This window comes from Anaeromyxobacter paludicola (assembly GCF_023169965.1).
Lineage (GTDB): Bacteria > Myxococcota > Myxococcia > Myxococcales > Anaeromyxobacteraceae > Anaeromyxobacter_B > Anaeromyxobacter_B paludicola.
The window spans coordinates 4,525,574-4,581,357 of sequence record NZ_AP025592.1 but is presented as its reverse complement, the minus strand read 5'-3'; the positions used below and the strand labels follow the sequence as shown (position 1 = coordinate 4,581,357).

Here is a 55,784-nt window from a genome sequence, read left to right as displayed (position 1 = left end):
GGGCGGCGCGCCGCAAGCAGGCGAGCCGCCGCGTCCGCCCGTCAGGCGCCGTGGGTGCCGGCCTGGATCAGCTCCACCTTGTAGCCGTCCGGATCCTCGACGAAGGCGATGACCGTCGTGCCGTGCTTCATCGGCCCCGCCTCGCGGGTCACCTTGCCGCCGCGCGCGCGGATCGCGGCGCAGGCGGCGGCCGCGTCCGGGACCTCGAGGGCGATGTGCCCGAAGCCGTTCCCGAGCTCGTAGGCCGGGGTGTCCCAGTTGTGCGTGAGCTCGATGGCCGGCTGCCTCGACTCGTCGCCGTAGCCGACGAAGGCGAGCGTGAAGCGGCCCTCCGGGTAGTCGTGGCGGCGCAGCAGCGTCATGCCGAGGACCTCGGTGTAGAAGGCCACCGACCGCTCGAGGTTCCCGACCCGGATCATCGTGTGGAGGATGCGCAACGGACGTCTCCTGCCTGCGGTTCGGCCGCGCCGACATAGCGCGCGAGCCAGTTGTGGAAGCAGCGGACGGCGGCCGGGGTCTCGGCGAGCGAGGCCCGCACCGCCTCGGAGCCGCCCGGGACCCGGCGGTCGTGGTCCTGCCGGTCGCGCGTCGCGAAGAAGCGGGCCCGGGCGAGGTCGATCTCGGGGTGGAACTGGACCGCCCGCAGGTTGCCGGCCCGGAAGGCCTGCACCGGGCTCATGGCGTTGCCGGCGAGCCGCACCGCGCCGGGCGGCAGCTCGGCCACGTGGTCCTCGTGCAGCTCGTGGGCGAGGAAGCGGTCCGGGACGCCGTCGAAGAGCGGGTCGTCGCGGCCGGCGGGCGTGAGCGCCACCTCGCAGGCGCCGGCCTCGAGGCCGCGCGGGTTGCGCTCGACGCGTCCCCCCAGGGCGCGGGCCAGGAGCTGGTGGCCGAAGCAGACGCCGAGCACCGGGCGCTCGCGGGCGATCCGGAGCAGCTCGGCCGAGAGCGCGTCCATCCAGGGCTCGGGGGCGGTGACGCTGGCGAAGGAGCCCGTGACCACCACCCCGTCGAACGGCTCCAGGGAGGCGAGGTCGCCCGGGGCGCGGGCCACGAGGGGCTCCGCCCGGCCGCGCAGGAGCCGCGCGAACCAGTCGGGGAAATCCCCGAAGAGGTCGCTCACGTCGGGGCCGACGGAGCCGGTCTGGGCGATGACGACGCGCTTCACGGGCCGGGAATGCTAGCGGGAACTCCCCCCGGCCACCATGGGAACCGCATCGCCCGGAGGACGGCCGGGCGGCCAGGCGCCCGTCGCTTCGATTGACACCAAGCAAGGCTTGACGTAGGTCAACCACCCGTCCATACCAGAGGTCATCCGCATGCCCGGCCCGTCCGCCCAGGACCGCCCCACCCCGCCGCCCGCCCGATGGCGCGCGGCGCTCGCCGCCTCGCTCCTGATGTCCGTCGCCGCCCTCGCGGCCTGCAGCCGCGGCGAGGTCACCCATGTCCAGGTGCCGAAGGAGCCGGCCGCGGCCCCGGCCGCCGGCGGCGCCATGGGCGGCGGGATGGGGGGTGGGATGGGCGGTGGCGCGCCCCCGGGGATGGCGGGCGACGTCCCTCCGCCGCCGTCGCCGGCCGGCGGCGCGGCCATGAAGTGGACGCTCCCGAAGGGCTGGGCCGAGAGCCGCTCCGGCGGCATGCGCTACGCCACGCTGAAGGCGCCCATCCCCGGCAAGCTCGACGTCTCGGTGGTCGTCCTCCCCGGACCGGCCGGCGGCGAGCTCGCCAACGTGAACCGCTGGCGCGGGCAGATCGGGCTCGGGCCGGTGGACGACGCGCAGCTCGCCTCGGCGCGGCAGCGCGTGAAGAGCCCCGCCGGCCCCATCTCGCTCTACGACTTCACCAGCGAAGGGCAGCAGAAGAGCCGCATGGTGGCCGGCCTGCTCGAGTCGGGCGGGAACACCTGGTTCGTCAAGATGGTTGGAGACGCCGAGCCGGCCGCCCGTGCACGCCCCGACTTCATCCGTCTCGTGGAGAGCCTCCGCTTTGACCCAGCGACCCCTTAGAAGCGTCTGGGACGCCCTCACGTCCCTCAAGCTGACCATCGTCTGCCTGGCGCTGCTGATGGTGCTGGTGATCGCCTGCACCCTCGCGCAGACCACCATGGGCACGCTCGGCGCGGTGAACGCCTACATCCGCAGCTTCCTCGTCTGGTGGGACGTGCCGGGCACCGCCTGGCGGATCCCGGTCGCGCCCGGCGGCGGCCTGGTCGGGCTGGTGCTGACCGTGAACCTCGTCGCCGCCCAGGCGCGGCGGCTCGAGCTCTCGTGGAGGAAGGCGGGGCTCTGGATCGTCCACGCCGGCCTCATCCTCCTCTTCGCCGGCGAGTTCGTGACCAGCTTCTTCCAGAAGGAGACGCAGCTCACCATCGAGCAGGGGCAGACGCTCAACTACGTCGAGAGCCCGCGCGACCTCGAGCTCGCCGTGATCGACGTGACCGATCCCGCGCACGACGAGGTCTACGCCGTGCCGGAGGCGCGGCTCGCCCGCGGCGGCGAGGTGGCCCTGCCGGGCTCGCCGGTGACGCTGCGGGTGAAGGGCTACCTGGAGAACGCCGAGCTCGCGAACCGCGGCCCCTCCGACCCGCCCTCCCCGGCCAACATGGGCGTGGGCGCGATGGTGAGCGTCCGGCCGCTCCCGCCCATCGCCTCCGACGAGCAGCTCAACCGGCGCGCCGCCTTCGTCGAGCCGGTGGCCGGCGGCAGGAGCTACGGCACCTGGCTCGTCTCGAACGCGCTCGGCGCGCCGCAGAGCTTCATCCACGAGGGGCGCACCTACGTGCTCTCGATGCGGCCGCAGCGGCAGTACCTGCCCTACGCCATCACCCTCAAGAAGTTCAGCCACGACGTCTACCCGGGCACCGAGATCCCGAAGAACTTCTCGAGCCTGGTGCACCTGTCGAACCCCTCGCGCGGCGAGGAGCGGGACGTCCTCATCTACATGAACCAGCCGCTGCGCTACGCCGGCAAGGCCTTCTACCAGGCGAGCTTCGGCAAGGGCGACACGCTCTCGGTGCTGCAGGTGGTGGAGAACCCGGGCTGGCTGCTCCCCTACATCTCCTGCGTGCTCGTGGCGGCGGGGCTCGTCCTGCACTTCGTCGTCGCCCTGCGCCGCTCCGCCCGGCGCCGCCAGTCCGCCGCGCTCCTGGAGGCTGCATGAACAAGCTCGCGAAGGCCCTCCCCCTCGCCGCCGGCGGGCTCGCGCTCGCCGCCGCGCTGTTCACCATGCTGCCGCCGGGCCCGGTCCGCGGCTTCGACGTGGACGGCTTCGGCCGGCTACCGGTGCTCGAGGGCGGCCGGGTGAAGCCGGCCGACTCGGTGGCGCGCAACTCGCTGCTCATGATCCGCAGCCAGCAGAGCTTCCGGTACCAGGGGCGGACCGTCTCGGCCGACGAGTGGCTGCTCGACGTGATGTTCCGGCCCGAGGTGGCCGACCAGCAGCCGGTCTTCGTGATCAACGACCCCGACGTGCTCGGGCTCATGGGGATGAAGCAGACCTCGGAGCGCTACTTCTCGTTCCGGACCATCGCCCCCTACCTCGAGGAGGTGCAGAAGCAGGCGACGGCGGCGCACCCCATCGACGCCAAGCTCCGCACCCGCTTCCAGTCGGCGGTGGTGAACCTCTTCGACCGCGCCTACCTCTACTACCGGCTCAAGAACACCGTGCAGCTCGAGGGCGCGCCGCTCGCCGCCGAGCTCGCCGCCCCGCTCGCCCCCGGCGCCGCGAGCCGGCAGGACGCGCTCGCCGAGCTCGCCTTCTTCCGCCCCCTGGCCCCGCCGCCCGGCGCGCCCGCCGACGCGTGGCGCAGCGTGGGCGAGGCGCTCCGGCGCAGCCCCGCCGCGGCCGACGCCCCCGACCTGCGCGCCCTCGCCGCCGCCGCGGCCGCCTGGGGCGCCCAGGACGCCGGCGCGTTCAACGCCGCGGTGGCCAGCCTCGCCGGCCAGGTCCGCGCCGGCCGCCCCGCCGCCGTCTCGCAGGCCGGGAGCGAGGTGCTCTTCAACCGCGCCGAGCCCTTCTACCTCGGCATGGTGATCTACGTGCTGGCGCTGCTCGTGCTCTTCGCCTCCTGGGCCTGGAAGCCGCAGCTCCTGCAGCCCACCGCCTTCGCGCTGCTGGTCGCGGGCGCGATCGTCCACACCGGCGGCCTCGCCTCGCGCGTCATCCTGCAGGGCCGCCCGCCGGTCACGAACCTCTACTCGTCCGCGGTCTTCGTCGGCTGGGGCGCCGTCCTCCTCGGCGTGGTGCTGGAGCGGATCTACCGCAAGGGCTTCGGCACCGCGGTCGCCGCCGCGGCCGGCTTCGCCTCGCTCATCGTGGCCCACCACCTCACCGGCGACGGCGACACCATGGAGATGATGCGCGCCGTCCTCGACTCGAACTTCTGGCTTGCGACGCACGTGGTCACCATCACCATCGGCTACTCCGGCACCTTCCTCGCCGGCGCCATCGCCATCGCCTACACGCTGCGCCGGCACGTCGCCCCGCGGCTCGACCCCGCCACCACCCGCACCCTGGTCTCGATGACGTACGGGGTCATCTGCTTCGCGCTGTTCTTCAGCTTCATCGGGACCGTGCTCGGCGGCATCTGGGCCGACCAGTCCTGGGGCCGGTTCTGGGGCTGGGATCCCAAGGAGAACGGCGCGCTCATGATCGTGCTCTGGAACGCGATCATCCTGCACGCCCGCTGGGGCGGCTACGTCCGCGAGAAGGGCATCATGGCGATGGCGATCTTCGGCAACGTCATCACCAGCCTCTCCTGGTTCGGCGTGAACATGCTCGGCGTGGGGCTCCACTCCTACGGCTTCATGGACAAGGCCTTCTGGGCGCTGGCGGCCTTCATCGGCTCGCAGCTCGCGATCATGGGGCTCTGCCTGCTGCCGCGGCGGTTCTGGAAGGGCCAGCCCGCGCCGGAGCGCGACGCCGGCCACGCGACGGGGCCGGCGTAGCGGCTCGGGGCTCCTTCACGCCGGGTACTTGCCGTTGATGTAGTCCACGAGCTGCTCGATGTCGAACTCGCGGTCGCGGATGAGCCAGGCGTTCAGGTCGCCCGCGGAGATGACGCCGACGAGCTTGCCGTCCTCGACGATGGGCAGGTGACGGCAGCGCCGCTCGGCGACCACCGTCATCGCGTCCTGCACGGTGGAGGTCGGCTTCATCACCACCAGCTCCCGGGTCATCACGTCGGCCACCCGCGTGCGGGCCGGATCGCGCCGCTCGCCGACCACGCGGCGCAGGACGTCGCGCTCGGTGAAGATGCCGATCAGCCGGTCGCCGTCGGTCACCAGCACCGAGCCGATCTTGCGGGCGTTGATGAGCTCGACGGCGGCGCAGACCGTCATCTCCGGGGAGACGGTCTGCACCTCCCCCGTCTTCTGTGCGAGCAGCTCGCGGAGCTGGGTCTCCATCTGCATGGCCTGCCTCCTGGGAGTGGAGGAGGCATTGCCGGGCAGCTGGATCCCGCACCCGCTCTTCCGGGTAGGCCCCGACTCGGCCGGAGCCCTTCGAGGCAGGCGGCCGGGCAGGCGGTGCCCCGTTCAGGGGACCACGCGGAGCCGCTCGTTGATGAGCAGGTCGAGGATCTCGACGTAGAACGGCTTCTCGACGAAGGCCGGCTTCTCGCGCTTGAGGAACTCCTGCGCGCGCTCGGTGTGGATCGCCCCCGACATCATCACGAACCGGCTCGAGAGCTCGGGGAACCGGTCGCGGACCGCCTCGTAGAGCTCGATGCCGTCGAGCCGCGGCATCATGATGTCGCAGAAGACCACGTCGAACCGGGCGCCGGCCTCGATGAGCTCGAGGGCGGCCTGCCCGTCCACCGCGCTGGTCACGTCGTGGACCTGCGAGATCGAGCGCCGGAGCGCCCGCATCAGGAGCTCGTCGTCCTCCACGATGAGGATGCGCGCCCGCCTGGAGGCGCGCGCCACCGGCGCCCCATCGCTGGAAACGAGCTGCAACCTTTTGTCGCGGTCCAGGCTCAAGCCGACTCCCACCCATGCATCCATGGTACACGCCTGCACGGCCTGCGCCATGGCGCGTACCCACCGTATTGCTCGCGAATTTCGCTGGAGTCCAACCTGACCCTTGAGTCATAGCGCGCAGCCTCTGCGGCGTTTGCCCCAGGATGGGGGCCCTGGCGCAGACTTGGCGGGGGGGCCTGCGGCCTCGCCGCCCCCTGGCCATCGTTGACGGTGTCCACGGCGCTCCTGCTCGGCCTCCTCGCCGCCTCGGCCCCGCGCTTCGAGGCGGCGGAGCTCGACGGGTGGCACTTCGCCGCCCTGCCCGTCGTCTCGTACGGCAGCGACGTCGGCTTCATGGCCGGGGCGGCGCTGCTCTTCTACAGGCCGCTTACCGCGGCCGGGGAGGAGCGGGACGAGGTCAGCCTCAGCGGCTCCTACGCCACCCGGGGCCCGCGCGCGCTCGACGCAGGCTGGAGCGTGCGCCGCATCCTCGACAGCTCGCTCCACGCGTACCTCAACCTCCACCTCGCCGACGACGACCTGATGCCGTACTGGGGCGAGGGGGCGGGCCTGGGCGGGCTCGACGTGCCGGTGGGCGCGGGCTCGCCGCCCGAGCCGTTCCGCTACCACGACCGGCGGGTCTTCGCGGCGGCGACGGTGGGCAGCCTCTTCCTCGGCCCGCTCGGCTGGCACGCCCGGGCCCGCTTCCTCGGCGTGGACGTGGCCGGGCGCGGCTCGCTGCTCTCCTCGTCGCTGCCGCCCGGCAGCCACGGCGGGAAGGTGGCGCTCGGAGAGGTGGGGCTCACCCTCGACACGCGCGACCGGGAGATGGGCGCGCGTCGCGGCCTCTACCTCGCCGCGGCCGCCTTCGCGGTGCCGCCCGTGTCCGGGCTCTCCGACTTCTCCTTCCACGGGCTCGACGCCACCGCCCGCGCCTGGATCCCCGTCCTCCCGTTCGCCACGCTCGCCCTGCGCGCCGTCTACGACGTCAAGCGATCGGACGACCGCGTCGGCGGCGCGACCGCCGCGGTGCCGTTCTTCGAGCGGATGCTCTACGAGGGCCCCACCTACGACGAGGGGCTCGGCGGCGCCTCCACGCTCCGCGGCGTGGCCCGCTACCGGATCTCCGGCGACGAGAAGGCGCTCGGCAACGCCGAGCTGCGCATCCGCCTGCTCACCACCCGGCTCGCCGGGAAGACCCAGGAGCTCGGGCTCGCCGCCGGGGTGGACGCGGGCTGGGCGCGCCAGCCCGGCTACGCCCCGGTGCACGCCGAGAGCGCGGCCGCCGGCGTGCGGCTCATCTGGGATCGGGCCATCGTGCTCCGGGTCGAGGCGGCGCACGCGCGCGGCGGCGAGACCGGCGTGTACGTCGCCTTCGGCGAGCTGTTCTAGAATGGCCGCATGCACTCCACCGAGACCTCGCGCGCGGAGGTCATCCCCCTCTCGACCGACCTCGAGCTGCAGCGGCGCTTCGCCGTCCTGAAGGAGCCCATCCCCGGCAACCTGCGGTTCGGGGCGCTGCTCGAGGTGCTCGACCGCGTCGCCGCCGAGACCGCGCTCGAGTACGCGCGCGCCGTGGACCCGGAGGCGTACGTGGTCACCGCCGCCGTGGACGAGATCGTGCTCCGCGACGTCGCCGACGTGACCGAGGACATCCGCTGCCTCGCCCGCATCAACCGCGTCGGCTCGAGCTCGATGGAGGTCGGCATCCGCGTCGAGTCGCCGCGCGCCCACCTCGCCTCCTGCTACTTCACCATGGTGGCGCGCGTCGGGAAGGGGCCCGCGGCGCGGAGCCTCAAGCTGCCGCCGCTCACCCAGGCCACCGACGCCGAGCGCGCCCGCGAGGCCCGCGCCCTCGCGCGCCGGGAGACCTGGGCGCGCGCCACCCAGAGCGCCGAGGAGCTCCCCTCGCGCGAGGAGTTCCTGCTCCTGCGCCACCTGCACGACGCGCAGGACCGGCCCGGGTTCGACGGGCTGCTCGCCGCCGACCTCGTGACCGAGACCTGGGAGCGCACCTTCCCCGAGCAGGAGAACAACTGGCAGGTGATCTTCGGCGGCTACATCATGCGGCGCGCCTACGAGCTCTCGCACATCTGCGCGGAGCGGGTCGCCGCCGTGCGGCCCGTGGTCGCCGCCGTGAACCGGGTGAACTTCTTCCACCCCGTCCAGATCGGCGACAAGCTCCACATGACGAGCCGCGTGGCCTTCACCTCCGGCGCCGCCGTCTGCGTCGAGACGGCCATCGAGCGCGTGAGCCGCGACCGGACCGCCCGCGCCCTCTCCAACTCCTGCCTGTTCACGTTCCTGAACGTCGATCCGTCGCTCGCCCAGGTGGACGTGCCCCAGATCCACCCCTCGAACTACGGGGAGGACGCCCGGTACCTGGAGGGCCGACGCAACCTCGCGAGCCTGTCCGCCCGCTTCGGGCAGCGCTGGCTGGGTGCCGCCCTGCCCCGCGAGAGGGTCAATCCGGTACCTACATAGGCCCCGAATGGCCACTTGGATGGGGGTGCCGCCCGGCCAGGCCATGCATAACGTCCCGTTCGGGCGGCACGGGCGGTCGAGCAGGGGTGCGCTGGGGTACCCCCCGCTCGACCGACCGGGAGCCGCCGACAAGGGCCTGACAGGCCCCAGCCGGGAAGGAAGCCAGATGCCTCACATCGACATCGAGATCCTCGCGCCGTTCGCCGCCAAGTTCCTCGAGGGCACCAACCTCACCCCCGCCGAGCGCGCCGAGGTGCTGCGCATGGCCCAGGGGTTCGCGTGCAAGGACTCCGCCGCCGCCGCCGGCGTGTCGCCGGAGACCATCCGCGCCCGCCGCAAGCGCATCTACCGGAAGATCGACGCCTCGGGCGCCGGCGAGCTCATCGCCCGCCTGCTCTCCCTCTCGCTCAAGATGCTGGTGAAGGGCGAGCGGATCGAGCCGCGCCCCGTGGTGCCGGCGCAGGCCCAGGCCGCGCAGGGCGAGGCGTCGCAGAGCCTCGTGGCCGGGTAGTCATTGGCTCCGTCCTGGCACGTCTACATGCTGCGGTGCCGGGACGGGACGCTCTACACGGGCGCGACCGTCGATGTCGAGGAGCGGGTGAAGCGCCACGCCGCCGGCAAGGGCGCGCGCTACACCCGCTCTCGGCTGCCCGTGAAGCTCGTCTACCGCGAGCCCGCCCTCGACCGCTCCGCCGCGCTCCGGCGCGAGGCCGCCCTGAAGCGGCTCACGCGTCCCGAGAAGCTGGCGCTGGTGAGGCGAGCCGCTGCTCCAGCAGCCCGAGCAGCTCGGCCGACTGGAACGGCTTCTCGAGGTAGCACCGCCCGCCGGCGAGGAAGTCGCGCGCGGCCGGGGTGAAGGCGCCCCCCGTCATGTAGACCATCGCGGCGCAGGCCTCGGGCACGAGCTCCCGGAGCTTCTCCTCGAGGGCCATGCCGGTGAGCTCCGGCATCATGAGATCGCACAGGACGAGGTCGAACCGCTCGCCGGCGAGGAGCCGGACCAGCGCCTCGCGCCCGTCGGTGAGCACCTCGACGTCGTGACCCGCGAGCATGCGGCGCACGCTCCGCCCGATGAGCGGCTCGTCGTCCACCACGAGGACGCGGCCGCGGCGAGCGGCGGCGGGCCGGGCCTCGGCCCCCGTCGCCGGGGCGGCCTTCGGCGCGCTCGGCGCGCTCGAGCCGGCGGGCGCGCTCGACGAGGCGGGCGCGAAAGCGGCGGGAGGCGCGGCCGGCGACCCGGGAGCGGGGGCCGTCGCCGCCTCCGAATGCCCCGGCCCGTCGCAGGGCGGGAGCAGTACGCGGAACACGCTCCCCTTCCCCTCCTCGCTCTCGAAGGCGATCTCCCCACCGAGCCCACCCACGATCCCGCTGCAGATCGAGAGCCCGAGCCCGGTGCCGACGCCCTGCGGCTTGGTGGTGAAGAAGGGCTCGAAGATGCGGGCCCGCAGCGCCTCCGGGATCCCGGCGCCGCTGTCGGCCACCTCCACCTCGGCGCGGCCGTCGGCGGCGGTCCGGGTCGTCACCCGGATCCAGTGGCGGCTCGCCTCGCCCTCGGGGATGGCCTGCGAGGCGTTGACGAGCAGGTTCACCAGCACCTGCCCGAGCTGCCGGGCCGGGGCCTCGACCGGCGGCACCGGGCCGAGCTCCACCGACAGCCGCGCGCGGTGCCGGACCTCGTTGGCGGTCAGGCGCAGCGCGTCCCGGACCTCGTCGTGCAGGTCCACCACCCCGCGCCGGGACTCCACCTCGCGCGAGACCATCTTGAGGTCGCGGACGATGTCGGCCACGCGCGACGCGCCCTGCTGGGCCTCGCGCAGGACGGCCATCAGCTCCGGCCCCGTGACGCAGCGTCGCTCCCCGCACTCCGCGAGCTGCTCGCCGAGGTACTCGAGGTTGGCGCTCACGAAGGTGAGCGGGTTGTTGATCTCGTGGGCCACGCCGGCCGCGAGGGTGCCGAGGCTGGCGAGCCGGCTCGCCTGCTCGGCGCGCAGCTCGCTCTCGCGGAGCGCCGACTCGGCCTGGAGCCGCTCCGAGAGCGCCGCCGCGAGGAGCAGCGTGGTGCTCACGGTCACGAGCAGGAAGAGCTGCAGGGGGAGGTTCGAGTCGTCCGGGAGCGTGACCGCGAACCAGCCGTGCGAGGTGCACCAGGCGCCGACGCCGGCGAGCAGCACCGCCGCCGCCGAGGCCCCCCGGGCGCCGAAGCGGAGCGCCGCCCAGACCAGGAACGGGAGGAGCACGTACTGGAGCTCGAGGCCGCCGTCGCCGTGCTCGAGGACGACGGCCGCGGCGAAGCCGAGGGAGACGGCGAGCGCGAGCCCCTCCAGGCACTTCCGCCAGCTCGGCAGCCGGAGCGGCCGTCCGGTCCAGGAGAGGACGAAGGGCGCGATGACCAGCACGCCGAGGCCGTCGCCGGCCCACCAGGAGAGCCAGGTGTCGAGGAAGGCGCGGCCGGGGAGCCGCCAGATCACCTCGAGCGTGCCGATGGTGGCGCTCAGCGTCGTCGAGAGCAGCGCCGCGAGGGCGAGGATCCCGAACACCTCCGGCACGCGCTCGCAGGTGATGCGGCGGGTGAGGGTGCGCCGCAGGAGCCACGCGCCCGCGGACGCCTCGAGGACGTCGCCCGCCCCGTAGATCGCGGCGCTGAAGAGGCTCCGGTTCGCCAGCGCCCCGGACGCCAGCTCCGCCGCCATCGCCGCGGCCGCGAGCCTCCACCACCGGTCGCGCTTCGAGAGCAGCAGGCCGGCGAGGAACCAGCCGCTCGCCGGCCAGAACGCGCCGAAGTCGCTGTGGTGGGTGTTGAGGTAGTCGCCCGCCCGCAGGAGCGCGAAGTGGCCGATGGCGAACAGGAGAAGTGGCATCGTCTTGACCCAGAGGGTCACAAAAGCCCCGGCCCGAAGACCCAGGTCCGCCTTCGTCTCGAGGCGAAAACGCTCCCAGGATCGAAGCCAGCGCCATCGGACGGGTGAACCCAACCGGCGGCGGTCCAGGGAGGCTGCAAGCCACGCGCCCGCGTCGAAGGGCGCGAACGGACGAGCGATCGCCCGGACCTTGGGGTGACCCGCCCTTTCCCACCCGGACAGACAGCCACCCGCCTCCACCCACAGGCGCACGATCGCGCCACGCGTGTTGACCACGCGTCATCGACCATCCGAAGCGGAAACCAGATGAAGCGCGCGACGCAAGGCGTCCTCGGGGGCGGGCTGGCGCTCGTCGTCGTGGGGAACCTGGCCGGCAGCGGCGGGGCCGGGCAGTCCCAGCCCCGGGGAGCCGCGAGGCCCACGGGTGCGCCGGTGTTAGGCTCCCGCTCGGGACCGCGCCGGCGCGCGGCGCCCGCAGGAGGAGCCGTGAGCACGAGCAGGGTGGAGCGGCAGCCGGCGCTGGTGACGGGCGCGTCGAGCGGCATCGGGGCCGCGCTGGCCCGGGTGCTCGCCCAGAACGGCCACGACGTGTTCCTGGTGGCGCGGAGCGCCGACGCCCTCGTCGAGCGCTGCGCCAGCCTCACGCGCGAGTTCGGGGTGCGGGCGGAGCCACTCCCGTTCGACCTCACCCGGCGCGAGGCGCCGCAGGAGCTGCACCGGGCGCTGCGCGACCTCCGCGCGCAGATCGGGATCCTCGTCAACGACGCGGGGGTGGCGGTGCACGGCGCCTTCGGCCGCACCGACCTCGCCGCCGAGCTCGAGCTCATCCAGCTCAACGTCGCCGCCCTCACCCACCTCACCAAGCTGATGCTCGGCGCGATGCAGGCGCGGCAGGCCGGGCGCATCCTCAACGTGGCCTCGACCGCGGCCTACGTCCCCGGCCCGTTCATGGCCGTCTACTACGCCTCGAAGGCCTACGTGCTCTCGCTCTCGGTGGCGCTCGCGGAGGAGCTCGCCGACAGCGGCATCACCGTGACCGCCCTCTGCCCCGGCCCCACCCGCACGCCGTTCGAGCAGAAGAGCGGCGTCGGGCGCACGCCGCTCTTCCGCGGCGGCAACGTGCTCGACCCGGAGCGGGTGGCGCTCGCCGGCTACCGCGGGCTCATGGCCGGGCGGCGGGTGGTCATCCCCGGCTTCCGCAACAAGCTCCTCGCCGCCGCCGCCGGCCTCGGGCCGAAGCGGATCGCGGCGCGGATCACGCGGGCGTGGCAGGAGCCCGATCTCTAGCGGGCTCGCCCTCGGCGGCCCGCGCCACCCGCTCCACCTCCGTCGCGAGCCGCAAGAGCCCCTCCTCGCGCCAGGCCCGCGCGCGCCCGAAGAGCGCCTCGGCGTCGTCCCGCGCCCGCCGGCCGAGCTCGCCGAGCCCGTCCGCGAGCGCGCCCGGCCCCGCGCCGTCCTCCGCGAGCGCCCCCAGCTCCCCCGCGAGCACGTGCCGGTCGTGGAGCTCGCCCAGGAGGTCCTGCAGCTCCTTGAGCGCCGCCACCGCCTCCTTCGAGGAGGCCCGCGCGCTCTTCCGCAAGGGCTCGAGCAGGTAGCGCAGCCGCTTCGCGGCGATGCGGGCCCGGTGCGCCCGCGCCTCGTCGCTCGCCCCGGCGACGCGCCAGAGCCGGCGCTCCACCTCGCGCTGCGCCTCGCGCAGCCGCTCCGCCAGCGCCCGCCCGAACGGCGCGCGGCCCGCCCCGCCCGCCTCGAGGCGGCGCGCCAGCCGGCGCGAGAGCCGGGCCGAGAGCCGGTCCCAGCGCGGCACCGCCCGGTCGCGCAGGCGCGCCGCCTCCGCGCCGCGGCGAGCCTCGTACCGGGCCGCGAGCCGGTCGGCCGCGGCCTGCCCCGCCGGCGACAGCCCCTCGCGCGCCGAGGCGAGCCAGGCCCGCTGCACCTCGGCGTCGCGCGCCGGCCCGGTCCAGGCGGCCACCTCCTTCACCGCCCGCGCGAGCGGCCCGCCCGCCTTCCCCGGCAGCGCCGCCCGCCAGGCCCGGAGCGCGCTCCGCAGCCGGCGCAGCGCCACCCGGAAGTCGTGCAGCGCCTCGTCGTCCTCGCCGAGCCGGAGCCGCCACGCCGCCTCGTCCGCCTCGCGGCAGAGGAGCAGCGCCACGCGCGCGGCGCCCCGCTCCGCCGGGAGGTCCAGCAGGTCGTCGCCCGGCTTCACGCGTCCCCCAGCTTGCGGAGCTGCTTCGCGGTGAGGAGCCAGCCCAGCCGGGCCGACCCGGCGCGCGGCGCGCGCGGGAGCTCGAGCAGGCACGCCCCGCCCTTCTCGAGCTCGAAGAGCGGGCCCGGCGCTCCCAGGAGGAACGCCGCCAGGGCCGGCAGGTGCGGCGCGTGACCGGCGACGAGCGCGGTGGACGCCACCGGCTGCCGCCGCAGCCACGGGAGGAGCGCCCCGGGCGGCGCCTCCGGGCGGAGCGCGTCGAGCTCCTCCGGGTCGTCCGGGCCCCCGAGCTCGTCCGCCGCGATCCGCGCCGTCTCCACCGCCCGCGCGAGCGGGCTCGCCGCCCAGGCGTCCACCTCGTCGAGGAGCCGCGCCAGCCCCCGCGCGCCGCGGGCGAGCTTCTTGCGGCCGGGGCGCGTCAGCCGGCGCGCCTCGTCGCCGCCCGGCGCGCGGTCCTCGGCGATGCCGTGGCGGAGGAGGACGAGCTTCACGAGGTGCAGTATGGGCGCGCGCCGCGGCGCCCGGGGCCGCCCAGCGGGGGCGGCGCCGCGGCTCGCGCGGGGCCTTCCGCGGGGCACCGGCTGCCGAGGCCCCGGTCACTCCTCAGGCCCACTCGAACTCGGCCGTGAAGTGGCGCAGGTAGCGGGACTGCTTCGCGAAGCGGACCCCCCGCACGCTCGCCGCCTCCCGCTTCAGCTCGCAGACCACCTCGGCGGCGTAGTCGAAGTGGCTCTGGGTGTAGACGCGCCGGGGGAACGCGAGCCGCACGAGCTCCATCGGGTGGTACGTCTCGGTGCCGTCCTCGAGCCGCTTGCCGAACATGACCGAGCCCACCTCCACCCCGCGGATCCCGCCCGCGAGGTAGAGCGCGTCCACGAGGGCCCAGGCCGGGTAGTCGGCCGGGCCGAGGTGGGGCAGGAAGTCCCTGGCGTCGAGGTAGACCGCGTGCCCGCCGGTCGGCTCGACGATGGCCACCCCGCCCTGGCGGAGCTTCTCGCCCATGTACTCGGCCGTCCGCAGCCGGTAGCGCAGGTAGTCCTCGTGCAGGATCTCCTCGAGCCCGACCGCGAGCGCGTCGAGGTCGCGGCCCGCGAGCCCGCCGTAGGTCGGGAAGCCCTCGGTCAGGATGAGGAGGTTCCTCGCCGGCTCGACCCAGCGGTCGTCGCGCAGGGCGAGGAAGCCGCCGATGTTCACGAGCGCGTCCTTCTTGGCGCTCATGGTGCAGCCGTCGGCGAGGGAGAACATCTCCCGCGCGATCTCCTTCACCGCCCGCTCGCCCTGCCCCGGCTCGCGCAGCTTCACGAACATAGCGTTCTCGGCGAAGCGGCAGGCGTCGAGGATGAGCGGCTTGCCGTGGCGCGCGAGGAGCGCGCGGTAGGCGCGCAGGTTCTCGAGCGACACCGGCTGCCCGCCGCCCGAGTTGTTGGTCACGGTGATCATCCCGAACGGCACCCGGTCGCCTCGCGTCCGCAGGAGCGCCTCGACGCGCTCGAGGTCGATGTTCCCCTTGAACGGGTGGGGAGTCCGCGGCTCGAGCCCCTCGCGGATCACGAGGTCGAGCGGCTCGGCCCCCGCCACCTCGAGGTTGGCGCGGGTGGTGTCGAAGTGGGTGTTGGACGGGACGAGGTCGCCCGGCCGCGCCGCCACCGAGAACAGGATCCGCTCCGCCGCCCGCCCCTGGTGCGTCGGGATGACGTGGGCGTACCCGGTGAGGTCGCGCACCGCCGCCTCGAAGCGGAAGAAGCTCTCGGCCCCGGCGTAGCTCTCGTCCCCCTCCATCATCGCCGCCCACTGGTGGGCCGACATCGCCCCGGTGCCGGAGTCGGTCAGGAAGTCGAGGAGCACGTCGCGGGCCCGCAGCCGGAAGACGTTGAGGCGCGCCTCGGCCAGGAGCGCCTCCCGCTCCGCGCGGGTGGTCATGCGGATCGGCTCCACCGACTTGATCCGGAACGGCTCGATCATGGTCTTCGGCATGACGGAGAGGTAAATGGGGAGCGATGCCCACGCCCGCCGAATGGCTCTCCGACCTCGCCGTCTTCGCCGAGGTCGCGCGCACCGGCGGCTTCACCGCCGCCGCCGGGAAGCTCGGCGTCTCCAAGTCGGCCGCCAGCAAGGCGGTGGCGCGGCTCGAGGCGCGGCTCGGCGCGCGGCTCCTCTCGCGCACCACGCGGCGGCTCGCGCTCACCGAGGCCGGGCGCGTCCTGCAGGAGCACGCGCTGCGGGCGCTCTCGGAGGCCGAGGCCGGCCAGCGGGAGGTGGAGGCGCTCTCGGCGAGCCCCCTCGGCACGCTGCGCGTGAACGGCCCGGTCTCCTTCGGCGAGCTCTTCCTCGCCCCCGCCATCCCCGCCCTGCTGGCCCGCCACCCCGGGCTGCGCGTGGACCTCTCCCTCGAGGACCGGCTCATCGACGCCGCCACCTCCGGCTACGACGTGGTGGTGCGGATCGCCCCGCTGTCCGACTCGACGCTCGCGGTCCGGAAGCTCTCGCGCAACCGCACCGTGGTGGTGGCCTCGCCCGCGTACCTCGCCGCCCGCGGCACGCCGCAGCGGCCCGCCGACCTCGCCGGGCACGACTGCCTGCACTACACCAACGTCAGCCGCACCGAGGAGTGGCGCTTCAAGGGGCCGCGCGGCCCCTACTCCGTGCCGGTGACCGGGAGCTTCGAGTCCTCGAGCGGCAACGCCATCCGCGCCGCCGCCATCGAGGGGCTCGGGGTGGCGATCATCCCCGAGTTCATGGTCGCCCCCGACGTGCGCGAGGGACGGCTCACCGCGCTCCTCGAGGCGCACATGCTGCCGCCGCGGAGCGTGATCCAGGCCCTCTTCGCCCCCGGCCGCCCCACGCCGCCGAAGGTGCGCGCCTTCGTCGACCACCTCGCCGCCCGGCTCAAGGAGGCGGGGCTGGCGCCGGCGTAGCCGCTGACCGCGCGCCCCGACCCTGGACGCCCACGCCCAGCGGGGTGTAGTCCTGCGCGCCATGATGCCGAAGCACCTCCGGAGCGCCCTCCTCGTCCCCGCCCTCCTGCTCGCCTCCGGCTGCGCCCACCGGCTGTCGATCCCGTCGCCGGGCGCCGCCCCGCCCGCGCCGCTGCCGGAGCTGCCCGACTCCACCCTCGAGCTCCCGGTGACCCTGGAGCTCTCCGAGGCGGCCCAGCTGCTGGAGCGGGAGGTGCCCGCGCGCATCGACGCCACCCGCGACTGGACGATGGTCGCGAACGACCGGGTGGGCATCAAGTACGCCCTCACGCGCGCGCCGATTCAGCTCGCCCTCGACGGCCCGCGCCTCGCCGCCGCGGTCACCGCGAGCTACCAGGCCGAGGCCTGCCTGAAGAGCCCGCTCTCCTTCGGCGGCCAGAGCTGCCCGCGGGTCGCGAGCTGCGGCATCGGGGAGCGGCCGCGGGCGGTGCGGCTCGAGCTCCGCTCCGAGGCGTCCTGGTCGCCCGACTGGCGGCTCGCCACCCGCAGCCGCTTCGACGTGACCTACCCGGACCCGTGCCAGGTCACCTTCCTCCACTACGACGTGACGCCGCACCTCGACGGCTACCTGCGCCCCCAGCTCGCCAAGGCCGCGGCCGACCTCGACGCACGGGTGGCGCGGGCCGCCGACCTGCGCGCCCGCGCCGAGGAGGCCTGGAAGCGGCTCGCCCAGCCCATCCCGCTCCCCGGCAACGCCTTCCTGCTGCTCCACCCGCGCGCCGCCCACGTCTCGCCGCTCTCCGGGCGCGGCCTGTCGGTGGACTTCACCGTCGGCCTCACCGCGAGGCCGGTGGTGCACCTCGGCGCGCCCCCCGCCGAGCCCCCGCCCGCGCTCCCCCGGCTCGAGGTCTCGCAGGGCGCCGCGCCCGGGTTCCACGTCGCGCTCGACGGCCGCATCCCGTACGCCGAGGCCAACCGGCAGCTCGCGGGCCAGCTCTCCGGGAAGTCCTTCGACGCCGGCGGGCACACCGTCACCGTGCGCGACCTCTCGGTGTCGGGCGCCGGGGGGCTCGCCGTGGTGAAGGCCCACGTCGCCTCCGGGCCCATCGAGGGCGACCTCTACCTCGTGGGCCGTCCCGTCTACGACCCCGCCACCGCCACCATCTCGCTCGCCGACCTCGACTACAGCCTCGAGACCCGCGACGCGCTCTCCGCCGGGCTCGAGTGGCTCCTGCGCGGGACGCTGCTCGAGAAGCTGCGCGAGAAGGGCCGCTTCGCGGTCGGCCCGCGGCTCGAGGCGCTGCGGTCGCAGGTGGAGACCGGGCTCAACCGGACGCTCGCGCCCGGGATCTCGCTCTCCGCCCAGGTGCGCAGCCTGCGGCCCGTGGCGGTGCAGGCCGCGGAGGACGCGCTCGTGGCCCGGGTCGAGGCGGAGGGGCAGGCGAAGCTGCTCGTGGCGGGCCTGCGCCCTTGAGCGCCCGGCGAGCCCTTGCCCCCTCTTGCGTGCCCCTTCTTCTCCTCGGAGGAGGCCGGTCCTAGCTTCGTCGAAGAGCGGAGCGCGAGACCATGGCGACGATGCTGGTGATCCTGGGGGCGGTGGCGGCGGTGGGCGCGGCCGAGCTGGCCGGCAGGCTGCGCGAGCCGAAGCGGGCGCGGCGGCCGCAGCTGCGGGTGGTCTGGGACGCCGACCGCGACTCCGACCGGGCCGCCTGAGGCGAGGCCCCGAAAGCCCGCCGCCGGCCCCGGCGCGAGCGCGTAGATGGGGCCCATGCGCGCCGCAGTCCTGTCCCGCTTCGGCGGGCCCGAGAACCTCGAGCTGAAGGACGTCGAGAAGCCAGCGCCCGGCCCCGGGCAGCTGCTCGTCCGGGTGATCTGCGCCTCCGTGAACCCGGTGGACGCGAAGCTCCGGCACGACGGCTCGTGGGCCGGCCTCTCTCCGCCGGTGATCCTCGGCTACGACGCCTCCGGCGTGGTGGCCGGGGCCGGGCCGGGCGCCACCCGCTTCAAGCCGGGCGACGAGGTCTATTACACCCCGGAGATCTTCGGGAACCCGCACGGGAGCTACGCCGAGTACGAGGTGGTCCCGGAGGCGATCGTCGCCCCGAAGCCGGCCGGCCTCGGCCACGCGCAGGCCGCGTCGATGCCGCTCGCCGGCGGGACCGCCTACGAGGCGCTGGTGCGGCGGCTGCGGGTGCAGGTCGGCGAGGTGGTGCTCGTGCACGGCGGCGCCGGGGGGGTCGGCTCCTTCGCCGTGCAGATCGCGCGCGCCGCCGGCTGCCGCGTCATCGCCACCGCCGGGCCGGAGAACCAGTCCACCCTCCACCGGCTCGGCGCCGACCACTGCCTCGACTACACCGGCGGCGGCGTCGCGAAGGCGGTGCTCGAGCTCACCGGCGGCCGCGGCGTGGACGCCGTCTTCTCGACCGCGGGCGGCCAGACCATCGCCGAGTCGCTCCCGGTCACCCGCCCCGGCGGCCGGCTCGCCACCATCCTCGGCCCGGGCGTGGACCTCGACCTCCTCTACCCGCGCAACCTCACGCTCCACGGCGTCTTCCTCACCCGCGAGGCGGCCCGCCTGGAGGAGCTGGGACGCCTGGCGGAGCGGGGACAGGTGCGGCCGCTCGTCGAGGCGGTGCTCCCGCTCGAGCAGGTCGCCGACGCCCACCGGCGCATGGACTCGGGCCACGGCCGCGGGAAGCTGGTATTGCAGGTGGCGCAGCACGACTGAGTCCAGGAGGGACACATGAGCCGAGCCATCCGCTTCCACCAGACCGGCGGCCCCGAGGTGCTGACGCTCGAGGAGGTCGAGGTGGGGGAGCCCGGCCCCGGCCAGGCGCGGGTGCGCCACCAAGCCATCGGGGTGAACTTCGTCGACACCTACCACCGCACCGGGCTCTACACGCTCCCGCTCCCGGCCGGCCTCGGCGTGGAGGGGGCCGGGGTGGTCGAGGCGGTCGGCCCCGGCGTCGCGCACGTGCGCGCCGGCGACCGCGTCGCCTACCAGGGCGGCCCCCCGGGCAGCTACTCCGAGCGGCGGGTCCTCCCCGCCGACCGGCTGGTGAAGCTCCCCGACGCCGTCTCCTTCGAGGACGCCGCCGCGCTCATGCTGAAGGGGCTCACGGTGGAGATGCTGGTCCGCCGCGTCCACGCGGTGAAGCCGGGCGAGACCGTGCTCTGGCACGCCGCCGCGGGCGGGGTCGGCCTCATCGCCTGCCAGTGGCTGAAGGCGATCGGCGCCCGCGTGATCGGCACGGTCGGCTCCGACGAGAAGGCGGCGCTGGCGCGGGCGCACGGCTGCGACGAGGTCGTCGTCTACACGCGCGAGGACTTCCCCGCGAGGGTGAAGGCGCTCACGGGCGGCGCCGGGGTGCCGGTGGTCTACGACTCGGTCGGGAAGGCCACCTTCGACGGCTCCCTCGACTGCCTCGCGCCGCGCGGGATGATGGTGAGCTTCGGGAACGCCTCCGGCCCGGTGCCGCCGGTCAGCCCCCTCACCCTCGGGGTGAAGGGCTCGCTCTTCCTCACCCGCCCCTCGGTGATGGCCTACACCGCGGATCGCGGCGAGCTCGAGCAGGCGGCCGCGGCGCTCTTCGCGCTGGTGGCCGCGAAGAAGATCGCGGCCGAGATCGGCCGGCGCTACCCGCTCGCCGAGGCCGCCCAGGCCCACCGCGACCTCGAGGGGCGGCGGACCACGGGGTCGGTGCTGCTCCTGCCCTGACATCGCGGCTGGCGACTTCGCCGGCGCGGGGTAGGATGCCGCACCGTGATCGAGCTCTTCGCGAGGACCAGCGGGACCTGGGTGAACGTGGCGACGGTGGCGGGGGGCACGGCCCTCGGCCTGCTCGTCGGCGCGCGGCTCCCCGAGAAGATGGGCCGGACCCTGATGCAGGTGCTCGGGCTCGTCACCGCCTACGTCGGGCTCAGCATGGCGGGCAGCCTGCGCTCCATCGAGAGCGCCCGGCTCCCCGGCGTGATGGTGGCGCTCGTCGGGCTCGCGCTCGGCGGCCTCGTCGGCGAGGCGCTCGGGATCGAGGAGCGGCTGGGGTCGCTCGGCGAGACCCTGCGGCGCCGCTTCCGCGGCTCGGGGCGGTTCACCGAGGGGTTCGTGACCGCGAGCCTGCTCTTCTGCGTCGGCCCGATGGCGATCGTCGGGTCGCTGCAGAACGGGCTGTCGCACAAGAACGCCATCCTGGTGCTCAAGGCGGCGCTCGACGGGATCGCGTCGATCGCGCTCTCCGGCGTCTACGGGATCGGCGTGGGCTTTTCCGCCCTCACCGTGCTCGCGCTCCAGGGCGGCCTCAGCCTCGCCGCCGGCGCGCTCGCCGCCTCGCTGCCCGATCCGTCCACCGACCCGAGCGTGCTCGTCATCACCGGCACCGGCGGGCTCATGATCATCGGCATCGGGGTGAACCTCATGGTGGCGGGGCTCGGCGTCGAGGACCGGCGCGTGCGCGTCGGCGCGCTCCTGCCGGCGCTCGCCATCGCGCCCGTGCTGCACGCCCTCGTCCACTGAGGGGCCGCCCGGCGCGCCAGCGCGCGCCGGACGCGCAGCCGGTCCACGCCGAAGCTCGAGAACAGCCGCGCCTCCTCCGCCGTCACGCCCTGCACCCGCACCCGCCGCGCCCGCGGCGAGGTGATGCCGGCCGCCAGCACCGCGGCCCCGAACCCGTGGAACTCCTCGATCGCGCCGAGGTCCACGATGAACGCGTCCGACGGGCTCGCCTCGATCGCGTTGCGCACGGACCAGGCCGACGAGCCGTCGAAGCGCCCGTGCAGCTTGAGCACCATGACCGGACCGCGGCGCTGCATCTCGAGGCTCGTGTTCACCGTCGGTTCCCCCTTTCGCGCTTGAAGGATAGGAATCGGTCGGGGCCCGGGTAAGTGGCAGTGCAAAAACCGAAAGCGGAATGGGGCTCGCGAGGACCCCGGCGAGGCCGCAACTTCCAGGGAGAGGAAGGACCCGGATCCGGCGCGCATGGCGGCCCTGTCCCACAAGGTGCAGAACGCGATGGACGAGGCTCGCATCCTCATCCTGGGGACGCAGATCCTCATCGGGTTCGGCTACCGCTCCTTCTTCGAGCCGGGGTTCGAGCGGCTCCTGCCCCTCGAGCAGGCGCTCAAGTTCGCGAGCCTCTGCCTGCTGCTCTGCGCCTTCTGCCTGCTCGTCCTGCCGGCGGCCCACCACCGGCTCGTGGAGGGGGGGAACGACACGCCGGGCGTCCACCGCTTCACGACCCGGGTGCTCGACCTGGCGCTCGCCCCGTTCGCGCTCGCCCTCGGGCTCGAGGTGGCGGTCGCCCTGGCGCCGCTCTCCCGGGCGGCCCGGCTGCCGGGGGGGATCCTGGCGGGCGCCACGGCGGCCGGCTTCTGGTACGCGCTCACCCTCGGGGTGCGGCTCCGCCGCCCGCATCCGGTGACGGAGGAACCCGTGAAGCCCACCCCCCTCGACGAGAAGATCCAGCACGTCCTCACCGAAGCTCGCATGGTGCTCCCGGGCGCGCAGGCGCTCCTCGGCTTCCAGTTCGCCGTGAGCCTCATGGACAGCTTCGACGAGCTGCCGCCGGCGGTGCGCTGGCTCCACGTCGGCAACCTCGGGTGCATCGCGCTCAGCGTGGTGCTGCTCATGACCCCGGCCGCCTGGCACCGGATCGTGGAGCGGGGCGAGGAGACCGAGCACTTCCACCGGATCGCGAGCCGGCTCGTCCTCGCCGCCATGGTGCCGCTCGCGTTCGGGATCTCGGGGGACCTCTTCGTCGTGGCGTGGCGCGCGTCCGAGGCGCTCGCGCCGTCGCTCGCCGCCGCCGGCGCCGCGCTCGTCACCTTCCTCGGCGCCTGGTTCGGCCTGACCCTCGCCCTGCGGGCCCGGCAGGAGCGGTCGCCCGCGGGGATGCGGGCGCCGGCGTAGGCCCCGGAGCGACCTCCCCGCACACCTGCCCGCGCCGGTCCCCCGGGCGCCCGGCCGGCGCGCCGCGGACCTTGCGTTCGCGCCCTCCTTCTGCTGTTCTTCGCGGCGGAGGCCTCCTGGGCATGAGCGAGTCATTCACGAAGGATCTGGAGGTCGGCTTCGAGAAGGTCGACGTCGAGCACCGGGCGCTGATGCGCCAGGTGGCGGCCGCCGTCGAGGCCATCGGCTCCGGCGACCGGGAGGCGGTCCACGCCGCCGTGGTGAAGCTCGGCGACTACCTCGTGTGGCACTTCTCCAGCGAGGAGCGGGTGATGGAGGAGACGCTCTACCCCGAGCGGGCGCGCCACAAGGCCGCCCACGATCTCTTCATGCAGGACTTCCTTCAGGTTTCAGAGGCCGAGAAGGCCGGCGAGGACCTCGCGGTCCTGGCCGAGTCGATCGGCCAGCGCATCCCGGAGTGGATCAAGTTCCACATCCAGGTGAACGACGCCCCCCTGGGCCGATATCTCGCCGCCCGCGACCGGAAGCCGGAGGCGGCCCGGCCGAGCGGCAAGGACAAGCCGTATCCATCCTGAGACGGCGTGGCGACGGTCGGCGCCGGCCTTCCCGGGGGGAGTCCCCCCAGCGGCCCGGTTGTGCTATGAGGGCGCCACCGTACACCCAGGCGGAGCCACGCTCGGCTGCCGCCCATGTCGGCTAGCCTGACGCGGTGCACCATGGAGACTTCGATTTGAGCCAGCGCATCCTCGTCACCGGCGCGGCCGGTTTCATCGGCAGCCACGTCAGCGCCATGCTCCTCGCTCGCGGGGACGAGGTGGTCGGCCTCGACAACTTCGACCCGTACTACGCGCCGGCCAACAAGCGGGCCAACGTGGAGGAGCTCGCCTCCGGCCCGAACGGCTCCGCCTTCCGGCTCGTGGAGGGCGACATCCGCGACCGCGCCCTGGTGGAGAAGCTCTTCGCCGAGGGCATCGACGCGGTGGTCCACCTCGCCGCGCTGGTGGGCGTGCGGGCCTCGCTCGAGATCCCGCACGACTACCTCGACGTGAACCTGACCGGCACGCTCAACCTGCTCGAGGCGGCCCGCCGCCGGCCGGTGCGGAACTTCGTCCTCGCCTCCACGTCCTCGGCCTACGGCAACACCGCCATCCAGCCGTTCATCGAGACCGATCCGGCCGACCGCCCGCTCGCGCCGTACGCCGCGAGCAAGCGGGCCGCGGAGATGCTGGCCCACAGCTACCACCACCTGTACGGCCAGGACGTCACCGTCCTGCGCTTCTTCACCGTCTACGGCCCGCGCAACCGGCCGGACATGATGGCGTACAAGGTGCTCGACAGCATCTTCACCGGGAAGCAGATCCCGCTCTACGGCGCCGGCGACATGTTCCGCGACTGGACCTACGTCGAGGACATCGCCCGCGGCGTCGTCCAGGCGCTGGACCGGCCGCTCGGGTACGAGATCCTGAACCTCGGCCGCGGCCAGCCGGTGCGCCTGCTCGACTTCATCCGCTGCATGGAGGAGTTCGCCGGCCGCAAGGCGCACCTCGTCCCGCAGCCCAAGGTCGACTCCGACGCCCTCACCACCTCGGCCGACATCGAGAAGGCCCGGCGGCTCATCGACTACGAGCCGCGGGTCTCGGTGCGCGACGGCGTGGGCCGGCTCTGGCGCTGGTACGCCCGCGCCATGTCGGCCGAGGAGAAGCCGGCGGCCCCGGCCCGGTCCCGCCCGAAGCTCGGGGTCGTGGATGGCCGCAGGTAGCACCGCGCCGGTCGAGCTCGAAGGCCGCACCACCCCCTTCCTCGGCTGGCAGAAGCTGCTCCTCGCGGCGCTCGCGCTCGCGGGCGTCTGGCTCCGGGTGCGCCACCTCTCGGCGGAGGGCTTCTCCGACGACGAGGTCCACAAGTGGCTCGCGGCGCTGCGCTACCTGAAGGGCGACTTCGGGGGCGACGACGTCGAGCACCCGATGCTCATGAAGTGGCTCATCGCCGGCGCGGCGTGGGCCTTCCCGCGCCTCGCGCCCGAGACCCTCACCCGGCTCCCCAACGCCGTCGCCGCGGGCGGCACCGTGGTCGCGGTGGCGCTCCTCGGGCGGCGCTACTTCGGGCGGGCCACCGGGCTCCTCGGGGCGGCGCTCTGCGCCCTCTCGACCACCTTCGTCGGCTACCAGCGCATCGCCAAGGAGGACACGCTCCTCGGGCTCTTCCTGGCGCTGCTGCTCTGGTGCCTGGGCGAGGCGCACGCCGCCGCGCAGGACGGGCGCGACCGCGACCGCCGCCGCTGGGAGGCGTGGGCCGGCGCGGCGCTGGGCGGGATGCTCGCCTCGAAGTACTTCATCTTCTTCGCGCCCATCCCGCTCTTCGCCTACTGGGCGCTGCGGGCCCGCGGCACGCGCTGGCGCATCCCCTTCTCGCGCTGGGTGATCCTGGGCGGGATCGCCCTGGTGGTCTTCGCGGCGGTCAACTGGGCGCCGTTCCTGCCGTCCACCTGGGAGTACATCGCCCACTACGTGGCCGGCGACGCCGTCGGCGACCGGGCCACGAGCGAGACGCTGCTGTTCCGGGGCCGGCTCTACGGCAACCTGGCCTTCAACTTCCACGGCGGCGTGCCGTTCTGGTTCCACCTCGCCTTCGCCTGGGTGAAGCTCGCGCCGCCGACGGCGGTGCTGGCCTTCGCCGGCCTCGCGCTCGCGCTCCTCCGGCGGCGCCCGGCGCACGTGGTCTTCCTCTGCTGGATCGGGACCTTCGTCCTCTCCTTCACCATCGCCTCGGCGATGTACGGCCGCTTCTTCGTCTCGGTCCTCCCGGCCTTCGCCCTGCTCGCGGCCCACGCCGCCCGGACGCTCGCCGCCCGCGTGCCGTGGCGCCCCGCCTTCCCGGCGCTGGCGGTGCTCATGGCCGGGACCGAGGCCCGCGCCGCGGTGGCCCACGCGCCCCACTACCGGCTCTACGTGAACGCCTTCGGCGGCGGGGACGGCGCGCTCGGCTGGTGGTTCCCGCACTGCGACTACTTCGACGCCGGCCTCCGGGAGGCGGTGCGCGCCATCGCCGCCCGCGCCGAGCCGGGCGCGGAGGTCGCGAGCGAGACCGAGTGGCCGGTCGAGTTCTACGCCGAGCAGGCCGGGCGCGACGACCTCGCCTACACCGTCCTCACCCGCAAGAGCGCCTGCCGCCAGGGACGCGTCTGCTACGTGGTCACCGCCGCGGGGCGGCTCTACCGGCACAACCAGGACGCCTTCGAGCGGCTCCGGGGCCGGGAGCCCTGGGAGACGGTCGCGATCCGCGGGGTGCCGGTGGTGAAGGTCTACCGGCTCGCGCCGGGCGAGCCGCTCTTCCCGCCGGCCGCAGCGGGCGCCGCGTCGCTGCGCTGAGGGCCCGCCGGCCTCGTCAGGCGGTCTGAGGGAGGGCCGTGCCCTCCGGCTCGCCCCGCCGGAGCAGCTGCGCGAGCTTCACCGCGAGCCAGGCGTCGCCGAGCACGGTGGTCACCGGGTCGAGCGGCGCCGCCCACTGCACCACCGTCACCACCGCGAAGGCGGCGAGGAGCCGGCGCCAGGCCGGGTCGCGCTCGACGAGGAGCAGCGGCAGCGCCCAGGAGACGTACCAGGGCTGGAACCAGGGCGTGGTGAGGAAGAGCGCGAAGAGGAAGAGCAGGTACCCGCGCGCCAGCCCGTCGAGGTCGCGGGCCCGCCACGCGGCGCGCGCGAGCAGCCCGAGGCACCCCACCGCCGAGGCGAGCGAGAGGACGCGGAACCAGACGCGCGACGCCTCGGGGTGGCCGAGCCCGTCGAGCACGAGGCAGCCCAGGTCCACGAGCGAGTGGGCGTGGCGCGGGACGCCGCCGCCCACGGTGATGAAGATGCCGCGCAGCGACGCCGCGGCCTGCGGGTCGGTGGCGTACGCCGCGCCGAGCACCGCGATCACGACGAGCCCCAGGCCGGCGGCGCGCAGGATCGAGCGGCGCCCCGCCAGCACGAGGTAGAGGCCGAGGAGGGGGGCCACCGAGAACTTCACCGCCGTCCCGAGCGCCAGGGCGGCGGCGGCGAGCCGCTCGCGCCCCCGGCTCGCGGCGACGAGGAAGGTCGTGACCGAGAGGAACAGCAGCGCGTCGTTGTGCCCTTGCCCCGGCAGCTCCCACGCGAGGAGCGGGCCCAGGGCGAGCGCCGCGAAGATCTCCTTCGCCTCCTCGTCCGGGCGGGCGCGCAGGTGGCGCTTCGCCAGCGCGAGCGCCGCGAGCAAGGCCGCGAGCATCATGGCCTTGAAGGAGAAGACGGCGCCCCAGAGCGGGCTCCCCAGGCGCTCCCCCGCGGCCGCCGCGCCCCGGGCGACGAGGTGCAGGAGCGGGCCGTACGGGCTCGGGTAGTCGTGGGTCCACTGCGCCGGGCCGAGGAGCGGCGAGGGCGCGAGCGCGTCCGGCGGAGCGGCGTACGGGCTCATGCCGGCCCGGGCCAGCCCCCCGTAGCAGAGGTAGCCGAAGAGGTCGCTCGAGGTGAGCGCGAGGGCCCCGAGCGCGAGCGCCTGGACGGCCACCGCGGCGCCCGCGAGCGCACGCCACGAGAGCCGCCCGGCCCGCGGCGCGAGCCGCAGGGCGCAGGCGCCGGCCAGGATGAGCCCCACCCCGCTCGTCGCGCTCGCGAGCACGAACGGCAGCGTGTGGGTGTCGATCCGGAGCGTGCCCTCGAGGGCGTAGCGGACCCAGGTCCCGGCGGCCGCGATCGCCATCCCGGCGGCGCAGCCGGCGGCGAGCCGCCGCTCCGCGCGGCCGGGGCCGAGCCGCTCCTCGCTCACCCCTGCCCTCCCCAGCGGCGCTGCCAGAGCAGGAACATGGCGGCGGTCCAGAGCGGCTTGCGGAGGTCGGCCTGGCCGGAGAGGTGGCGCTGCAGCATGGCGCGGAGCGCCGCAGGCTCGAAGGCGCCGGAGCGCTGGAGCGACCCCTCCGAGAAGAGGTCCTCGAAGAGCGGCCGGAGCGGCCCGCGGATCCAGGCGGCCACCGGGATCCCGAACCCCTTCTTCGGGCGGGAGAGGATCTCCTCGGGCACGATGCCGCGCAGCGCGTGCTTGAGCACCACCTTGGTGCTCCTCCAGCCCAGCTTGAGCGAGGCCGGCAGCCGCGCCGCGTACTCCACCACCTCGAGGTCGAGGAACGGCGCCCTCGCCTCGAGCGAGGCCGCCATCGAGGCCCGGTCGGCCTTCACCAGGATGTCGCCCTCGAGGTAGTGGGCGAGGAAGAAGCGCAGCGCCTCGTCCACCGAGCCGGGCCGCACGCCGCGGGCGGCGTCGCGGGCGGCGGCGGCGCGGACCGGGCCGAAGACCACCTCCGGCGTCGCCAGCGCGGCGAGCTCCGGCGAGAGCACGCGCGCGAGCTCGCCCGGCGCGAAGGCGCCGATCCAGGCCTGGTGGCGGAGCGACGGCTCGGCCCCGACCCCGCGCAGGAACTGCTTCAGCCGGAAGTCGAAGCTCATGTTCCGGTCCGACGCCGGCAGGAGCGCGGCGGCGCGCGAGGCGGCCGCGAGCAGCGGGGCGGGGATGCGGGCGGCGAGCGCCGCGGGCCCATGGGCGAGGAAGGTGTCGTAGCCCGCGAAGAGCTCGTCGCCGCCGTCGCCGGCCAGCGCCACCGTCACGTGCTTGCGGACGAAGCGCGACAGGAGCAGCGTCGGCAGCACGCTCGGGTCGGCGAAGGGCTCGTCGAGCTCCTCCACCGCCGCCGGGAGCAGGTCGAGCGAGGCGGTCGCCGAGAGCCGCTCCTCGTGGTGGTCGGTCCCGAGCCGCTCCGCCGCGAGCCGCGCCCAGCGCGACTCGTCGAAGCTCGCCTCCTCGAAGCCGATGGAGAAGGTGGCGACCGGCCGCGCGTGCCGGGTGGCGAGCGCGGCGATGGCGGTCGAGTCCACGCCGCCGGAGAGGAAGACGCCCACCGGCACGTCGGCCACCAGCCGCCGGGCCACCGCCCCCTCGAGCCGCTCCACCAGCCCCCGCCCCGCCTCGTCGAGCCGCTCCGGCGCGCCGCCCTCGAGCGGCAGCTCCCAGTACCGCCGGAGCCGGAAGCCCTGCGCGTCGAGCACCGCCACGTGGGCCGCCGGGAGCTTGAAGACGGCGTCCCAGACGCTGCGCGGCTGCGGCACGTACTCGACCGCCAGGTACTGGACGAGGGCGGTCCGGTCGAGCGCGCGCGGGACGCCGCCGTGGGCGAGGAGCGCCTTGGGCTCGGAGGCGAAGAGCGCGCCGGTGGCGGGCGTGAGCCCCTCGGCCGGCGGGGCGCGGAGGAACGCGCCCCCCTGGGCCAGGGCGTAGTAGAGCGGCTTCTTGCCCATCCGGTCGCGGGCCAGGAGGAGCTTGCGGGCGCGGGAGTCCCAGAGCGCCACCGCGAACATGCCGTCGAGCCGCTCGACGAACGGCTCGCCCCACTCGAGGTAGGCCCGCAGCACCACCTCGGTGTCGCTGCGGGTCTGGAAGGCGTGCCCCCGGGCGCGCAGCTCGGCCCGCAGCGCCTCGTGCCGGTAGCACTGCCCGTTGAAGACGAGGGTGCAGCCCCCGGCGCTCATGGGCTGCCCGCCGCCCTCGAGGTCGAGGATCGAGAGGCGCCGGTGCGCCAGCGCCGCCGGCCCCTCGAAGAAGAAGCCCTCGGCGTCCGGGCCGCGGTGGGCGAGCGCCGGGCCCATGCGCCGGACCGCCTCCGCGTCCGGGCTCCGGTCGAGCCGGACCTCGCCAGCGATGCCGCACATGGGCCGAGCCTACCCTGCCCGCTCCCGGGCCCGGGCGTCGTCGCCGGACAGCTCCTCCGCGACGAGGTAGGGGCGCTTCGCCTGCGACTCGTAGTAGGTGCGCACGTTCAGCTCGGCCAGGAGCCCCATGAGCACGCAGATGAGGCCGGCGAGCCCGAACGCCACCCCGAGCAGCGGCAGCGGCGTCTCGACGAGGTCCTTCTCGCCGAGGAGCTTCAGCCCGGCGGCCCAGGCGAAGGAGAGGAAGGACAGCGCCAGCGAGACGAGCCCCGCCCCGCCGAACAGGTAGATGGGGTTGCTCTGGAAGCTGGCGAGGAACTTCACCACCAGCAGATCGAGGATCACCTTGCCGGTGCGGCCCAGCCCGTACTTGCTCTTGCCGGCACGGCGGGCGCGGTGGTTCACCACCTGCTCCGCGACCCGGGCGCCCTGCCAGCTCGCGTACACCGGGATGAAGCGGTGCATCTCGCCGTAGAGCCGCACCCCGGCGATCACCTCGCGCCGGTAGGCCTTGAGCGAGCAGCCGTAGTCGTGCAGCTCCACGCCGCTGACCGCGCTGATGAGCCGGTTGGCGATGCGCGAGGGCAGCTTGCGGCCGAACTCCTTGTCCTTCCGGTGCTTGCGCCAGCCGGAGACGACGTCCACCCGCTCGCCCCCCTCGCCGTCGAGCCGGGCGAGGAGCGCGCCGATGTCGGCCGGGTCGTTCTGCAGATCGCCGTCCATGGGGACGATGACCGCGCCGCGGGCGGCCTCGATGCCGGCGCTCATGGCGGCGGTCTGGCCGAAGTTGCGGCGGAACCGGAGCACCCGGAGGCAGGGGCGCGCCGCCACCTCGGCCCGGAGCGCCGCGAAGGTGCCGTCCTTGCTGCCGTCGTCCACGCAGACGACCTCGAAGCGCCGGCCGAGCCGCTCGAGCGCGGTGAAGAGCTCGGCCAGCAGCGGGGCGACGTTCTCCTCCTCGTTGTAGAGGGGGATCACGACCGAGAGGTCTGGAGCGGCGTTCATCGGGCGCACCTTCTCCGCATCCGCGCCTCCCGTCAAGCGCCCTCCCCCTCCTCGGGGACGTGGGCGAACAGGAGGCGCATCGCGGGCAGGAGGACCAGGGCGGCGAGCAGGCAGGTGAGCTCGCCGAGCATGGCGTACCAGCCGAAGGACCGCAGGGCCCGGTTGATCGAGAACAGGAGCGAGCCGTAGCCCACGATGGTGGTCCACGAGCAGAGCGCCACGGCCGGCCCCACCTCGGCGAGCGCCGGCAGGACGCTCCGCCGCGCGCTCATCCGGGCCGCCACGTTGGCGCCGTAGTCCACCGCGATGCCGAAGGTGATCGGGTAGGCGATGAAGTTGAAGAAGTTGATCTTGAGGCCGGTCGCCGAGGCCACCCCGACCATCAGCACCACCCCGACGGCCAGGGAGACCAGCACGCGCGCGCTGGCCCGGGCCCGCCGGAAGAAGAGCACGACCAGCAGGCACACGCCCAGGAACGACAGCCCGGTGGTGAGCGGCCCCTCGCGCTCGATGTTGGAGAGCAGGTCGGCGAAGATCACCGTCTCGCCGCTGGCGTCGTACGTCCGGCCGCCGACCGGCACGTTCCGGACCGCCTCGACGAAGCGGCGCATGCTCGGCTCGAGCTCGAGGTGGGCGCCGGGCCGGGCGGTGATGACGGCGATGCCGCCCACCGTGCCGTCGCGCTCGCGGAACCGGTCGAGGAGCGACGAGGGGGCGTCGGCGTCGGTGACCGGGCGCTGCGCGAGGAGGTCGGCCCGGATGGCCCGGGCCCGGGCCGCCTGCGGCGGCGGGAGCCGGTCGAGCACGCGATCGGTGAGCCGGCGGGCGACGTCGGAGAGGAGCGCCAGCTTCTCCGGCTGCTGGCGCGGCACCACCGAGGAGGCGGTGTCGCAGCCCTCGATGAGGTCGCTCCAGCGCGGGTCCTTCTGGCGCGCCCGGATGACGTCGCAGTAGCCGTCGGCGACGTTGCGGTCGGGCAGGAGCGCCAGCACCGAGGCGCTCGACTTCCCGAGGCCGCTGTTGGCGAGCCGGTTCTGCTGGCGCAGCTCGTCGTTCCCCTTCATCTCGTTGGTGAGGTTGTCGAGGTTCCGCTCCATCATCTGCGGCGAGCGGAGCGCGAAGAGGGCCAGCGACGCCACGGTGAGGACCGCGAAGGCGGCCGCGATGAGGCCGGGGCGGGCGAAGATCCGCTCGAGCACGCGCACCCGGCCCGGCAGGAAGTCGCCCTTGGCCCGCCGGCGGAAGGGCCGGACCTTCTCGACCAGGGTGAGGAGCGCCGGGAGCAGCGCGAAGGTGGCCGCCCAGCAGAGCAGCATGCCGAGCCCGCCGATGAAGCCGAAGTGACGGAAGCCGCGGTTGGCCGCGACGATGAGGGTGCCGAAGGAGACCGCCGTGCCGAGCGAGGCGAGCAGCGTGGCCGAGAACGCCTCGCGGGCCCCCTCGTGGCAGGCCTCGGCGAGCGCCACGCCCTGGCGGCGCAGCTGCCCGACCCGGGCCAGGTAGATGAGCCCGTAGTTGATGCCGTTGCCCACCACGATGGCGCCGAGGAAGGCGGTCTGGGTGTTGAGGTAGCCGATGACGAGCCAGGTGACGCCGAACGTGACCGCGACCCCGCAGAGCACCGCGAGCCCCAGGGTGGCCATCGAGCGCAGGTCGCGGAAGAAGATCACCAGCGAGGCCAGGATCACCGCCACGCAGGCGAAGAAGGTGGAGAAGACGTCGCCGATGATCGCCTCGTACTCGGCCACGAAGGTGGGGAAGCTGCCGGCGTAGCCGAGCTTCAGGTGGTGGGCGTCGAGCTCGGCCCGGTGGCGCTCGGCGACGGTCCGCATGCGGTCGAGCAGCGCGCGGGCCTCGGCGACGCCGAGGCTGGTGCCGGCCGGGCGGACCACCAGCAGGAGCGAGGGGCCGTTCTGAGAGACCATGAAGCCGTCCGAGTACTGGGCGAACCGCTTCGCCACCTCCTCGCGCGGCATGGGCTTCGCGGGGTCGAGCAGCTCCACCCCCTTCACGTCCACCGGCGGCCCGCCGGAGGTCGCGACGGCGTCGTCGAGCCCCAGGTCGAGCAGCGGGTTCACCTCGGCCTTGGCCTTGCCGAGCTCCTCGACGAGCCGGTCGTGCGCCTTCTGGATGTCGGCGAGCTCGAGGAAGAGCGGCCAGTGGTCGGCGTACCAGCGCTCGACCGGCGCGACGTTCCACTCCACCGCCCGGATCTCGCGCGGTCCCATGGCGAGGTAGTCCTGGGCGAGCTTCGGCGCGAGGGCCTTGGCCGCGGCCATGCCCTCGGGGCTGCCGTCCCACTGGACGTTCACGAAGACCGTCCCGTCGCCGCCCACCCGCTTCACGAGCTGCTTGATCTCGCGGACGCTGGGGACGTCGGAGGGGAGCAGCTCCTCGAAGCTGGAGCGGATCTCGAGGCGGGCCGCGAGGAGCCCGCCGGCCGCCGCCAGGGCGAGCGCGCCGGCGACGAACTTCCAGGGGTGGGCGAGGGAGGCGGCGGTGAGTCGGTCGATGGCCGAGGGGCGAGGTTCTCTCATGGGCGCGGTCCGGCCGGGCGGCGCCCTCCGGTGGCGCCTTTCCTACCACGACCCGGTGCGCCGCGCCGCTCCCTCCGCCCTGCCGCCGCCGCCCGGGAACGGGGGCGCGCAGACCGCGCACCGCGGGTCCCGCCGCACCGTGTAGGTGGAGAAGCGCGGCGCGGCCAGATCGACCGACAGCATGCGCCCGGCGAGCGGCGTGCCGAAGCGCCCCAGCACCTTCAGCGCCTCGAGGGCGGCGAGGCAGCCCATGGCGCCCGCCGCGGCCCCGAGCACGCCGGGGCCGTCGGGATCGGGCTCGGCCCGCAGCCGGTAGAGGCAGTGGAGGCAGGGGGTCTCGCCGGGGAGGAAGGTGGTGAGGTGGCCGGCGAAGTCGTCCACCGCCACCTCCACCATCGGTCGGCGCAGGGCCACGCAGGCGCGGTTCAAGGCGTCGCGCTCGGCGAAGGCGGCGGCGGCGTCGAGGGCGAGGTCCACCCGGCGGACCTGGCGCCGGGCGCCGTCCCGCCGGATGGGCTCCTCGACCGCGTCCACCTGCACGTGCCGGTTCACCCGCCGGACGGCGTCGCGCACCTCCCAGACGGCCGGCCAGCCGACCCGGTCCTCCGTCGCGAGCACCTGGCGGTTCAGGTCCTCGAGGGCCAGCGGCCCGCCGCGCGAGAGGACGAGGTGGCCCACGCCGGCGGCCGCGAGGTAGAGCGCCGCCGCCCCGCCCACGCCGCCGCAGCCGCTCACGAGCACGCTCGCCGAGCGGAGCCGGAGCTGCGCCGCCTCGCCGAACCCGGCGAGCCGGAGCTGGCGCCGGTAGCGCTCCCGCTCGGCCTGCGAGAGCCCGGGCGCGAGGCTCAGGCGCCGCATCCGGCGCCCCCGCCGCAGCCGCCGCAGCCCGATCCCGGGGTCCTCCCGCCGAGCAGGACCAGCCGCTCCGCCTCCGGGCCCGACCAGCGGAAGACGGCGTAGGCCCGCCGCAGGCACTCCTCGTAGCGCCGGAGCCGCTCGGGCTCCTCGAGCGGCGGCGTGAGCCCGTCCACGGCGGCGAGCTCGCGCGAGAGCTGGCGCAGGATGACGAGGCGCCCGGCGGCGAGGACCTCGGGCGCATAGCGGATCCCGAAGAAGTCGAGGTACTCCTCCGCGGTCTCGAGCAGGCGGAAGGCGGCGAGCGTGCGCGCCGGCCGCGGCGACGGGCCCATCACGCCACCTCCTTCGCCCGCGCCGCCTCCCAGGCGGCGAGCGCCGCCGGGATGGGCAGGAACGCCTGCGCCTCGGAGGGCTCGATGCCGGCGGCCTGGAGCGCCTCGCGCGGGCAGCGGCCCACCTTGGCCACCAGCACCGCGCGGCAGTCGGCGAGGGCGCGCAGGGTGGCGGGCAGCACGTCCTCGTCCCCCTCCCCGCCCCGGCAGTAGTGGGACACCTCGCGCTCGGCCACGAGGCGCGCCCCGCCGGCGGCGAGCTCGTAGACGCGGAAGGCGGTGGCGTGGCCGAAGTGCTGGTCCACCCGCGCGCCGTCCCGCGTGGCGACCGCCACCCGCACCGCCTCGCCGGCGTGGGCGAAGCGGGCGTTCTGGTCGTCGCCGAGCATCCCCACCGCGTCGGCGCGGCACTGGCGGCAGTGGGTCATCTGGCGGCCGCCGCAGGCCCGCCGCACCGCCGCCAGCTCGGCCTCGGTGGGGCCGCGCTGGCCGGTGAGGCCGAAGTGCGTGCCGTGCTCCGGGGCCGAGAGCAGGGGCATGACGTTGTGGGCGAAGCACCCGAGCCCCTGCACCGCGCGCGAGACCGCGGGGAGGTGGGCGTCGTTCACGCCGGGCACGAGCACCGAGTTCACCTTGCAGAGGACGCCGCGGGTGGCGAGCCGGGCGAGCCCCTCGAGCTGCCGCTCCGAGAGGAGCCGCGCCGCGCCGGGGCCGGTGTAGCGGCGGCCGCGCCAGGCCACCCAGGCGTAGAGCCGCGCGCCCACCTCCGGGTCGAGCGCGTTCACGGTCACGGTGACGTGCTCCACGCCGAGGTCGGCGAGCCGGTCGGCGTGGTCGGCGAGGGCGAGGCCGTTGGTGGAGACGCAGAGCCGGACGCCGGGGAGCGCCCGCTTCACCCCCTCGAGCGTGGCGAAGGTGTGGGCCACGCTGCCGGGCGCGAGCGGATCGCCGGGGCCGGCGATGCCGACCACCGAGAGCTTCGGCAGCTCGGCGGCGACGGCGCGGGCGCGCGCCACCGCCTCCTCGGGCGTGAGCCGGCGGCTCGTGACGCCGGGCCGGCTCTCGCCGGCGCAGTCGTACTTGCGGTTGCAGTAGTGGCACTGGATGTTGCAGGCCGGCGCCACCGGGAGGTGGATGCGCGCGAAGCGGTGGTCGGCGCCGGGGCCGTAGCAGGGGTGGTCGGCGACGCGGGCGTGCACCTCCGGCGGCAGCCCGCTCCCGGCCTCTCCGTGGCCGCCGCAGCCGCCGTCGTAGCGGCAGTTCTGGGCCGGCGAGGGCGGCCCGAGCACCGCGAGCGGGTTCGGGGTCACGGCGTCCCCTCCTCTCCCCCGGCGCGCCGGGAGAGGTCGAGCGCCGACACCTCCTCGCGCAGGAGGAGGCGGCGCAGCCAGGGCGGCGGCGTGCCGGCCAGCACCGCGCAGAGCCGGTCGAGCGAGCGCAGGATGGGCTCGCGATCCGGCACCTTGATCGGGTGGACCCCGCGCGCCGACACCCGGGCCACGGCGCCGGTCCCGATGGCGCTGGTGACGAGCACCGCGCAGCCCTCGAGCGCCTCGAGCCGCGCGGCGAGCTTCTCCTCCCCGCCGTCCTCGGCCGCCTGCGGCAGGTCCACGGTGACGAGGTGCCGGTGCCCGCTCGGGCGCACGTCGTAGATGGCGAGGTGCGGCGTCCAGCCGAAGTGGGCGTCCACCGTCTCGAGGTCCTGCGTGGTGAAGGCGACCTTCATGACGTCCTCCCGTGGGTGCGGCGGGGCCCCTGCTGCGGTCCCGCGCCTAGGCGGCGATCGGCTCGAAGCTGAACGCGCCCTTCTTGCAGGTGCGCCCGCAGGCCTCGCAGCCGATGCAGTTCTCGGGGTTGGCGACGGTGATGAACATCTTCGCCGACTCCTCCTCGTCCACCTCCTTGGGCGCGAGGACGTCGTGCGCGCAGATCTTGAAGCAGCGGCCGCAGCCGATGCAGAGCTCGTCGTCGATGGCGTTGACGAACTGCGGGGTCCACTCCTTCTTGCCGCGGGTGAGTCCGGTGACGTAGGCCATCTCTCGTTTCCTCCAGGGTGGTGGGCGCGGGGGGCGCGGCGGGGTCAGTCGGCGTCGGGGGCGGGCGCGGCGAGCGCCTTGCGGAGCCAGGGGGGCGGCGTGCCGCGCAGCACCTCCTGCAGGCGGCCCACCACCTCGGCGATGGGCCGCTCGGCCCCGGTCTTCATGGGGTGGATGCGGCGCGAGACCAGCTTGGCCGCCGCGGGCCCGCCGATCTGCAGCGTGTAGACGATGGTGCAGCCGGCCAGGGCGCTGGCGCGGGCGGAGATCCGGTCCTCCTCGTCCTCGGCGCGGGTGATGGCGCTGAGCCGCTCGACGAAGGCGGCGCGGTCCGGGTCGATCTCCCAGACGTGGAAGTGCTCGGCCGCCGCGAAGTGCTGGTCGATGGTCTCGCCGTCGCTGCTGGTGAACGCGACCCTCATGACGCTCCTCAGTTGTGCGCGAGCTTCTGCGCCTCGGTGGCGGTGGACTGGAAGAGGTTGGCGACCTCGAACACCAGGTTCATGGTCCCGCGGTAGCCGACCCAGACCTTCTGGTGCGCGCCCAGTCGGTCGAACACCGGGAGCCCGGTGCGCAGGTGGGCGCGGACCCCGAGCTTCGCCGCCGCCTGGCGGCCGTTCGAGTTGGCGACGAGGAGGTCGGCGCCGCGGCCCGCCTGCTCGAGGTCCTCGAGATCCCCCACGAAGACCCGCTCGCAGGGGAGCGCGTCGAGGCCGCGGGTGCGGGTGGCGGAGAGGGCGGCGATCACCTCGCAGCCCATGCCGTGGAGGAAGCGGGTCATCCCCTTGAGGTGGTCGGCCTCCAGCGCCAGCGCGACCTTCTTGCGGCCGAACTGGTAGTGGCTGTCCACCAGCGCGTCGGCGAGGCGGCTGCGCCAGCGGCGCAGCTCGGGCGGGATGGGGCGGCCCGAGAGCTCGGAGAGCGTGGTGGCGAAGTCGTCCACCTCGGAGAGCCCGGTGAGCGAGGTGAAGCCGAAGGCCGGCACGCCGAGGGTGCGCTCCAGGCGGCGCGCGGCGCGGGCCAGCGAGTCGCCGACGTAGAGCGTGGCCACGCTCCGCCCGGCCTTGCGGATCTCCTCCACCGGCACCCCGCCGGTGGAGAGCGGCGAGACCTCCTCGTCGATGTGGCCGTCGAGGGCGTTGGCGATGTCGGGGACGGTGAGGACGGTGAGGCCGAAGGCCTCGACGAACCGCTTCACCTCCTCCACGTCGGCCGGGGTGAGGTGGGCGCCCGGGAGCAGGTTCACCTGGCCCGGGATCTTCTCGCCCCCCTCGGCCAGCGACAGGAGGATGGCCTCCACGGCGGCGGCGTAGCCCTCCTGCAGGGAGCCGCAGTAGTCGGGGGTGGAGGCCCAGACCACCGGGACGTCGGCGAGCTCCGGGTGCTCCTTGCGGAAGTGGACGATCGCGCTCTGCACGTCGTCGCCCATGGTCTCGGTGAGCCCCGAGGTCATCACGCCCACCACGCCGGGGCGGAACTTCTCGACCACCCGGGCCAGCCCCTTCTTGAGGTTCTCCCAGCCGCCGAAGATGGCGGCGTCCTCGCTCATGGCGGTGGAGTTGAGGGCGATCGACTCCTTGAAGTGCCGCGACAGCTGCAGCCGGATGAAGGTGGAGCAGCCCTGGGCGCCGTGGAGCAGCCCCAGCATCCGGTCCACGCCCAGGTAGGCGAGCGTGGCGCCCAGCGCCGGCGAGTTCTTCTGCGGGTTCACGGTGGCCGCCTTGACCGGCAGCTTCACGCGCGAGGACGGGAGGTCCTCCGCCAGGAAGGCGGCGGCGTGGCCGGCGGCCGCGGCGGCGGTGGCGGCCCGCTCGGCCGGCGAGAGCTCCCAGGGCGCGCGGGCGTTGAGCGCCGGCCAGATGGGGTTCGTGACGGTGAGGTCGAGCTGGCGCGCGAAGGTGACCATCCCCTCGTAGCCGGCGTACGGGTGGGACCGCCCGTGGTTGATGTCGAGGAACGGCGTGCGGGTCTTGAGGGCCAGGAACTTGGTCTTGCCGCCGGCGACGATGAGGTCGGGCGCCTTCTCGCGCATCACCCCCAGGAGCCCGGCGGTCGAGGTGTCCTCGATGATGCGGGCGTCCTGGTGCATTAGGGACTTCATGCGGTGGAAGTCCTCGAGGGTGGAGTTCTGGGTGCCGGCGGCCAGGACCTCGACCCCGAGCTCGCGCAGGGCGTTGACCATCGACCAGGTCTTGACGCCGCCGGTGAAGAGCACCGCGCGCTTCCCCTCGAGCCGCGCCCGGTGCGGCGCGAGGCGCAGGCGGCAGCGGGCCTCCTCCTCCCGGACCAGCGCCTCCACCCGCTCCGCCATCACCGCGTTGCCGACCTGCGCGTCGAGCTCCCGCGCGATCTCGCGCAGCGCCTTGGCGGTGTCGGTGAGCCCGTAGAACGACTCCTCGAGGTACGGGATGCCCCAGCGCTTCTTCATCTTGCGCGCCAGGTTGGTGAGGCTCTTCGAGCAGATGATGACGTTGAGCCGGGCGCGGTGGGCGTACCGCAAGGACTCGAACCTCGCGTCGCCGCTCACGCAGGAGAGGATCCGGATCCCGAGCCGCTCGAAGAGCGGCAGCATGCCCCACAGATCGCCGGCGATGTTGTACTCGCCGATGAGGTTCACGTCGTAGGGGGAGGTCCGCTCCGGCTCGGCGGTGCCGATGACGTGCTCGAGCAGGAGCTCGCCGGCGAGCCGGTTGCCGATGTTCTTGTCGCCGATGAACCCCGGGGTGTTGACCGGGATGATCGGGATCGCCACCCGCTTCGCCGCCGCCCGGCAGACCGCCTCCAGGTCGTCGCCGGTCATGGCGGTGACGCAGGTGGCGTAGACGAACATCGCCTTCGCCTCGCCCCCGTAGCGCTCGCAGAGCTCCAGGATGGCGGCCTCGAGCTTCTTCTCGCCCCCGAACACCACGTCGTTCTGCAGCATCTCGGTGGTGAAGCCGCGCCGGTACAGCTGCGAGCCCGAGGAGCGCGCGCCGCGGTTGTCCCAGGAGTTGCCGGCGCAGGCGATGGGCCCGTGCACGAGGTGGATGGCGTCGGTGATGGGCATCAGCACCACCCGGGCCCCGTCGTAGGCGCAGCTCCGCTCGGTGCCCTCGCCGGGCTCCGACTTCTTGCAGAACTTGGGCGCCCCCTTCTCCTGGGTCTCGCAGTCGGGGGCGTCGTAGTAGTCGGGGCGCGCCATGACGGGTCTCGGGCGTGCGGCGCTAGCGCATCATCTCGAAGAAGCGCTCCTCACAGGTCTCGTCCTTGAGATCGAGGAACTTGTTCACGAGCTCGGTGACCAGGTTGATCGCGCCCTGGTAGCCGACGAGCGGCACGCGGTGCTTGTTGACCCGGTCGAAGATCGGGAAGCCGAGGCGGAAGAGCGGCACCTTGGCGTCGCGGGCGGCGAACTTGCCGTGGGTGTCGCCGATGACGGCGTCCACCGGATCGGTCACCAGCAGGCTGCGCAGGTGCCAGAGATCGCGGTTCATGTAGACCTTGCCGGCCTTGCCATAGGGCGAGGCGTCGAGCAGCGCCTGGAGCTCCTTCTCGAGCTTCTTCGAGCCCTTCGAGCAGAGGACGTGGTACGGCGTCGCGCCCATCTCGAGGAGGAAGGAGACGTAGCCGAGCAGGAGATCGGCGTCGCCGTACACGGCGAACTTCTTCCCGTGCAGGTACTGCTGGGCGTCGGTCATCGCGTCCACGGCGCGGCCGCGCTCGGCCTTGAGCGACTCGGGCACCGGCTTGCCGAAGAGCTGGGACAGCTTGAGGAGGAAGGCGTCGGTCTTGGCGACGCCGATGGGCATCGGCAGGGAGGCGTGGACGCCCGAGTACTCCTCCTTGATCCAGGCGAAGGTCTTCGCGGTGGCGTAGGCGCCGAGGGTGAGGGTCGCCTTGCCGTTCACCGAGTCGGCGGCGTCCTCGAGCTTCGTGCCGCCCGGGTAGAGCCGGTAGGTGCCGTCGTTGGGCGAGTCGAAGGTGTCGGAGATGTCGGCGACGAGCGTGTAGGGGATGCCGAACGCCTCCAGGATCCGCTTGTACTCGCGGTAGTTGCCGGTGTTGGCGTCGAAGCCCGGCAGGAGGTTCAGGCGCCCGGTGCAGCGCCCCTCCACCTTGCGGCCCGCGGTGAGGGTCTGGAGGATGGCGAGCACCATCGCGTCGTAGCCCTGGACGTGCGAGCCGTTGAAGGAGGGCGTGTTGGCGAACGGGACCGGGAGGTCCTTCGGCACGATCCCCTTGGCGCGGGCGTTCTTGATGAAGGCGGTGAGGTCGTCGCCGATGATCTCCGGCATGCAGGAGGTGAAGACCGCCACCATCTTCGGCTTGTAGAGCGCGAGCGCGTTCTCGAGCCCCTCGTGCAGGTTGTTCTGGCCGCCGAACACCGCGCCGTCCTCGGTCATGGAGTCGGAGACGGCCGGGGCCGGCTCGCGGAAGTGGCGGTTCAGGGTGGAGCGGTAGTAGGAGGCGCAGCCCTGCGAGCCGTGCACGAAGGGCAGGGTCCCCTCGAAGCCGTGCGCCGCCAGCTCGGCCCCGAGCGGCTGGCAGGCGTGGGCCGGGTTGATGGTGAGCGCCTGGCGGGCGAAGTTCTTCTGCCTGTACTCCTCGGTGTCGATCCAGGCCGCGACCCGCGCCTCGTCCTCGGGCGAGATCCCGCACACCGGCTTCACCGTGAGACCCAGTTCATTGGACATGCAGCGCTCCTGCGCGGGCCGGTGGGCCCGTGAGTTCGGGGGTAGGAGGTGGTGGTGGCGCCGGCGGACCCGCCGCCGGCGCCGCGATGGCTAGAACGGCGACTTGACCAGCTTCCAGGTCGGGCTGTTCACCGCGAGGTCGATGTCGCGGGCGAACACCGAGAAGCCCTCGTAGCCGTGGTACGGGCCGGAGTAGTCCCAGCTGTGCATCTGCCGGAACGGCAGCCCCATCTTCTGGAAGACGTACTTCTCCTTGATGCCGGAGGCGACGAGGTCCGGCTTGAGCTCGTGCACGAACTGCTCGAGCTCGTACTCCGAGGCGTCGTCGTAGATGACGGTCGCGTCGGGCATCTCGGGGGAGGTGCGGTCGTAGTCGTCGGAGTGGGCGAACTCGTAGCCCGAGCCGACCACCGTCATGCCGAGGTCCTCGTAGGCGCCCACGGTGTGGCGCGGGCGGAGGCCGCCGACGTAGAGCATCACCTTCTTGCCCTCGAGCCGCGGGCGGTACTCGTCCACGATGGCCTTCATCTTCGGCTCCCACTCGGCGATGACCGCCTCGACGCGCTCCTTGATCTCGTCGTCGAAGCGCTCCGCCAGGGCGCGCAGGCTCTGCTTGATCTTGGTGGGGCCGAAGAAGTTCAGCTCGATCCAGGGGATCCCGTGCTTCTCCTCCATGACCTTGCACATGTAGTTCATGGACCGGTAGCAGTGGATCACGTTGAGCTTCACCTGGTGGGTGGCGGCGATCCGCTCCATCTCGCCGTCGCCGGTCCAGGTGGCCTTCACGTTGAGCCCGCAGGACTCGAGCAGCGACTTCACCGACCAGACGTCGCCGCCGATGTTGTAGTCGCCGATGAGGGCGATGTCGTACGGGCCGGCCGGCTCGGCGAACTCGCGGGTCTCGATGATGTAGTCGCGGATGGTGTCGTTCGAGATGTGGTGCCCGAGCGACTGCGACACGCCGCGGAAGCCCTCGCAGTTGCAGGGGACGACCGGGAGGTCGAGCTCCTTCGACATCTTCTTCGCGACGGCGTTGATGTCGTCGCCGATGAGCCCCACCGGGCACTCGGAGAGGACCGAGATGCCCTTGGCGAGCGGGAAGAGCTCCTTCGCCTCGGTGAGCAGCTGGGCGAGCTTCTTGTCGCCGCCGTAGACGATGTCCTTCTCCTGGAAGTCCGAGGTGAACTGCATGGAGAAGTTGGAGACGCCGTTCCTGCCGGAGACGAGGTTCCGGCGCGTGCCCCAGGAGTACCAGCCGCAGCCCACCGGGCCGTGGGAGACGTGGACCATGTCGCGGATCGGGCCCCAGACCACGCCCTTGGCGCCGGCGTAGGCGCAGCCGCGGGCGCTCATGACCCCGGGGACCGTCTTGCGGTTCGACTTGACGCAGGCCTTCCCGAGCGCCTGGTCGTTGGGGGCGAGGTGCGGCGCGCGCTTCTTCTTGCCCTTCTCGGGGTAGGCCTCCAGGGCCCGGTCGATCATCGACTGCGTCGACTCCCGGGTGATCCCCTCGACCTTCTTCACCTGCGACATGGTCCCGTCTCCTTTTCCGTTCGCTGCGCTACGCGGAGGCGGCCTCGGCCACGCCCACCTTGGTCTCGTCCTCGGCGGCCATGATGCCGAACTCCATGAGGAGCTCCTCGAGCTCCTCCATCTCGAGCGGCGTCGGGACCACCAGCTTCTTGTTCTCCGAGATCTTCTGCGCCAGGGCGCGGTACTCGTCGGCCTGCTTGTGCTCGGGCGAGTACTCGATGACCGTCATGCGGCGCAGCTCGGCGCGCTGCACCTGGTTGTCGCGGGGGACGAAGTGGATCATCTGCGTCCCGAGCTTGCGGGCGAGCGCCTCGATGAGATCGGCCTCGCGGTCGGTCTTGCGCGAGTTGCAGATGAGGCCGCCGAGCCGGACCTTGCCGGAGGAGGCGTACTTGAGGATGCCCTTGGCGATGTTGTTGGCCGCGTACATGGCCATCATCTCGCCGGAGCAGACGATGTAGATCTCCTCGGCCTTGTTCTCGCGGATGGGCATGGCGAAGCCGCCGCACACCACGTCGCCGAGCACGTCGTAGAAGACGAAGTCGAGGTCGGGCGTGTAGGCGCCGTTCTCCTCGAGGAAGTTGATGGCCGTGATGACGCCGCGGCCGGCGCAGCCGACCCCCGGCTCCGGGCCGCCGGACTCGACGCACTTCACGTCGCCGAACCCGGTCTTCATCACGTCGGAGAGCTCGAGGTCCTCCACCGTGCCGCGCTCGCGCACCAGGTCCATCACCGTGGACTGCGCCTTGGCGTGCAGGATGAGGCGGGTGGAGTCGGCCTTGGGATCGCAGCCGACGATCATCACCTTCTTGCCGAGCGAGGCGAGCCCGGCCACCGTGTTCTGCGTGGTGGTGGACTTGCCGATCCCGCCCTTTCCGTAAATCGCGATCTGCCGCATGTGCCTGCCTCTCCTTGTCCGTCGTTTTCGAGCGGCGGCTGCCGTCCGACGGGAGGAGGGAGAGCAAGGGGCGTGCCCGCCACGAAACTCCGCTTTTCCAGGGTTTTCCGCGCGGCGGGCGCTGTCCGGAAGCTGACAACGGACAGGCCGGAAGCTGACAGGGGCTAGAGCTGCTCGAGCGCGATGCCGTACTTCTGCACCCGGTAGCGGAGCTGGCGCACGGTCATGCCGAGCTGCCGCGCCGCCTTGGCCTGCACGAACCCGCAGCGCGTGAGCGCCTGGACCACCCGCGCGCGCTCGGCGGCGTCCCCCTCGCCCGAGGGCCCCGGCGCGACCGGCCCGGGAGCGGACGGCGCCGGGACCGCCGCGGCCGCCCGCGCCACGCCCCCCGCGACCTCCTCGAGGCGGCACCCGCCGGTCAGCTCGAAGCAGAGGTCGGCGGCGGCGATCCGCTCGCCGGGCGACGACACCACCGCCCGCTCCAGGCAGTTGCGCAGCTGCCGCACGTTGCCGGTCCAGCGGCAGGCGCAGAGCGCGGCCACCGCCTCCGGCGCGAGCTCGCAGCGGCGGCCGTTCTCGGCGTTGAGCGCCGCGAGGAAGTGGCGCGCCAGCTCGGGGACGTCCTCCTTGCGCTCGCGCAGGGGCGGCAGGTCGAGGGTGACCACCGAGAGCCGGTGGTAGAGGTCGAGCCGGAAGGCCCCGGCGCGCACCGCCTCCTCGAGGTCGCGGTTGGTGGCGGCCACGATGCGGACGTCCACGGTGACGGTGCGCGAGCCGCCCACCCGCTCGAACTGGCGCTCCTGCAGGGCGCGCAGCAGCTTCACCTGCGAGGCGAGCGGGATCTCGCCCACCTCGTCGAGGAACAGGGTGCCCCCGTCGGCGAGCTCGAAGCGCCCGGCGCGCCCGGCGGCGGCGCCGGTGAAGGCCCCCTTCTCGTGGCCGAAGAGCTCGCTCTCGAAGAGCGGCTCGCTGATGGCGGCGCAGTTGACCGCCACGAAGGGGCGCGCCGCGCGCGGGCTCGCGTCGTGGAGCGCCCGGGCGAGCACCTCCTTGCCGGTGCCGCTCTCGCCGCGCAGGAAGACGGTGGCCCGGCTCGGCGCCACCCGGGCCACGAGCTCCATCAGGTCGCGCATCCGGCGGCTCTTGCCGATGACCCCGGGGAAGCGCTCCAGCGCCGGCGCCGCGGCCAGCGCCGGGGCCTCGTCGGGCGCCTCCCGCTGCCGCGGGCTCTCGTGCTGGGCGAGCCGCACCCGCGCCCCCACGAGCGCGCTCACGATCCCGAGCAGCTTCATGTCGCGGTCGTACCGCGGCGGCCCCTGCCGGTGCGGCCGGTCCACGGTGAGCACGCCGAGGGTGCTGCGCCCGTCGCGGATCGGAACGGCGAGGAGCGCCCGGCGCTCCGGGAAGTTGCGCCAGGTGCCGGTCCGGTCGAGGAAGAGCGGCTCCTCGGCGACGTCGGGCACCACCGCCGGCATGCCGGTCTGGAAGGTGCGGCCGATGATCCCCTCCCCCGGCCGCAGGCGGCCGAGGATGCGCTCGGCGTCGCTCATCTCCGGCGCCGCCTCGATGAAGACCTCGCCGGTGACCGGGTCGAAGAGCGACACGGTCCCGTTCTCCATCCCGAGCAGCAGCCGCAGGATGGTGAGGGTCGAGGTGAGCCCCTTGTTGAGGTCCGAGGTGTACGAGAGCGTGCTGGCGATCTCGCCCAGCGCCTCGAGCTCCAGGTCGGCGCGGCGTGGCTCCATCGGGGGATTGGCAAAGCAAGTGCAATGCCACGCCCGACGGCCGCGCGGGCCGCGAGAAGCCGCCCGCGCCGGCCGGAGACGATGGCGACGCGCCCGGCCTCCGGGCGACGGCGTGCCCGCGAACCGGGCACGGGGAGCGCGCGACGCGTGGGCGAGAGCTCGTTCAACCTGTGCAACCTGCCCCCCTGGGCGCTCGCCTCGCCCCACTTCGCCGAGGACCCGCAGCCCATCGAGATCCAGGGGGTGCGCGCGTCGAACCGCTTCCTCTTCGACGCGCTCGACCGGCTCGACGACCCCGCCGAGCGGGCGCGCCGCTTCGACGACTGGCTGAGCGTCCGGTTCCAGCTCCACCACTGGACCGAGGCGGAGGGGGAGCTCGCCCGGCGCAGCAAGAAGAACAGCTACCTGCGCTTCCTGCGCGGGTGGGGCGTGGACTCGTCCTCGGTGGAGGGGGCGGTGCTGAAGAGCTGGGTCGAGAGCCGGCTCGGGCTGCCGCCGCTCTTCCACCGCGAGCCGCTCGGCGGCCCCGACTCGGACAGCTACCAGCGCTACGCCGCCGACCGGATGCGCGGCAGCGCCCGCACCAACGCCATCCTCTCGCAGCTCGACCTGCTCCACGCCTTCACCCAGTACGAGCTCGGCCGCCGCTTCCCCGGCGAGCGCTGGCGCACGCTCTGGCGCGGCGTGCAGGCGCCCGGGGAGCAGCAGGCGCTGGAGCGGCTCGGGCCGCGCGAGTGGCGGGTGAAGCTCAACAACCTCTCCTCCTTCACCGACGACCCGGAGCGCGCCTGGGAGTTCGGGAGCACGGTCTGGGAGGTGCGGGTCCCGCTCGCCAAGGTGTTCTTCTGGTCGGAGCTGCTCCCCCGCGCGATCCTGAAGGGGGAGCGGGAGTGGCTCGTCATCGGCGGCGAGGTCAGGGTCCGGAAGCTCGCCGCGTGACCGCCTCGGCCCGCGCGCCGAGGAGCGGCGAGGCCTCGACGAGCCGCAGCGCGAGCGCGTCGAGCTCGGCGAGGAGCGCCGGGTCCATCCGCCGGGTCCAGCGCTCCGGGATCTCCTCCCGGCCCCAGTAGGCGCCGGCCAGCATCCCGGCGATGGCGCCGTTGGTGTCGGCGTCGCCCCCCTCGTTCACCACCCCCACCAGGCACTCCTCGAAGCCGCGCGCCCGGAAGAAGTGGTGGAGCACGGTGCGCACCGAGTCGGCGACGTAGCCGCTCGCGCCGCCCCGGTACGGCTCGAAGGCGAAGGCGCGGTGCGCCTCGGCGAGCGCGCGGCACTCCTTGCGCATCCGCTCGAGCGAGAGCCCCAGCACCGCCACCTGGACGAGCTTCCCGAGCAGCACCGAGGCGGCGTCGGAGAGCGGGTGGTTGTGGGTGAGGTGGCCCTGGGCCACGGCCCACTCGGCGAGCAGGCCGAAGTCGCCCAAGGTCCGGAGCGCCACCGGCAGCACGCGCATGGCGGCGCCGTTGCCGGCGTCCCACTCGCCCGGCGGGGCCTCGAGCCGCCCCTCGAGGAGGTAGGCGCGCAGGCCGCGGCGGCAGGTGTTGCCCACGTCGATCGGGCCGCGCTTCAGCCACTCGGCGAGCCGGTCCGCCACCCGGCGCAGCTCGAAGCCGCCCGCCTCGTCGAGGGCGCGGGCCACGCAGAGCGCCATCTCGGTGTCGTCGGTGACCCGCCCCGGCGCGAGCCGCAGCCAGCCCCCGCCGGTCATCTCCCGGTGCTCGCCCCGCGCCCGGATCTCGCCGGCGGTCATGAACTCGACCGGCGCGCCCAGGGCGTCGCCGACGGCGAAGCCCAGGAAGGCCGCGCGGGCGCGCGCCCGGACGTCGTCCAGGTGGAAGCGGAGCCCCTGCACGCGCGAACGCGGTTGCAGCGGGCGTGCCGGGTCGCGGGAAGGGCGGGCCACCCGCGCGTTCCGCGACGCGCGCGCCCGCCGGTGGCGCCCGGCGCGGCGGGGTTCCGGCCGCGCCGCGCCGCGCCGGCGACACCCGGAGCCGGCGCACGCTGCGCGCAGCGCAGGCCCGGGGCTGCCGCGTCCTCGAGCAGCGAGGGGCCTCGCGACGCAGCCGCGCGAGCGCGCGGCCCCGCCAGCCGCGCCGCGCCGCGGGGGGCGAGCGGGCGGGCAGGCCCTCCCATCTCTTCGGGGTGCGGCGCGGCCGGGGCGAGGAACGGGCCCGCTCGCGCCGTTACCGCCACCCGCCGGAGGAGATCATGGCGCTCGAACCCTGGCCCGCGCTGCACCTCGAGGACTGGTCGGACACGAAGGAGACGCTGCACCGGATGGCCCAGGTGGTCGGGAAGATCCGGCTCGCGCGCGCGCACCCGGTGAACCACTGGTGGCAGGTGCCGCTCTACGTGACCGCCCGCGGCCTCACCACCTCGACCGTCCCGGACGGCGAGCGGCTCTTCGAGATCCGGCTCGACCTCGTGGCGCACGAGGTCCGGGTGGAGACGAGCGACGGCGCGCGCGCCGGGTTCGCGCTCGAGCCGATGGCCGTGGCCGACTTCCACGACCGGCTGCTCGGCGCGCTCGGCGGGCTGGGGATCGCGGTGTCGATCCGGCCCGCCACCTGCGAGATCCCGGACGAGCGGCTGGGCCTCGACGAGGACCGCGTCCACGCGAGCTACGACGCGGCCGCCGTGCGGCGCTTCTTCCAGGTGCTGGCGCGGACCTCGGAGGTGATGGCGCGCGCCCGCGGGCGGTTCCTCGGCAAGGCGAGCCCGATCCAGTTCTTCTGGGGCTCCTTCGACCTCGCGCTGACCTTCTTCTCCGGGCGCCGCGCGCCGGAGCGGGCCGGCGCCGACGCCGTCACCCGCGAGGCCTACTCGCACGAGGTGGTGAGCGTCGGGTTCTGGCCGGGGGGCGGCGGCGTGGACGCGAGCTTCTACGCCTACGCGGCGCCCGAGCCGCCCGGCTTCGCCGACGGGGAGGTCGCCGGCGGCCGCTACGACCCGCAGCTCAAGGAGTTCCTGCTGCCCTACGAGGCGGTGCGGCGGAGCGGCGCGCCCGACCAGGCGCTCCTCGCCTTCTTCGAGTCGGCCTACGCGCTCGGGGCGGAGCTCGGCCGGTGGGACCGCCAGGCCCTGGAGCGCCCCGAGCCGGCGTCCCGGGCCGGCTCGGGGTGGGCGGCGTACGAGCCCGCGGGGCTCGGGCTGTCCTGAGCGGCCTGCACGGGTCGGCACCCCCTCGGGCGCGCGCCCTCGGACCACCGGCCGCTAACGGGAGCGGGGCGGGCCAGGCGCCGTCGCGCCGGCCGCTGCCCCGGGAGGGAACCCCATGACCCTGCACCTCCGCAGCCTGGTGGCGCTCGCGGCGATCGCCGCGGCCGCCGCGCTCTACCCCCGCTCCGCCCTCGCCGCCGACGCCGAGAGGAGCGTCGTCTGCAAGGATGGCACGACCGCCCAGGGCGGCCGGGGCGCCTGCAGCGGCCACGGCGGCGTGGACAAGGCGGCCACCAAGGCCCAGGAAAAGGCCGCGAAGGCCCAGGACAAGGCGGCCAAGGCGCAGGAGAAGGCGGAGCGCAAGGCGAAGCAGGCCGACGAGAAGGCCGGGCGCGCCGAGGAGAAGGCGCGCGAGAAGGGGGACGAGGCGCGGGCCCGCGGCGAGTCGAAGGCCGCCGAGGCGACCGTGATCTGCAAGGACGGCGCGACCTCCCGCGGCGGTCGCGGCGCCTGCCGCGGCCACGGCGGCGTGGACAGGGCCGCCACGGCGCGCGCGCAGACGGGCGCGGTGCCGTCGCCGGCGCAGACCCCGGCCGCGGTCACGCCGCCGCCCGTGGTCCCGCCGCCGGCGCCCGCGGAGCGGACCACCCGCGCCCCGCCGGCGCCCACCACCGGCGCCGCCCCCGCCGCGCCCACCACCGGCGGGACCGGCGCCGCGCCCGACCCGGCCAAGGGGCCGCCCACGGCCCGCTGCAAGGACGGCAGCTTCTCGTACGCGAAGCACCACACCGGCGCCTGCTCCCGCCACGGCGGCGTGGCGGAGTGGCTCGACAAGCAGTAGCGCCGCGCCGGCCCTACCGCAGCAGCGCCTGCTGCCCCTGCCCCACCGCGTCCGCGTACGGCGCGAGCGCGTCGCGGTAGGCCGCCACGAGGTCCGGCGGCGCGGCCACCCGCTCGCCCCGCACCATCGACGCCAGCATGGCGGCGTTCGCCACCGCCTTGCCCTCGAAGTGGTTGTTGGTGACGACGAACACGTCCTTCACCCCGGGCGCCGCGGCGAGGGCGCCGACGCGCTCGGCCCAGGGCGCGAGCTCGGCGGCCGGGTAGAGGTAGTCGTAGCGCGCGTCGCGCCCCGCCCCCTCGCGGAACCAGTCCTGGTGGTTGCGCCCGTGGACGCGCACGTAGCCCACCGCCGAGGTGGCCACCGCGGAGGGGCCGAGGGAGTGGCGGAACATGGGCTGGTCGAGGTTCACGAACCCGGCGCCGCGCTCGGCGAGCAGCCCGTAGGTCTCGGGCACGTTCCAGGAGGCGTGGCGGACCTCGACCACGAGCGGCAGGTCGCCGAAGCGGGCGAGGAGGTCGCGCAGCCACTCCTCGTTCGCCTCCTCGCGCTTGAACGACCAGGGGAACTGGAGCAGCACCGCCCCGAGCCGCCCGGCGCGGGCGAAGGCGTCGGGCGCGGCGCGGGCGGCCTTCACGTCGTCCGCGCTCCAGGCGCTCTCGCGCTCGTGGGTGAAGCGCTGCCAGAGCTTCAGGGTGAAGCGGAAGTCGGGCCGGTCCTCGACGCGCCGCAGCCACGACTCGGCCACCTTCGCGGCCGGCGGCCGGTAGAAGGAGGCGTTGAGCTCCACCGCGTCGAAGTACCGGGCGAGGTAGGCGAGGGGGTCGAACCCGCGCGGCGCCGGCCTGGGGTAGACCTTCCCCGACCAGTCCTCGTAGTCCCAGCCGGCGGGGCCGAAGCGGATCACGCCCGGTTCATGCCGCCGGGGCCGCGCCCGGTCAAGCCCGCGGCGCCGCGAGCAGCCGCTGCAGCTCGGCGAGGTCGCACGGCTTCGCCAGGTGGGCGTCGAAGCCGGCCTCGACGGCGCGCCGGACGTCCTCCGCCTGCGCGTACCCGGTGACCGCGATGAGCCGCGCGTCCCGCCCCCCGTCGGCCCGGAGCGCCCGCGCCACGTCGTACCCGCTCATCCCGGGCAGCCCGATGTCGCAGAGCACCACCTCCGGCGCGCTCTCGCGCGCGAGGGCGAGGGCGCTCGGGCCGTCGTGGGCCACCCGCGGGGCGTGCCCGAGCAGCTCGAGGACGTCGGCCATCGAGCGGGCCGCGTCCTGGTTGTCGTCCACCACCAGCACCCGGCGGCCGCGGGACGCGTCCGAGGGGGCCCGACCCGCGGCGGGGACCGGGGCCGGGGCGGGGGCGGCCGGCGCCTCCGCCAGCGGGAGCGTCACCACCAGCTCCGCCCCGCGGCCCGGGCCGGGGCTCTCGCCCCGCGCCGTGCCGCCGTGGAGCTCGGCGATCCCCCTCACCAGGGCGAGCCCGAGGCCGAGGCCGCCCTCGCTGCGCGCCAGCGTCCGGTCGGACTGGACGAAGGGGTCGAAGATGGCGGGGAGCAGCTCGGGGTCGATGCCCACGCCGGAGTCGCGCACCGACAGCTCCGCGCGGCCGTCGACGCTCCGGAGCTCCACGCGCACCGTCTCCCCGCGCTCGCTGAACTTGGCCGCGTTGTGGAGCAGGTTCCCCAGGATCTGCGTGAGGCGGGTGGCGTCCGCGTCCACCCAGGCCTCCGTCGCCGGCAGCGCGACCTCGAGCGCGAGCCCCCGCTCCGACATCACCGCCCGGAAGTCGTCCGCGGTCCGCCGGACCAGGTCGCGCAGGTCGAGCCGCGCGCGCCGCAAGGCGAACTTGCCGCTGGCGATGCGGGTCACGTCGAGCAGGTCGTCCACGAGCCGGGTCAGGTGCGCCGCCTGCCGCTCGATCACCCCCGCCGCGCGCGCCGCCTGCTCGCCCCCGGCCTCGGCCAGCCGGAGCACCTGGACCGAGTTGCGGATCGGCGCGAGCGGGTTGCGCAGCTCGTGCGAGAGCATCCGGAGGAACTCGTCCTTGTGGCGGTCGGCCTCGCGCAGCCCCCGCTCCGCCTCCGCCCGGAGCCGCTCGTGCTGGAGCGCGTCGAGCGCGTAGGAGAGGTCGGCGCAGAGCGCCTCGAGGAGCTGCACCTGCTTCGCGGTGAAGGCGCCGGGCTCGCCGGCGTAGAACGTGAGCGCGCCCACCACCTCGCCCGCGCGGCGCAGCGGGAAGGCCGCCGAGGCCCGCAGCCCGTGCGCGAGGGTCGCCTCGCGCCACGGCGTGGTGGCCGGGTTGCTGTCGAAGTCCTCGTTGATGATGACCCGGCCCTCGCGGACGCAGGTCCCGGTCGGCCCCTGGCCGAGCGGACCGTCCACCTCCACCTCGAGCGAGCGCACGTAGTCCACGGCCGGACCCCAGGCGGCCGCCGGGACCACCTTCCGCCCCCGCACCTCTCCCACCCAGGCGAGCGGGAAGACCCCGTCCTCGGTGACGATGCGGCAGACCGCCTCGAAGAGCCGCCGCTCGTCCCGGATCCGGACGATCGCCTCGTTGACCCGGCTCAGCACGGCGTAGAGCCGGGTCACGACCCGGAGCTCCTCCTCGGCCCGCTTGCGCGCGGTGACGTCGGAGAGCGACAGCACCGCGCCGGTGTGCCGCCCGCCGACGAAGAGCGGCGTGGCGCTGATCATGAGCCAGCGCGGCGCGAGGCCGAAGGCCCGGACTTGGTAGAGCGCCGCCGGGATCCGCTCTCCGTGGACCGCGGCCCGCACCGCCGCCATCTCGCTCGGCCCCTGCCGCCGCCCGTCCTCGGTGAGGACCTCGTACTGGCGCATCGCCCGGTCGGCCACCGGCCCGGCGCGCGCCTCCGCCGGCACCCCCAGGATCGCGTCGGCCGCCGGCGAGGAGCGGACCGTCCGCCCCTCGCGGTCGTAGACGATCACGCCGTCGCCGATGCAGTCGAGGACCGCCTCGAGCTGCACCGCCCGGGCGCGGGCCTCCTCCTCCTGCTCGCGCAGCCGGCCCGCCTCCGCGGCCGCCAGCTCCTCCTCGCGCGCCCGCACGGCCCGTTCCTTCTCGTCGTCGGCGAGCCGCTGGCGCGAGCGGCGGTGGAGCCCGGCGGTGAGGCTCATCGCGATCCCCATGAGCGCGAACACCGCCAGGCTCGCCGCCGCCGGCGGGGCCAGCAGGTGCGCGGCGCGCGGCAGCACGAACGCGGCGGCGCCGGCGGCACAGAGGGCGGTGGAGACGAGCCCGGGCCCCAGGCCGCCCAGCGTCGCGGCGAACATGACCGCCGGGTAGAAGGTGAGGTAGGCGACGCCGCCGCCGAAGAACGGCGCCGTCAACACCCGCAGCGCCAGGGCGAGGCCGGACACGCCCACCGCGGCGAGGTAGGCCCAGGCGCCGGAGCTCATCGGGTAGCGCGCCTCCGGCGCGGGCGGCGCCGCCGCGGACGGTCCGAGAGCCTCTCGAGCAGGGTCCTTCCCGGCCATGACACCCCCCGGCGCGGGCTCCGCGTTCGCGGCCCGGCGCCCGGGCGAGCTTAGCATCCCCGGCCCCCCGGGAGGCTCCGATCTGAGCCGTCGCTCGCGCCGCTCGCTCAGGGCGTGACGAGCCGGTTCCTCACCGCGTAGTGAACGAGCTCCACCGCCGACGCGAGCCCCAGCTTGAGCATGAGGTTCCCGCGGTGGGTCTCGACGGTCTTCACCCCGATCCCGAGGGCCCGCGCCGCCGCGGCGTTGCTGTTCCCCTCCGCGAGGAGCAGCAGCACCTCCCGCTCCCGCGCCGTGAGGCGGGCGAGGTCCCCCGACGGACGCGCCGCGACGTTCGGCGGCCGGAGCGCCGCGCCGGAGGCCCACCAGGTGCCCCGCGCCGCGAGCGCCTCCACCGCCTCGACGAGCTGCGCCGCCGGCGTCCCTTTGAGGACGTAGGCGCGCCCCCCGGCGCGGCGCACCTGCTCTCCGAGGAGCTCGGAGGCGTGCATGGTGTAGAGCAGCACCGCCGTGCCCGGGCTCGCCCGGCAGACGCGGCGGGTCGCCTCGAGCCCGTCGAGGCCGGGCAGCGACAGGTCCACGATGGCGACGTCCGGCCGAAGCGCGCCGGCGAGCCGCACCGCCTCGGCCCCGTCGCCGCACTCGGCGCAGACCCGCCAGCCCTCGTGCGACTCGAGGAGCGCGCGGACGCCGGCCCGGAGCACCGGGTGATCATCGGCCAGCAGGATCTGGAGCACGGGCGCACCTCCGTCGGGGCACGACGACGCGGACGAGCAGGCCGGCGGGGCGCTCGAGCGCGAGCCGCCCGCCGACGGCCCGGGCCCGCTCGCGCATCCCCTGGAGCCCTTTTCCAGGTGGCCGGGCGCCGGAGACGAGCTGCAGGCCGGAGGCCGCCGGGCCGTCGTCCTCGATCTCGAGCCGGGCGGCGCGCTCCTCGACGGCGAGCCGCAGCGCGACCCGCGCGCAGCCCGAGTGGCGCTGCGCGTTCGAGAGCGCCTCCTGGGCGATCCGGAAGAGCGCCGACTCGAGGGCGCGGGGGAGTCGCCGCGCCTCGCGGGGGAGCGTGAGCTCCACCGGGATCCCGGAGCGCCGGGAGAAGACCCCCGCGTACCACTCCAGCGCCGGCCCGAGGCCCCCCTCCTCGAGGAGCGGCGGCCGGAGCTGGTACGAGAGCGTCCGGACCTCCTCCAGGCTCGCCGAGCAGAGCGCGAGGGCGTCCACCAGGATGGGGGCGGCCGGTCCGGCCCCGTCGCCGAGCACCCCGAGGGCCCGGGAGAGGCCCAGCACGGCGGCGGAGAGGTTCTGGGCGGTGGTGTCGTGCAGCTCTCGCGAGATGCGCGACCGCTCGTCCTCCCGGGCCTGGAGCCGGCGCCGCCGCTCGCTGCCGCGCCGGGAGCCCCCCCCCGTTCCGGGCGCCGAGCGGCGGCCCGGACCGGTGTGCGCGTCTTCCCTGCGCAGCTCGTGAAGCACGTCGGCTCCCGAGGATCGGCCTGGCGCCCCTCTCGCCGGCTTGATCCTCATCAAAGCTAGCGCGGGGTCGGTCGAAAGCACGTCCCGCGACCAAGGGAACCCCGAGTCAGTCAAGGCCCCCTCCCCTTCTGAGGTCGGGGAGCGACCGGAGGCCGCCCGGCGGCGCGAGGGGCACATCAGCAGCCGACCTGCCCCCCGCACGTCCTGCGAGCGGATGCAGCCGCCGGGGGGCCACGCCGCCGCGCGTCGCGACGCGCGAAGGAGATCGAGGGAGACCGCATGACCACCCGCCCGAGGCGCCGCCTGCCGTTCCCGTCCACGCTCGCCGCCGCGCTGGCCCTGGCGCTGGCGCTGGCGCCCCGCCCGGCGCTCGCCGCCCGCGGGCACCGGCTCCACCGGGCCGCCGCCCACCACGCGCGCCTGAAGCGCGCCGCGCGGCCCGCCGGCAAGGCGCGCTGCGCCGGCGCCGGCTGCGCCACCGCCGCCCCCGCCAGCCCCGCGACGGCCTCGAAGTCCTCGCCGCCCCGCCCCTGAGAGGAGCCCGCCCCATGCACCGGATCCCGCGCCTCGCCCTCCTCCTCGCGCTCGGCCTGTCCGCGACCGCCGCGCGCGCCCAGTCCTTCCGCGTCCAGTGCCCCTCCGCCACCGCGCTCCACCCGCGCGCCTGCTCCGGCGGGACGAAGGCGGGCGCCGCCTGCTCCGCCGCCTCCGACTGCCCCGGCGGCGCCTGCGCCCCCGACGCGCGCTACCCCGGGCAGATCAAGTGCCAGGAGGTCGGCGGCGGCGACGGCTTCGCCACCATGGCCGACGGCCACCAGATCTACCTGTTCGGCTTCAGCCCGCTCTCCGGGCTCGCCGACGTCCAGGCCGGGCTCCCGGGCACGCAGCCGGCCGACGTGTTCAACCTCGGCTACCTCGGGCCGAACTACTCGAGCGCCGGCGCGGGCACCTGCGGCGGCGGGACCAACGCCGGGGAGGCCTGCGTCACGGTCGCCGACTGCCCGGACGTCACCGGCACCTGCGCCCACGCGCCCAACTGGGCGCCGACGCCCAACAACGGCGGCATCACCGAGCCGGCCGGGATCATGGACATGGGCGTGCTCGCCGGGAACGCGCCGGCGCCGCTCATGGCCATCGACGAGGACGACGAGTTCTTCCTCACCCTCAGCAACCCCGGGATGATCATGCGCCCGGACCTCTTCGAGCAGCACACGGTCCACTTCCACGGCTACCCGAACGCCTCGTCCTACTTCGACGGCGTGCCGGACGCCTCGGTGGCCATCAACATCGCCGGGAGCTTCACCTACTACTACACGGCCCCCGACGCTGGGACCTACTTCTGGCACTGCCACATCACCCCGCCCGAGCACCTGCAGATGGGCATGGTGGGGCAGCTCTACGTGCGCCCGCGCCAGGACCGGCTCGGCCCGAACGACGCGCTCCGCGACGCGCTGATCGCCGCCAACAAGCGGGCCGCGGTCGATCCCTCGGCCACCGGCCTCAGCTGCTCCGACCTCCTCTGCACCGGGCAGACGCCGGCGCCGGCGGTGGACACGGGCGCGAGGGGCGGCGGCAAGTACGCCTACAACGACGGCGACGGCTCCACCCGCTACGACGTCGAGTACCCGATCCAGATGATGGGGTTCGACCCGAACTTCCACTACGTCGGGATGACCTTCAACCCCGAGCCGTTCGCGGACATGAAGGACAAGTACTTCCTCCTGAGCGGCCGCGGCTACCCGGACACCGTCAACCCGAAGGCCATCTCCACCGTCGCCGCCGACGGGGTGGCCCGCCCGGCCCAGCCGCTCCCGAGCGTGATCCGCATCGCCAAGTCGCAGGGGCAGACGCGGGCGCTCCTGCGCATCTCCGACCTGAGCGTCACCGAGTTCACCACCCTCGGCACGGTCGGCATCCCGATGACGGTCATCGCCCAGAACGCCCGGCTGCTGCGCGACCTCGCCGGCCGGAACCTCTACTACGACACCAACTCCCTCACGCTCGGCGGCGGCGAGTCGGCCGACGTGATCCTCGACGCCAGCAACGTCCCGGCGGGCACCTACTACCTCTACTCCACCAACCTCGACCACCTGTCGAACGACGCCGAGAACTTCGGCGGGATGATGACCGAGATCCAGGTCTTCTAGGAGCCGCCCCCATGACGCCCTCGA

General features: G+C 74.4%; 51 protein-coding genes and 1 pseudogene (1 of these 52 cut by a window edge). 24 read left to right on the top strand and 28 right to left on the bottom strand.

What is annotated here, in order from left to right; all coding sequences use genetic code 11:
* Positions 1-41 precede the first annotated feature (41 nt).
* Both gloA and AMPC_RS20385 read right to left on the bottom strand, forming a co-directional pair.
* Positions 42-437, bottom strand: coding sequence for a lactoylglutathione lyase (gene gloA / locus AMPC_RS20390; RefSeq protein WP_248343468.1), 396 nt, complete (start codon positions 435-437; stop codon positions 42-44).
* On the bottom strand, positions 416-1,165 hold the full coding sequence (locus tag AMPC_RS20385; RefSeq protein WP_248343467.1) for a type 1 glutamine amidotransferase: 750 nt from the start codon (positions 1,163-1,165) through the stop codon (positions 416-418). The genes gloA and AMPC_RS20385 overlap by 22 nt, the downstream gene beginning before the upstream one ends.
* 151 nt (positions 1,166-1,316) lie before the next feature.
* Here AMPC_RS20385 and AMPC_RS20380 point away from each other — a divergent pair, with 151 nt between their 5' ends.
* Genes AMPC_RS20380 through AMPC_RS20370 form a run of 3 tightly spaced genes read left to right on the top strand, consistent with a single transcriptional unit; the run spans position 1,317 to position 4,943 of the window.
* Positions 1,317-2,003, top strand: a complete 687-nt coding sequence (locus tag AMPC_RS20380) for a hypothetical protein (protein ID WP_248343466.1) — start codon at positions 1,317-1,319, stop codon at positions 2,001-2,003.
* On the top strand, positions 1,984-3,156 hold the full coding sequence (locus tag AMPC_RS20375) for a cytochrome c biogenesis protein ResB (protein WP_248343465.1): 1,173 nt from the start codon (positions 1,984-1,986) through the stop codon (positions 3,154-3,156). Before AMPC_RS20380 ends, AMPC_RS20375 begins: the two co-directional genes overlap by 20 nt.
* The gene (locus AMPC_RS20370) at positions 3,153-4,943 is read left to right on the top strand and encodes a cytochrome c biogenesis protein (RefSeq protein WP_248343464.1); all 1,791 of its coding nucleotides are present in this window, start codon (positions 3,153-3,155) and stop codon (positions 4,941-4,943) included. Before AMPC_RS20375 ends, AMPC_RS20370 begins: the two co-directional genes overlap by 4 nt.
* Positions 4,944-4,958: 15 nt before the next feature.
* Here the strand turns inward: AMPC_RS20370 and AMPC_RS20365 are convergent, their stop codons facing one another.
* Together AMPC_RS20365 and AMPC_RS20360 are read right to left on the bottom strand one after the other, a co-directional pair.
* Positions 4,959-5,408: a CBS domain-containing protein gene (locus AMPC_RS20365; RefSeq protein ID WP_248343463.1), complete on the bottom strand. Its 450-nt coding sequence runs from the start codon at positions 5,406-5,408 to the stop codon at positions 4,959-4,961.
* Positions 5,409-5,531: 123 nt separating this feature from the next.
* Positions 5,532-5,975 carry a response regulator gene (locus AMPC_RS20360; RefSeq protein ID WP_248343462.1) on the bottom strand — a complete coding sequence of 148 codons (444 nt, stop codon included), beginning with the start codon at positions 5,973-5,975 and terminating at the stop codon, positions 5,532-5,534.
* 210 nt (positions 5,976-6,185) lie between these two features.
* Here AMPC_RS20360 and AMPC_RS20355 point away from each other — a divergent pair, with 210 nt between their 5' ends.
* The 4 genes from AMPC_RS20355 to AMPC_RS20340 all read left to right on the top strand — a co-directional run bounded on the left by AMPC_RS20355 (position 6,186) and on the right by AMPC_RS20340 (position 9,294).
* Positions 6,186-7,346, top strand: a complete 1,161-nt coding sequence (locus AMPC_RS20355) for a BamA/TamA family outer membrane protein (protein ID WP_248343461.1) — start codon at positions 6,186-6,188, stop codon at positions 7,344-7,346.
* 9 nt (positions 7,347-7,355) lie between these two features.
* Entirely contained in the window at positions 7,356-8,438 is a 1,083-nt protein-coding gene (locus AMPC_RS20350; protein WP_248343460.1) for an acyl-CoA thioesterase, read from the top strand.
* Between the two features lie 166 nt (positions 8,439-8,604).
* The gene (locus AMPC_RS20345; RefSeq protein WP_248343459.1) at positions 8,605-8,949 is read left to right on the top strand and encodes a helix-turn-helix transcriptional regulator; all 345 of its coding nucleotides are present in this window, start codon (positions 8,605-8,607) and stop codon (positions 8,947-8,949) included.
* A gap of 27 nt (positions 8,950-8,976) precedes the next feature.
* Positions 8,977-9,294 (top strand): GIY-YIG nuclease family protein, encoded by a 318-nt coding sequence (locus tag AMPC_RS20340; RefSeq protein WP_248343458.1) that lies wholly within the window; start codon positions 8,977-8,979, stop codon positions 9,292-9,294.
* On the opposite strand, the pseudogene AMPC_RS20335 reads toward AMPC_RS20340, so the two are convergent.
* Positions 9,275-11,296, bottom strand: a pseudogene (locus AMPC_RS20335) (MASE1 domain-containing protein); the annotation flags it as partial. The gene AMPC_RS20340 and the pseudogene AMPC_RS20335 overlap by 20 nt on opposite strands.
* 486 nt (positions 11,297-11,782) lie before the next feature.
* Between AMPC_RS20335 and AMPC_RS20330 the strand changes: the two are divergent.
* The gene (locus AMPC_RS20330) at positions 11,783-12,583 is read left to right on the top strand and encodes an SDR family NAD(P)-dependent oxidoreductase (RefSeq protein ID WP_248343457.1); all 801 of its coding nucleotides are present in this window, start codon (positions 11,783-11,785) and stop codon (positions 12,581-12,583) included.
* Here the strand turns inward: AMPC_RS20330 and AMPC_RS20325 are convergent.
* From AMPC_RS20325 to AMPC_RS20315, 3 genes are all read right to left on the bottom strand, one after another.
* Entirely contained in the window at positions 12,552-13,502 is a 951-nt protein-coding gene (locus AMPC_RS20325) for a CHAD domain-containing protein (protein ID WP_248343456.1), read from the bottom strand. The genes AMPC_RS20330 and AMPC_RS20325 overlap by 32 nt on opposite strands.
* A complete protein-coding gene (locus AMPC_RS20320) occupies positions 13,499-13,993 on the bottom strand; it encodes a SixA phosphatase family protein (protein ID WP_248343455.1) in 495 nt (164 codons plus the stop codon). Before AMPC_RS20320 ends, AMPC_RS20325 begins: the two co-directional genes overlap by 4 nt.
* Before the next feature lie 112 nt (positions 13,994-14,105).
* Positions 14,106-15,476 (bottom strand): tryptophanase, encoded by a 1,371-nt coding sequence (locus AMPC_RS20315; RefSeq protein ID WP_248343454.1) that lies wholly within the window; start codon positions 15,474-15,476, stop codon positions 14,106-14,108.
* Between the two features lie 23 nt (positions 15,477-15,499).
* Between AMPC_RS20315 and AMPC_RS20310 the strand changes: the two genes are divergently transcribed.
* The 10 genes from AMPC_RS20310 (at position 15,500) to AMPC_RS20265 (ending at position 25,690) form a co-directional block, all read left to right on the top strand.
* Positions 15,500-16,417 carry a LysR family transcriptional regulator gene (locus AMPC_RS20310; protein ID WP_248343453.1) on the top strand — a complete coding sequence of 306 codons (918 nt, stop codon included), beginning with the start codon at positions 15,500-15,502 and terminating at the stop codon, positions 16,415-16,417.
* A 61-nt stretch (positions 16,418-16,478) separates the two neighbouring features.
* Positions 16,479-17,891 carry a DUF4403 family protein gene (locus AMPC_RS20305; protein ID WP_248343452.1) on the top strand — a complete coding sequence of 471 codons (1,413 nt, stop codon included), beginning with the start codon at positions 16,479-16,481 and terminating at the stop codon, positions 17,889-17,891.
* 92 nt (positions 17,892-17,983) lie between these two features.
* Positions 17,984-18,130 carry a hypothetical protein gene (locus AMPC_RS20300; RefSeq protein WP_248343451.1) on the top strand — a complete coding sequence of 49 codons (147 nt, stop codon included), beginning with the start codon at positions 17,984-17,986 and terminating at the stop codon, positions 18,128-18,130.
* A 55-nt stretch (positions 18,131-18,185) separates the two neighbouring features.
* Positions 18,186-19,145, top strand: coding sequence for a zinc-dependent alcohol dehydrogenase family protein (locus AMPC_RS20295; protein WP_248343450.1), 960 nt, complete (start codon positions 18,186-18,188; stop codon positions 19,143-19,145).
* Positions 19,146-19,160: 15 nt separating this feature from the next.
* The gene (locus tag AMPC_RS20290; protein WP_248343449.1) at positions 19,161-20,135 is read left to right on the top strand and encodes a quinone oxidoreductase family protein; all 975 of its coding nucleotides are present in this window, start codon (positions 19,161-19,163) and stop codon (positions 20,133-20,135) included.
* 45 nt (positions 20,136-20,180) lie between these two features.
* On the top strand, positions 20,181-20,930 hold the full coding sequence (locus AMPC_RS20285; protein WP_248343448.1) for a DUF554 domain-containing protein: 750 nt from the start codon (positions 20,181-20,183) through the stop codon (positions 20,928-20,930).
* Positions 20,931-21,392: 462 nt separating this feature from the next.
* On the top strand, positions 21,393-22,322 hold the full coding sequence (locus tag AMPC_RS20280) for a DUF6328 family protein (RefSeq protein WP_248343447.1): 930 nt from the start codon (positions 21,393-21,395) through the stop codon (positions 22,320-22,322).
* Between the two features lie 122 nt (positions 22,323-22,444).
* The gene (locus tag AMPC_RS20275) at positions 22,445-22,897 is read left to right on the top strand and encodes a bacteriohemerythrin (protein WP_248343446.1); all 453 of its coding nucleotides are present in this window, start codon (positions 22,445-22,447) and stop codon (positions 22,895-22,897) included.
* Positions 22,898-23,052: 155 nt separating this feature from the next.
* Positions 23,053-24,081, top strand: a complete 1,029-nt coding sequence (locus AMPC_RS20270) for an SDR family NAD(P)-dependent oxidoreductase (protein WP_248343445.1) — start codon at positions 23,053-23,055, stop codon at positions 24,079-24,081.
* Positions 24,068-25,690, top strand: a complete 1,623-nt coding sequence (locus AMPC_RS20265) for an ArnT family glycosyltransferase (RefSeq protein ID WP_248343444.1) — start codon at positions 24,068-24,070, stop codon at positions 25,688-25,690. Before AMPC_RS20270 ends, AMPC_RS20265 begins: the two co-directional genes overlap by 14 nt.
* A 16-nt stretch (positions 25,691-25,706) precedes the next feature.
* Here AMPC_RS20265 and AMPC_RS20260 read toward each other — a convergent pair whose 3' ends face one another.
* The 15 genes from AMPC_RS20260 to nifA form a co-directional block, all read right to left on the bottom strand.
* On the bottom strand, positions 25,707-27,104 hold the full coding sequence (locus tag AMPC_RS20260) for a glycosyltransferase 87 family protein (RefSeq protein WP_248343443.1): 1,398 nt from the start codon (positions 27,102-27,104) through the stop codon (positions 25,707-25,709).
* Positions 27,101-29,035 (bottom strand): asparagine synthase (glutamine-hydrolyzing), encoded by a 1,935-nt coding sequence (asnB, locus tag AMPC_RS20255; protein ID WP_248343442.1) that lies wholly within the window; start codon positions 29,033-29,035, stop codon positions 27,101-27,103. Before asnB ends, AMPC_RS20260 begins: the two co-directional genes overlap by 4 nt.
* Positions 29,036-29,044: 9 nt before the next feature.
* A complete protein-coding gene (locus AMPC_RS20250) occupies positions 29,045-30,040 on the bottom strand; it encodes a glycosyltransferase family 2 protein (RefSeq protein WP_248343441.1) in 996 nt (331 codons plus the stop codon).
* A 32-nt stretch (positions 30,041-30,072) separates the two neighbouring features.
* Positions 30,073-32,577, bottom strand: coding sequence for an efflux RND transporter permease subunit (locus AMPC_RS20245; protein ID WP_248343440.1), 2,505 nt, complete (start codon positions 32,575-32,577; stop codon positions 30,073-30,075).
* 42 nt (positions 32,578-32,619) lie between these two features.
* Positions 32,620-33,435: a HesA/MoeB/ThiF family protein gene (locus AMPC_RS20240; protein WP_248343439.1), complete on the bottom strand. Its 816-nt coding sequence runs from the start codon at positions 33,433-33,435 to the stop codon at positions 32,620-32,622.
* Positions 33,423-33,767 (bottom strand): nitrogenase-stabilizing/protective protein NifW, encoded by a 345-nt coding sequence (locus AMPC_RS20235; RefSeq protein WP_248343438.1) that lies wholly within the window; start codon positions 33,765-33,767, stop codon positions 33,423-33,425. Before AMPC_RS20235 ends, AMPC_RS20240 begins: the two co-directional genes overlap by 13 nt.
* The gene (gene nifB / locus AMPC_RS20230; protein ID WP_248343436.1) at positions 33,767-35,077 is read right to left on the bottom strand and encodes a nitrogenase cofactor biosynthesis protein NifB; all 1,311 of its coding nucleotides are present in this window, start codon (positions 35,075-35,077) and stop codon (positions 33,767-33,769) included. The genes AMPC_RS20235 and nifB overlap by 1 nt, the downstream gene beginning before the upstream one ends.
* Entirely contained in the window at positions 35,074-35,493 is a 420-nt protein-coding gene (gene nifX, locus AMPC_RS20225; protein ID WP_248343427.1) for a nitrogen fixation protein NifX, read from the bottom strand. The genes nifB and nifX (AMPC_RS20225) overlap by 4 nt, the downstream gene beginning before the upstream one ends.
* A 46-nt stretch (positions 35,494-35,539) precedes the next feature.
* Positions 35,540-35,803, bottom strand: a complete 264-nt coding sequence (gene fdxB, locus AMPC_RS20220; RefSeq protein WP_248343425.1) for a ferredoxin III, nif-specific — start codon at positions 35,801-35,803, stop codon at positions 35,540-35,542.
* 44 nt (positions 35,804-35,847) lie between these two features.
* On the bottom strand, positions 35,848-36,225 hold the full coding sequence (nifX, locus tag AMPC_RS20215; RefSeq protein ID WP_248343423.1) for a nitrogen fixation protein NifX: 378 nt from the start codon (positions 36,223-36,225) through the stop codon (positions 35,848-35,850).
* A gap of 8 nt (positions 36,226-36,233) precedes the next feature.
* Positions 36,234-38,984 (bottom strand): bifunctional nitrogenase iron-molybdenum cofactor biosynthesis protein NifEN, encoded by a 2,751-nt coding sequence (locus AMPC_RS20210; RefSeq protein ID WP_248343422.1) that lies wholly within the window; start codon positions 38,982-38,984, stop codon positions 36,234-36,236.
* Positions 38,985-39,006: 22 nt separating this feature from the next.
* The gene (gene nifK / locus AMPC_RS20205) at positions 39,007-40,476 is read right to left on the bottom strand and encodes a nitrogenase molybdenum-iron protein subunit beta (protein ID WP_248343420.1); all 1,470 of its coding nucleotides are present in this window, start codon (positions 40,474-40,476) and stop codon (positions 39,007-39,009) included.
* 90 nt (positions 40,477-40,566) lie between these two features.
* Positions 40,567-42,009 (bottom strand): nitrogenase molybdenum-iron protein alpha chain, encoded by a 1,443-nt coding sequence (gene nifD / locus AMPC_RS20200; protein WP_248343419.1) that lies wholly within the window; start codon positions 42,007-42,009, stop codon positions 40,567-40,569.
* Between the two features lie 28 nt (positions 42,010-42,037).
* A complete protein-coding gene (nifH, locus tag AMPC_RS20195) occupies positions 42,038-42,907 on the bottom strand; it encodes a nitrogenase iron protein (RefSeq protein WP_248343417.1) in 870 nt (289 codons plus the stop codon).
* 164 nt (positions 42,908-43,071) lie between these two features.
* Positions 43,072-44,652, bottom strand: coding sequence for a nif-specific transcriptional activator NifA (gene nifA / locus AMPC_RS20190; protein WP_248343415.1), 1,581 nt, complete (start codon positions 44,650-44,652; stop codon positions 43,072-43,074).
* 147 nt (positions 44,653-44,799) lie between these two features.
* On the opposite strand from nifA, the gene AMPC_RS20185 reads away from it, so the two are divergent.
* A complete protein-coding gene (locus tag AMPC_RS20185) occupies positions 44,800-45,591 on the top strand; it encodes an NAD(+)--dinitrogen-reductase ADP-D-ribosyltransferase (protein ID WP_248343413.1) in 792 nt (263 codons plus the stop codon).
* Here AMPC_RS20185 and draG read toward each other — a convergent pair.
* Positions 45,566-46,504, bottom strand: coding sequence for an ADP-ribosyl-[dinitrogen reductase] hydrolase (gene draG / locus AMPC_RS20180; protein ID WP_248343411.1), 939 nt, complete (start codon positions 46,502-46,504; stop codon positions 45,566-45,568). The genes AMPC_RS20185 and draG overlap by 26 nt on opposite strands.
* 356 nt (positions 46,505-46,860) lie before the next feature.
* Here draG and AMPC_RS20175 point away from each other — a divergent pair, with 356 nt between their 5' ends.
* Together AMPC_RS20175 and AMPC_RS20515 are read left to right on the top strand one after the other, a co-directional pair.
* Positions 46,861-47,811 carry a DUF5996 family protein gene (locus tag AMPC_RS20175; RefSeq protein WP_248343409.1) on the top strand — a complete coding sequence of 317 codons (951 nt, stop codon included), beginning with the start codon at positions 46,861-46,863 and terminating at the stop codon, positions 47,809-47,811.
* Between the two features lie 115 nt (positions 47,812-47,926).
* Complete coding sequence (locus AMPC_RS20515) at positions 47,927-48,652, top strand: DUF3761 domain-containing protein (RefSeq protein WP_263009626.1); 726 nt, start codon at positions 47,927-47,929, stop codon at positions 48,650-48,652.
* A 13-nt stretch (positions 48,653-48,665) separates the two neighbouring features.
* On the opposite strand, the gene AMPC_RS20165 is transcribed toward AMPC_RS20515, so the two are convergent.
* From AMPC_RS20165 to AMPC_RS20150, 4 genes are all read right to left on the bottom strand, one after another.
* Positions 48,666-49,559, bottom strand: coding sequence for a DUF72 domain-containing protein (locus AMPC_RS20165; protein WP_248343407.1), 894 nt, complete (start codon positions 49,557-49,559; stop codon positions 48,666-48,668).
* Between the two features lie 31 nt (positions 49,560-49,590).
* Entirely contained in the window at positions 49,591-52,065 is a 2,475-nt protein-coding gene (locus tag AMPC_RS20160; RefSeq protein ID WP_248343405.1) for an ATP-binding protein, read from the bottom strand.
* Positions 52,066-52,250: 185 nt separating this feature from the next.
* Positions 52,251-52,880, bottom strand: coding sequence for a response regulator (locus AMPC_RS20155; RefSeq protein WP_248343404.1), 630 nt, complete (start codon positions 52,878-52,880; stop codon positions 52,251-52,253).
* Entirely contained in the window at positions 52,855-53,613 is a 759-nt protein-coding gene (locus tag AMPC_RS20150; protein ID WP_248343403.1) for a sensor histidine kinase, read from the bottom strand. Before AMPC_RS20150 ends, AMPC_RS20155 begins: the two co-directional genes overlap by 26 nt.
* A gap of 279 nt (positions 53,614-53,892) precedes the next feature.
* Between AMPC_RS20150 and AMPC_RS20145 the strand changes: the two genes are divergently transcribed.
* The 3 genes in view from AMPC_RS20145 to AMPC_RS20135 are tightly spaced (at most 14 nt apart) and all read left to right on the top strand, a layout consistent with a single transcriptional unit that may run on beyond the window.
* Positions 53,893-54,147, top strand: coding sequence for a hypothetical protein (locus tag AMPC_RS20145; protein WP_248343402.1), 255 nt, complete (start codon positions 53,893-53,895; stop codon positions 54,145-54,147).
* A gap of 14 nt (positions 54,148-54,161) precedes the next feature.
* Complete coding sequence (locus tag AMPC_RS20140; protein WP_248343401.1) at positions 54,162-55,760, top strand: multicopper oxidase domain-containing protein; 1,599 nt, start codon at positions 54,162-54,164, stop codon at positions 55,758-55,760.
* 11 nt (positions 55,761-55,771) lie between these two features.
* Positions 55,772-55,784 carry the start of a multicopper oxidase domain-containing protein gene (locus tag AMPC_RS20135; RefSeq protein ID WP_248343395.1) on the top strand. Its footprint extends 1,454 nt past the window's final position, so 13 of the gene's 1,467 nt are visible here — the first part of the coding sequence; it begins with the start codon at positions 55,772-55,774; its stop codon lies beyond the right edge, outside the window.

Excerpts from the sequence above, each read along its gene's own strand:
- nifA (WP_248343415.1), bottom strand. The coding sequence starts at position 44,652 with ATGGAGCCACGCCGCGCCGACCTGGAGCTCGAGGCGCTGGGCGAGATC.
- AMPC_RS20350 (WP_248343460.1), top strand. The coding sequence starts at position 7,356 with ATGCACTCCACCGAGACCTCGCGCGCGGAGGTCATCCCCCTCTCGACC.
- AMPC_RS20160 (WP_248343405.1), bottom strand. The coding sequence starts at position 52,065 with ATGAGCTCCGGCGCCTGGGCCTACCTCGCCGCGGTGGGCGTGTCCGGC.
- AMPC_RS20300 (WP_248343451.1), top strand. The coding sequence starts at position 17,984 with ATGGCGACGATGCTGGTGATCCTGGGGGCGGTGGCGGCGGTGGGCGCG.
- AMPC_RS20240 (WP_248343439.1), bottom strand. The coding sequence starts at position 33,435 with ATGCGGCGCCTGAGCCTCGCGCCCGGGCTCTCGCAGGCCGAGCGGGAG.
- AMPC_RS20290 (WP_248343449.1), top strand. The coding sequence starts at position 19,161 with ATGAGCCGAGCCATCCGCTTCCACCAGACCGGCGGCCCCGAGGTGCTG.
- AMPC_RS20265 (WP_248343444.1), top strand. The coding sequence starts at position 24,068 with ATGGCCGCAGGTAGCACCGCGCCGGTCGAGCTCGAAGGCCGCACCACC.
- AMPC_RS20310 (WP_248343453.1), top strand. The coding sequence starts at position 15,500 with ATGCCCACGCCCGCCGAATGGCTCTCCGACCTCGCCGTCTTCGCCGAG.
- AMPC_RS20140 (WP_248343401.1), top strand. The coding sequence starts at position 54,162 with ATGCACCGGATCCCGCGCCTCGCCCTCCTCCTCGCGCTCGGCCTGTCC.
- fdxB (WP_248343425.1), bottom strand. The coding sequence starts at position 35,803 with ATGGCCTACGTCACCGGACTCACCCGCGGCAAGAAGGAGTGGACCCCG.
- AMPC_RS20515 (WP_263009626.1), top strand. The coding sequence starts at position 47,927 with ATGACCCTGCACCTCCGCAGCCTGGTGGCGCTCGCGGCGATCGCCGCG.
- AMPC_RS20210 (WP_248343422.1), bottom strand. The coding sequence starts at position 38,984 with ATGGCGCGCCCCGACTACTACGACGCCCCCGACTGCGAGACCCAGGAG.
- AMPC_RS20305 (WP_248343452.1), top strand. The coding sequence starts at position 16,479 with ATGATGCCGAAGCACCTCCGGAGCGCCCTCCTCGTCCCCGCCCTCCTG.
- AMPC_RS20245 (WP_248343440.1), bottom strand. The coding sequence starts at position 32,577 with ATGAGAGAACCTCGCCCCTCGGCCATCGACCGACTCACCGCCGCCTCC.
- AMPC_RS20145 (WP_248343402.1), top strand. The coding sequence starts at position 53,893 with ATGACCACCCGCCCGAGGCGCCGCCTGCCGTTCCCGTCCACGCTCGCC.
- AMPC_RS20250 (WP_248343441.1), bottom strand. The coding sequence starts at position 30,040 with ATGAACGCCGCTCCAGACCTCTCGGTCGTGATCCCCCTCTACAACGAG.
- AMPC_RS20345 (WP_248343459.1), top strand. The coding sequence starts at position 8,605 with ATGCCTCACATCGACATCGAGATCCTCGCGCCGTTCGCCGCCAAGTTC.
- AMPC_RS20235 (WP_248343438.1), bottom strand. The coding sequence starts at position 33,767 with ATGGGCCCGTCGCCGCGGCCGGCGCGCACGCTCGCCGCCTTCCGCCTG.
- nifK (WP_248343420.1), bottom strand. The coding sequence starts at position 40,476 with ATGTCCAATGAACTGGGTCTCACGGTGAAGCCGGTGTGCGGGATCTCG.
- AMPC_RS20175 (WP_248343409.1), top strand. The coding sequence starts at position 46,861 with ATGGCGCTCGAACCCTGGCCCGCGCTGCACCTCGAGGACTGGTCGGAC.
- AMPC_RS20340 (WP_248343458.1), top strand. The coding sequence starts at position 8,977 with ATGCTGCGGTGCCGGGACGGGACGCTCTACACGGGCGCGACCGTCGAT.
- AMPC_RS20370 (WP_248343464.1), top strand. The coding sequence starts at position 3,153 with ATGAACAAGCTCGCGAAGGCCCTCCCCCTCGCCGCCGGCGGGCTCGCG.
- nifX (WP_248343427.1), bottom strand. The coding sequence starts at position 35,493 with ATGAAGGTCGCCTTCACCACGCAGGACCTCGAGACGGTGGACGCCCAC.
- AMPC_RS20365 (WP_248343463.1), bottom strand. The coding sequence starts at position 5,408 with ATGCAGATGGAGACCCAGCTCCGCGAGCTGCTCGCACAGAAGACGGGG.
- AMPC_RS20295 (WP_248343450.1), top strand. The coding sequence starts at position 18,186 with ATGCGCGCCGCAGTCCTGTCCCGCTTCGGCGGGCCCGAGAACCTCGAG.
- AMPC_RS20275 (WP_248343446.1), top strand. The coding sequence starts at position 22,445 with ATGAGCGAGTCATTCACGAAGGATCTGGAGGTCGGCTTCGAGAAGGTC.
- AMPC_RS20315 (WP_248343454.1), bottom strand. The coding sequence starts at position 15,476 with ATGCCGAAGACCATGATCGAGCCGTTCCGGATCAAGTCGGTGGAGCCG.
- AMPC_RS20280 (WP_248343447.1), top strand. The coding sequence starts at position 21,393 with ATGGCGGCCCTGTCCCACAAGGTGCAGAACGCGATGGACGAGGCTCGC.
- nifX (WP_248343423.1), bottom strand. The coding sequence starts at position 36,225 with ATGAGGGTCGCGTTCACCAGCAGCGACGGCGAGACCATCGACCAGCAC.
- asnB (WP_248343442.1), bottom strand. The coding sequence starts at position 29,035 with ATGTGCGGCATCGCTGGCGAGGTCCGGCTCGACCGGAGCCCGGACGCG.
- nifD (WP_248343419.1), bottom strand. The coding sequence starts at position 42,009 with ATGTCGCAGGTGAAGAAGGTCGAGGGGATCACCCGGGAGTCGACGCAG.
- nifH (WP_248343417.1), bottom strand. The coding sequence starts at position 42,907 with ATGCGGCAGATCGCGATTTACGGAAAGGGCGGGATCGGCAAGTCCACC.
- AMPC_RS20380 (WP_248343466.1), top strand. The coding sequence starts at position 1,317 with ATGCCCGGCCCGTCCGCCCAGGACCGCCCCACCCCGCCGCCCGCCCGA.